At 71.5% G+C, this 55,252-nt stretch carries 56 protein-coding genes, 1 tRNA gene and 2 pseudogenes (1 of these 59 cut by a window edge); 35 read left to right on the top strand and 24 right to left on the bottom strand.

Annotation, left to right across the window (positions count from 1 at the left end; translation table 11 throughout):
* From ACIBMZ_RS26555 to ACIBMZ_RS26510, 10 genes are all read left to right on the top strand, one after another.
* Nucleotides 1–424, top strand: partial view of a GIY-YIG nuclease family protein gene (locus tag ACIBMZ_RS26555; RefSeq protein WP_396698317.1) — the 3' portion only. The gene continues 179 nt to the left of window position 1, outside the view; only the last 424 of its 603 coding nucleotides appear in the window; the start codon falls outside the window, past its left edge; it ends in the stop codon at nucleotides 422–424.
* A gap of 666 nt (nucleotides 425–1,090) precedes the next feature.
* Nucleotides 1,091–1,960, top strand: a complete 870-nt coding sequence (locus ACIBMZ_RS26550) for a hypothetical protein (RefSeq protein ID WP_396698315.1) — start codon at nucleotides 1,091–1,093, stop codon at nucleotides 1,958–1,960.
* Nucleotides 1,961–2,079: 119 nt separating this feature from the next.
* Entirely contained in the window at nucleotides 2,080–2,448 is a 369-nt protein-coding gene (locus ACIBMZ_RS26545) for a hypothetical protein (protein WP_396698313.1), read from the top strand.
* A 45-nt stretch (nucleotides 2,449–2,493) separates the two neighbouring features.
* On the top strand, nucleotides 2,494–2,757 hold the full coding sequence (locus ACIBMZ_RS26540; RefSeq protein ID WP_396698311.1) for a hypothetical protein: 264 nt from the start codon (nucleotides 2,494–2,496) through the stop codon (nucleotides 2,755–2,757).
* 151 nt (nucleotides 2,758–2,908) lie between these two features.
* A complete protein-coding gene (locus ACIBMZ_RS26535; protein WP_396698309.1) occupies nucleotides 2,909–4,096 on the top strand; it encodes a hypothetical protein in 1,188 nt (395 codons plus the stop codon).
* A 71-nt stretch (nucleotides 4,097–4,167) separates the two neighbouring features.
* A complete protein-coding gene (locus ACIBMZ_RS26530) occupies nucleotides 4,168–4,530 on the top strand; it encodes a hypothetical protein (protein WP_396698307.1) in 363 nt (120 codons plus the stop codon).
* 227 nt (nucleotides 4,531–4,757) lie between these two features.
* Nucleotides 4,758–5,069, top strand: a complete 312-nt coding sequence (locus ACIBMZ_RS26525; RefSeq protein ID WP_396698305.1) for a hypothetical protein — start codon at nucleotides 4,758–4,760, stop codon at nucleotides 5,067–5,069.
* 105 nt (nucleotides 5,070–5,174) lie between these two features.
* Entirely contained in the window at nucleotides 5,175–5,384 is a 210-nt protein-coding gene (locus ACIBMZ_RS26520; RefSeq protein WP_396698304.1) for a hypothetical protein, read from the top strand.
* On the top strand, nucleotides 5,381–5,860 hold the full coding sequence (locus ACIBMZ_RS26515; RefSeq protein WP_396698302.1) for a hypothetical protein: 480 nt from the start codon (nucleotides 5,381–5,383) through the stop codon (nucleotides 5,858–5,860). Before ACIBMZ_RS26520 ends, ACIBMZ_RS26515 begins: the two co-directional genes overlap by 4 nt.
* The gene (locus tag ACIBMZ_RS26510; RefSeq protein WP_396698300.1) at nucleotides 5,857–6,807 is read left to right on the top strand and encodes a hypothetical protein; all 951 of its coding nucleotides are present in this window, start codon (nucleotides 5,857–5,859) and stop codon (nucleotides 6,805–6,807) included. The genes ACIBMZ_RS26515 and ACIBMZ_RS26510 overlap by 4 nt, the downstream gene beginning before the upstream one ends.
* A 156-nt stretch (nucleotides 6,808–6,963) precedes the next feature.
* Here the strand turns inward: ACIBMZ_RS26510 and ACIBMZ_RS26505 are convergent, their stop codons facing one another.
* Nucleotides 6,964–7,413, bottom strand: a complete 450-nt coding sequence (locus ACIBMZ_RS26505; protein ID WP_396698298.1) for a hypothetical protein — start codon at nucleotides 7,411–7,413, stop codon at nucleotides 6,964–6,966.
* A gap of 1,076 nt (nucleotides 7,414–8,489) precedes the next feature.
* On the opposite strand from ACIBMZ_RS26505, the gene ACIBMZ_RS26500 reads away from it, so the two are divergent.
* Together ACIBMZ_RS26500 and ACIBMZ_RS26495 are read left to right on the top strand one after the other, a co-directional pair.
* Nucleotides 8,490–8,816 (top strand): hypothetical protein, encoded by a 327-nt coding sequence (locus tag ACIBMZ_RS26500; protein WP_396698296.1) that lies wholly within the window; start codon nucleotides 8,490–8,492, stop codon nucleotides 8,814–8,816.
* Entirely contained in the window at nucleotides 8,813–9,919 is a 1,107-nt protein-coding gene (locus ACIBMZ_RS26495) for a tyrosine-type recombinase/integrase (protein ID WP_396698294.1), read from the top strand. The genes ACIBMZ_RS26500 and ACIBMZ_RS26495 overlap by 4 nt, the downstream gene beginning before the upstream one ends.
* A gap of 217 nt (nucleotides 9,920–10,136) precedes the next feature.
* On the opposite strand, the gene ACIBMZ_RS26490 is transcribed toward ACIBMZ_RS26495, so the two are convergent.
* From ACIBMZ_RS26490 to ACIBMZ_RS26480, 3 genes are all read right to left on the bottom strand, one after another.
* Complete coding sequence (locus ACIBMZ_RS26490) at nucleotides 10,137–11,168, bottom strand: tyrosine-type recombinase/integrase (RefSeq protein WP_396698292.1); 1,032 nt, start codon at nucleotides 11,166–11,168, stop codon at nucleotides 10,137–10,139.
* A complete protein-coding gene (locus tag ACIBMZ_RS26485; RefSeq protein WP_396698290.1) occupies nucleotides 11,165–11,491 on the bottom strand; it encodes an AbrB/MazE/SpoVT family DNA-binding domain-containing protein in 327 nt (108 codons plus the stop codon). Before ACIBMZ_RS26485 ends, ACIBMZ_RS26490 begins: the two co-directional genes overlap by 4 nt.
* A 246-nt stretch (nucleotides 11,492–11,737) precedes the next feature.
* Nucleotides 11,738–11,821 (bottom strand) — tRNA-Leu (locus tag ACIBMZ_RS26480).
* A gap of 92 nt (nucleotides 11,822–11,913) precedes the next feature.
* Between ACIBMZ_RS26480 and ACIBMZ_RS26475 the strand changes: the two are divergent.
* Nucleotides 11,914–12,252 (top strand): annotated as a pseudogene (locus ACIBMZ_RS26475) (tetratricopeptide repeat protein); the annotation flags it as partial.
* A gap of 161 nt (nucleotides 12,253–12,413) precedes the next feature.
* Here the strand turns inward: ACIBMZ_RS26475 and ACIBMZ_RS26470 are convergent.
* Nucleotides 12,414–12,812 (bottom strand): hypothetical protein, encoded by a 399-nt coding sequence (locus tag ACIBMZ_RS26470; RefSeq protein ID WP_396698409.1) that lies wholly within the window; start codon nucleotides 12,810–12,812, stop codon nucleotides 12,414–12,416.
* A gap of 558 nt (nucleotides 12,813–13,370) precedes the next feature.
* Nucleotides 13,371–13,781 carry a hypothetical protein gene (locus ACIBMZ_RS26465; RefSeq protein ID WP_396698407.1) on the bottom strand — a complete coding sequence of 137 codons (411 nt, stop codon included), beginning with the start codon at nucleotides 13,779–13,781 and terminating at the stop codon, nucleotides 13,371–13,373.
* 649 nt (nucleotides 13,782–14,430) lie between these two features.
* Here ACIBMZ_RS26465 and ACIBMZ_RS26460 point away from each other — a divergent pair.
* The 5 genes from ACIBMZ_RS26460 to ACIBMZ_RS26440 all read left to right on the top strand — a co-directional run bounded on the left by ACIBMZ_RS26460 (nucleotide 14,431) and on the right by ACIBMZ_RS26440 (nucleotide 22,618).
* The gene (locus ACIBMZ_RS26460; RefSeq protein ID WP_396698405.1) at nucleotides 14,431–15,240 is read left to right on the top strand and encodes a hypothetical protein; all 810 of its coding nucleotides are present in this window, start codon (nucleotides 14,431–14,433) and stop codon (nucleotides 15,238–15,240) included.
* A gap of 204 nt (nucleotides 15,241–15,444) precedes the next feature.
* Nucleotides 15,445–18,066 (top strand): fibronectin type III domain-containing protein, encoded by a 2,622-nt coding sequence (locus ACIBMZ_RS26455; protein ID WP_396698288.1) that lies wholly within the window; start codon nucleotides 15,445–15,447, stop codon nucleotides 18,064–18,066.
* 25 nt (nucleotides 18,067–18,091) lie between these two features.
* Entirely contained in the window at nucleotides 18,092–19,087 is a 996-nt protein-coding gene (locus ACIBMZ_RS26450) for an AAA family ATPase (protein ID WP_396698286.1), read from the top strand.
* 16 nt (nucleotides 19,088–19,103) lie between these two features.
* Nucleotides 19,104–20,261, top strand: coding sequence for a DUF58 domain-containing protein (locus ACIBMZ_RS26445; RefSeq protein WP_396698284.1), 1,158 nt, complete (start codon nucleotides 19,104–19,106; stop codon nucleotides 20,259–20,261).
* Between the two features lie 41 nt (nucleotides 20,262–20,302).
* A complete protein-coding gene (locus tag ACIBMZ_RS26440) occupies nucleotides 20,303–22,618 on the top strand; it encodes a DUF3488 and transglutaminase-like domain-containing protein (RefSeq protein ID WP_396698393.1) in 2,316 nt (771 codons plus the stop codon).
* Between the two features lie 13 nt (nucleotides 22,619–22,631).
* On the opposite strand, the gene ACIBMZ_RS26435 is transcribed toward ACIBMZ_RS26440, so the two are convergent.
* Complete coding sequence (locus ACIBMZ_RS26435; RefSeq protein ID WP_396698282.1) at nucleotides 22,632–23,432, bottom strand: SDR family oxidoreductase; 801 nt, start codon at nucleotides 23,430–23,432, stop codon at nucleotides 22,632–22,634.
* Nucleotides 23,429–24,412 carry an LLM class F420-dependent oxidoreductase gene (locus tag ACIBMZ_RS26430; protein WP_396698391.1) on the bottom strand — a complete coding sequence of 328 codons (984 nt, stop codon included), beginning with the start codon at nucleotides 24,410–24,412 and terminating at the stop codon, nucleotides 23,429–23,431. The genes ACIBMZ_RS26435 and ACIBMZ_RS26430 overlap by 4 nt, the downstream gene beginning before the upstream one ends.
* A 24-nt stretch (nucleotides 24,413–24,436) precedes the next feature.
* Here ACIBMZ_RS26430 and ACIBMZ_RS26425 point away from each other — a divergent pair, with 24 nt between their 5' ends.
* Nucleotides 24,437–25,762 carry a low temperature requirement protein A gene (locus ACIBMZ_RS26425; protein WP_396698280.1) on the top strand — a complete coding sequence of 442 codons (1,326 nt, stop codon included), beginning with the start codon at nucleotides 24,437–24,439 and terminating at the stop codon, nucleotides 25,760–25,762.
* Nucleotides 25,763–25,818: 56 nt separating this feature from the next.
* Entirely contained in the window at nucleotides 25,819–26,682 is an 864-nt protein-coding gene (locus ACIBMZ_RS26420) for a DUF1028 domain-containing protein (protein ID WP_396698278.1), read from the top strand.
* A 201-nt stretch (nucleotides 26,683–26,883) separates the two neighbouring features.
* Here the strand turns inward: ACIBMZ_RS26420 and ACIBMZ_RS26415 are convergent, their stop codons facing one another.
* The 3 genes from ACIBMZ_RS26415 to ACIBMZ_RS26405 form a co-directional block, all read right to left on the bottom strand.
* Nucleotides 26,884–27,774 (bottom strand): hypothetical protein, encoded by an 891-nt coding sequence (locus ACIBMZ_RS26415; protein WP_396698276.1) that lies wholly within the window; start codon nucleotides 27,772–27,774, stop codon nucleotides 26,884–26,886.
* A 170-nt stretch (nucleotides 27,775–27,944) separates the two neighbouring features.
* Nucleotides 27,945–28,631 carry a maleylpyruvate isomerase N-terminal domain-containing protein gene (locus ACIBMZ_RS26410; protein ID WP_396698274.1) on the bottom strand — a complete coding sequence of 229 codons (687 nt, stop codon included), beginning with the start codon at nucleotides 28,629–28,631 and terminating at the stop codon, nucleotides 27,945–27,947.
* Nucleotides 28,632–28,634: 3 nt separating this feature from the next.
* Nucleotides 28,635–29,516 carry a phosphatase PAP2 family protein gene (locus ACIBMZ_RS26405; protein ID WP_396698273.1) on the bottom strand — a complete coding sequence of 294 codons (882 nt, stop codon included), beginning with the start codon at nucleotides 29,514–29,516 and terminating at the stop codon, nucleotides 28,635–28,637.
* Between the two features lie 90 nt (nucleotides 29,517–29,606).
* On the opposite strand from ACIBMZ_RS26405, the gene ACIBMZ_RS26400 reads away from it, so the two are divergent.
* Complete coding sequence (locus tag ACIBMZ_RS26400; RefSeq protein WP_396698271.1) at nucleotides 29,607–30,314, top strand: DUF3159 domain-containing protein; 708 nt, start codon at nucleotides 29,607–29,609, stop codon at nucleotides 30,312–30,314.
* Between the two features lie 284 nt (nucleotides 30,315–30,598).
* Here ACIBMZ_RS26400 and ACIBMZ_RS26395 read toward each other — a convergent pair whose 3' ends face one another.
* Nucleotides 30,599–33,493, bottom strand: a complete 2,895-nt coding sequence (locus ACIBMZ_RS26395; protein ID WP_396698389.1) for a glycoside hydrolase family 48 protein — start codon at nucleotides 33,491–33,493, stop codon at nucleotides 30,599–30,601.
* A gap of 975 nt (nucleotides 33,494–34,468) precedes the next feature.
* Here ACIBMZ_RS26395 and ACIBMZ_RS26390 point away from each other — a divergent pair.
* Nucleotides 34,469–35,959, top strand: coding sequence for a GH1 family beta-glucosidase (locus ACIBMZ_RS26390; protein ID WP_396698269.1), 1,491 nt, complete (start codon nucleotides 34,469–34,471; stop codon nucleotides 35,957–35,959).
* Between the two features lie 140 nt (nucleotides 35,960–36,099).
* Nucleotides 36,100–37,331: pseudogene (locus ACIBMZ_RS26385) on the top strand (MFS transporter).
* A 47-nt stretch (nucleotides 37,332–37,378) separates the two neighbouring features.
* On the opposite strand, the gene ACIBMZ_RS26380 reads toward ACIBMZ_RS26385, so the two are convergent.
* The 3 genes from ACIBMZ_RS26380 to ACIBMZ_RS26370 form a co-directional block, all read right to left on the bottom strand.
* On the bottom strand, nucleotides 37,379–37,792 hold the full coding sequence (locus ACIBMZ_RS26380) for a roadblock/LC7 domain-containing protein (RefSeq protein WP_396698267.1): 414 nt from the start codon (nucleotides 37,790–37,792) through the stop codon (nucleotides 37,379–37,381).
* Between the two features lie 5 nt (nucleotides 37,793–37,797).
* Nucleotides 37,798–40,251 carry a nitrate- and nitrite sensing domain-containing protein gene (locus ACIBMZ_RS26375; protein ID WP_396698265.1) on the bottom strand — a complete coding sequence of 818 codons (2,454 nt, stop codon included), beginning with the start codon at nucleotides 40,249–40,251 and terminating at the stop codon, nucleotides 37,798–37,800.
* A 150-nt stretch (nucleotides 40,252–40,401) separates the two neighbouring features.
* Entirely contained in the window at nucleotides 40,402–41,787 is a 1,386-nt protein-coding gene (locus ACIBMZ_RS26370; protein ID WP_396698263.1) for an FGGY family carbohydrate kinase, read from the bottom strand.
* 258 nt (nucleotides 41,788–42,045) lie between these two features.
* Here ACIBMZ_RS26370 and ACIBMZ_RS26365 point away from each other — a divergent pair, with 258 nt between their 5' ends.
* Nucleotides 42,046–43,959, top strand: coding sequence for an anthranilate synthase family protein (locus tag ACIBMZ_RS26365; RefSeq protein WP_396698261.1), 1,914 nt, complete (start codon nucleotides 42,046–42,048; stop codon nucleotides 43,957–43,959).
* A gap of 83 nt (nucleotides 43,960–44,042) precedes the next feature.
* On the opposite strand, the gene wrbA is transcribed toward ACIBMZ_RS26365, so the two are convergent.
* Nucleotides 44,043–44,660, bottom strand: coding sequence for an NAD(P)H:quinone oxidoreductase (gene wrbA / locus ACIBMZ_RS26360; protein ID WP_396698259.1), 618 nt, complete (start codon nucleotides 44,658–44,660; stop codon nucleotides 44,043–44,045).
* 214 nt (nucleotides 44,661–44,874) lie between these two features.
* On the opposite strand from wrbA, the gene ACIBMZ_RS26355 reads away from it, so the two are divergent.
* The 3 genes from ACIBMZ_RS26355 (at nucleotide 44,875) to ACIBMZ_RS26345 (ending at nucleotide 47,190) form a co-directional block, all read left to right on the top strand.
* Nucleotides 44,875–45,363, top strand: coding sequence for a GNAT family N-acetyltransferase (locus ACIBMZ_RS26355; RefSeq protein WP_396698257.1), 489 nt, complete (start codon nucleotides 44,875–44,877; stop codon nucleotides 45,361–45,363).
* 45 nt (nucleotides 45,364–45,408) lie between these two features.
* Entirely contained in the window at nucleotides 45,409–45,999 is a 591-nt protein-coding gene (locus ACIBMZ_RS26350) for an HAD family hydrolase (RefSeq protein WP_396698387.1), read from the top strand.
* A 123-nt stretch (nucleotides 46,000–46,122) separates the two neighbouring features.
* Nucleotides 46,123–47,190, top strand: coding sequence for a winged helix DNA-binding domain-containing protein (locus ACIBMZ_RS26345; protein WP_396698385.1), 1,068 nt, complete (start codon nucleotides 46,123–46,125; stop codon nucleotides 47,188–47,190).
* Between the two features lie 284 nt (nucleotides 47,191–47,474).
* On the opposite strand, the gene ACIBMZ_RS26340 is transcribed toward ACIBMZ_RS26345, so the two are convergent.
* A complete protein-coding gene (locus ACIBMZ_RS26340) occupies nucleotides 47,475–47,924 on the bottom strand; it encodes a hypothetical protein (RefSeq protein WP_396698255.1) in 450 nt (149 codons plus the stop codon).
* 39 nt (nucleotides 47,925–47,963) lie between these two features.
* Nucleotides 47,964–48,332, bottom strand: a complete 369-nt coding sequence (locus ACIBMZ_RS26335; RefSeq protein ID WP_396698253.1) for a cupin domain-containing protein — start codon at nucleotides 48,330–48,332, stop codon at nucleotides 47,964–47,966.
* Between the two features lie 244 nt (nucleotides 48,333–48,576).
* On the opposite strand from ACIBMZ_RS26335, the gene ACIBMZ_RS26330 reads away from it, so the two are divergent.
* On the top strand, nucleotides 48,577–48,699 hold the full coding sequence (locus ACIBMZ_RS26330; RefSeq protein WP_396698403.1) for a hypothetical protein: 123 nt from the start codon (nucleotides 48,577–48,579) through the stop codon (nucleotides 48,697–48,699).
* A gap of 6 nt (nucleotides 48,700–48,705) precedes the next feature.
* Here ACIBMZ_RS26330 and ACIBMZ_RS26325 read toward each other — a convergent pair whose 3' ends face one another.
* A complete protein-coding gene (locus tag ACIBMZ_RS26325) occupies nucleotides 48,706–49,059 on the bottom strand; it encodes a nuclear transport factor 2 family protein (protein WP_396698251.1) in 354 nt (117 codons plus the stop codon).
* 146 nt (nucleotides 49,060–49,205) lie between these two features.
* On the opposite strand from ACIBMZ_RS26325, the gene ACIBMZ_RS26320 reads away from it, so the two are divergent.
* The gene (locus ACIBMZ_RS26320) at nucleotides 49,206–49,604 is read left to right on the top strand and encodes a VOC family protein (RefSeq protein WP_396698249.1); all 399 of its coding nucleotides are present in this window, start codon (nucleotides 49,206–49,208) and stop codon (nucleotides 49,602–49,604) included.
* Nucleotides 49,605–49,628: 24 nt separating this feature from the next.
* Here ACIBMZ_RS26320 and ACIBMZ_RS26315 read toward each other — a convergent pair whose 3' ends face one another.
* Nucleotides 49,629–49,997 (bottom strand): cyclic-phosphate processing receiver domain-containing protein, encoded by a 369-nt coding sequence (locus ACIBMZ_RS26315; RefSeq protein WP_396698247.1) that lies wholly within the window; start codon nucleotides 49,995–49,997, stop codon nucleotides 49,629–49,631.
* 34 nt (nucleotides 49,998–50,031) lie between these two features.
* Between ACIBMZ_RS26315 and ACIBMZ_RS26310 the strand changes: the two genes are divergently transcribed.
* The 3 genes from ACIBMZ_RS26310 (at nucleotide 50,032) to ACIBMZ_RS26300 (ending at nucleotide 51,641) form a co-directional block, all read left to right on the top strand.
* Nucleotides 50,032–50,334 (top strand): PspC domain-containing protein, encoded by a 303-nt coding sequence (locus tag ACIBMZ_RS26310; RefSeq protein ID WP_396698244.1) that lies wholly within the window; start codon nucleotides 50,032–50,034, stop codon nucleotides 50,332–50,334.
* A gap of 124 nt (nucleotides 50,335–50,458) precedes the next feature.
* Entirely contained in the window at nucleotides 50,459–50,866 is a 408-nt protein-coding gene (locus tag ACIBMZ_RS26305) for a nitroreductase family deazaflavin-dependent oxidoreductase (protein WP_396698242.1), read from the top strand.
* A gap of 58 nt (nucleotides 50,867–50,924) precedes the next feature.
* Entirely contained in the window at nucleotides 50,925–51,641 is a 717-nt protein-coding gene (locus ACIBMZ_RS26300; RefSeq protein ID WP_396698240.1) for an SDR family NAD(P)-dependent oxidoreductase, read from the top strand.
* Between the two features lie 132 nt (nucleotides 51,642–51,773).
* On the opposite strand, the gene ACIBMZ_RS26295 is transcribed toward ACIBMZ_RS26300, so the two are convergent.
* Nucleotides 51,774–52,295, bottom strand: a complete 522-nt coding sequence (locus ACIBMZ_RS26295; RefSeq protein WP_396698238.1) for a hypothetical protein — start codon at nucleotides 52,293–52,295, stop codon at nucleotides 51,774–51,776.
* A 158-nt stretch (nucleotides 52,296–52,453) separates the two neighbouring features.
* On the opposite strand from ACIBMZ_RS26295, the gene ACIBMZ_RS26290 reads away from it, so the two are divergent.
* Nucleotides 52,454–53,023 (top strand): GIY-YIG nuclease family protein, encoded by a 570-nt coding sequence (locus ACIBMZ_RS26290; RefSeq protein ID WP_396698236.1) that lies wholly within the window; start codon nucleotides 52,454–52,456, stop codon nucleotides 53,021–53,023.
* Here ACIBMZ_RS26290 and ACIBMZ_RS26285 read toward each other — a convergent pair.
* Nucleotides 53,020–53,151, bottom strand: coding sequence for a hypothetical protein (locus ACIBMZ_RS26285; protein ID WP_396698234.1), 132 nt, complete (start codon nucleotides 53,149–53,151; stop codon nucleotides 53,020–53,022). The two genes, ACIBMZ_RS26290 and ACIBMZ_RS26285, sit on opposite strands and share 4 nt — an antisense overlap.
* On the opposite strand from ACIBMZ_RS26285, the gene ACIBMZ_RS26280 reads away from it, so the two are divergent.
* Nucleotides 53,150–53,644: a DinB family protein gene (locus tag ACIBMZ_RS26280; RefSeq protein WP_396698232.1), complete on the top strand. Its 495-nt coding sequence runs from the start codon at nucleotides 53,150–53,152 to the stop codon at nucleotides 53,642–53,644. The genes ACIBMZ_RS26285 and ACIBMZ_RS26280 overlap by 2 nt on opposite strands.
* A gap of 10 nt (nucleotides 53,645–53,654) precedes the next feature.
* Here ACIBMZ_RS26280 and ACIBMZ_RS26275 read toward each other — a convergent pair whose 3' ends face one another.
* Entirely contained in the window at nucleotides 53,655–53,972 is a 318-nt protein-coding gene (locus ACIBMZ_RS26275) for a nuclear transport factor 2 family protein (RefSeq protein ID WP_396698230.1), read from the bottom strand.
* On the opposite strand from ACIBMZ_RS26275, the gene ACIBMZ_RS26270 reads away from it, so the two are divergent.
* The gene (locus ACIBMZ_RS26270; RefSeq protein ID WP_396698228.1) at nucleotides 53,959–54,123 is read left to right on the top strand and encodes a GNAT family N-acetyltransferase; all 165 of its coding nucleotides are present in this window, start codon (nucleotides 53,959–53,961) and stop codon (nucleotides 54,121–54,123) included. The two genes, ACIBMZ_RS26275 and ACIBMZ_RS26270, sit on opposite strands and share 14 nt — an antisense overlap.
* A 33-nt stretch (nucleotides 54,124–54,156) precedes the next feature.
* Here the strand turns inward: ACIBMZ_RS26270 and ACIBMZ_RS26265 are convergent, their stop codons facing one another.
* The gene (locus tag ACIBMZ_RS26265; RefSeq protein WP_396698226.1) at nucleotides 54,157–54,969 is read right to left on the bottom strand and encodes a phytanoyl-CoA dioxygenase family protein; all 813 of its coding nucleotides are present in this window, start codon (nucleotides 54,967–54,969) and stop codon (nucleotides 54,157–54,159) included.
* Between the last annotated feature and the right edge of the window lie 283 nt (nucleotides 54,970–55,252).

Raw genomic sequence — 55,252 nt, 5'->3', positions numbered from 1 at the left:
CGTACCAGACTCTGTTGCATGTGAGCGTTCGCTGCTCGGTGTCCTGAGCCACTACGGGCGACGGACGGCAGCGGGGCGCGAATACTTCCGTGATGTCCCGTTTGCTGTGGCCCGTTACCAGGCCGAGATCGTGGTCGGGCAGCGGGTGGTGGATCGGTCACGGGATGGGCTCTGCGACACCGACAAGATCATGCGTCTGGCTGCTGTCGTCGACGCTGATTCGGCCCTGGCTGAGCAGGGTGAGCTGACTGCGGTGCTTCGACTGGAGGGTGGTGACCGGGTGGAGGTACAGCTCAATGATCCTGATCTGGGTCCTGCCGGTCGGTATCCGCTTCGGCGCGGCGACAGGGTTTACGCCGACTTGGAGAAGAGCGGAATCAACTCATGGGATCTGTGGGGGTTCGATCCTGCACAACAGCGGTGACCGGCACTGCGGTAAGCGCGCTCAGCTAGATCCCACTTACCGAAAGGCAGTCCGGGAGCACAAGCCAGGCGAGGAAAGCGAGGAGCCCGCCGTGCCGAACGTGCCAGTTGCCGGAGGGTAGCTAGTCGCCTGCCAGCGTCGGCAAGACCGGACGCAGGCGCAGCCACAGCGCAAGGACCAATAAAGGCATTGCGACGCGTCAAGTAATCGACAGTCCGGAAATGTCATATCATGCGAAAAATGCGCGAGAAGTAATGGAAGAAACAGCTCCGGGCATTGTTTGGGGGTATCATTACATAGGCACGCCACGGACCCCCTCAGTTCCCGGAGGCCATCCACATGCCCGAATACCTGATCCAGGCGTTCACCGAGAATCACGATCTGCTCGATATCACCAGCAGCGCACAAGGCGATGCGTGTTGGGCGGGGACGTTTCGGAATGCTGTTCGGACCTATCAGCGGACAACCCGTGGCGTCCTGCACGACTGGGAGGCCGACGCGCACTCGACGGCCCGTGTGGCGTACTTCCGGGTGTACGAGTACGTCGACCGGTGCACGCGGGCGGGCGGGTTGCCTGTCGTCATGGTCACGGCTCACGGTCGCCGGGCCGGCGTCAACCCACTTGCAGGGCTGCCGACGCACGAGCGGAACGCGCACGTTGGTTCCGTGATCGGGCTGTCCCTTGTCGTCCCGGGCGACTTGATCATCGTTCCGTCGGGTGCCGACCCCGGCCGGCAGGCGGAGTACCGGCTGCGCGTCACCGATGTCAGCCACCGCCAGGGCGAGCAGTCCGCGATGATTCGGGGCGTCGTCGTGAAGAAGGACGGGTCCGACCGTCTCAACGGCGAGGGCACCGGCTACATGCGGACGGCCTGGGCTGATCTGTCTCGCCTGGTCATGGACACTCCGGCGGCGACCGTCGAGGCCAAGCCCGCCCCGGAACCTGAGTCCAGCCCGGATCCGGCGGAACTCGTACGCCTTCCGCACAGTGGCCTCCAGATGCCGGATCGGCGGCTGCGGGTGACGAGCCTCAAGCAGGTGGCCCTCGCCGGCGGCGTGGCGTGGACCGCCACTCTCCTGCGCGACGGTCAGTTGGTCGGCCGGATCGAGAACGACGGGCAGGGCGGAGAGACGTTCTTCCGCCCACTGCCCGACCAGGGCTTCGGGGAGAGCGAACTGCGGGCGTTCGCGACGACATGCCGCACCGACGAGGGTGAGTCGGTTGAGGTGGAAGCCGTCCTGGAAGCCCTGGTCCACGAGCACGACGGTGAGGTCATCGTCCGGGGGTACCTCCGGTGGAACTGCGTCCCCGCACGGTTGCTCACGGCGCTGCCTGGTTCGCGGAGCCGCTACCCGAGCGCCTTTCGGGGTATCCCGGCTCCGGCCGACCCGTCGGCACGCCTCGGTGTCGCGGTCGCTGCCGTACGCGAGTCGTCGCCGGATCGGGACGGTACGTGGCAGATCTGGGGCGGGCAGGACTGGCAGGACGTGTCTCAGGCCAGGCCGGAGCGTGGCGAGGTGGCCGGTGGACGCTGACCGGCAGCTTCGTATGCAGGCGCGCGAGATTCTGACCACCGCGCACGAGGGCACCCCACCGTCCGACGCTGGCGTGGGCGGTCGGGGTGTTCGAGTCGTCGCACGCGATGTGCCCGCTGATGTTGTCGCGCACTGGCGATCCGTTGGCGCTGTGCCCCGGAGATGGTGGCGGCTGTTCCCTGCCGCGCGGACGCTGGCTGGACTACTCGCGCACGGGTGGTGCGCTGGTCAGGGATGGCGACCTGGTCAGGCCGCTGAAGGTGTCCTGGTCGGAGGTCGCGGCGGTCTTCTTCGCCCGCCCGGTCTCCCGGGACCTGATCGAGCAGTGCGCCGTGGCGATGCAACGGCGCCGGAACTGCGCCGGACCGCCGTTCGGGGTCGAGTGGCGGGACATCGATGAGGCGTGCGTCGCCGCCGGACTGGCCGTCTGGCGGGCGTGCCGTCCGGGCGACCACGGCGAGCAACTCGACCTATTCGCCGGATTCTGACTCAGCGCCCCGGCACATCACGACACGGAATGGAGGGCCTTGCCCATGCTGTCTTCGTCTGCTGACTTTCCTGCTCTGCCGGAACGGATCGCCGGTATCGCCCAGGGCTGGTGGGAGTGCCTGTGTGGCAACGAGCCACACATGTACGGCTTCACGCCGAGTGACGCTGACGGCCGTCCGGTGGAGCCGACATCGCACGGCTGGGACGGGCAGACCAACGTCTGCACCTCCTGCGGGCGCATCTTCAGCCAGGACACGGGCTTCGTCATCGGCCGGCGGCACACGCCGTTCTCGGACGACGAACGGTGATCTCACCAGCGCCGTTCCTCCTGGCTCGGCCCCGAGCACCCCCCGGCGATCCCCGTCTACCACCCGCTTCTTCTCGCACCACCTGCGGTTCCTCGGTGTCGCTACCACCCGGGATCCGCCTCCAACCAACCGCCAGACGGAAGGACCCATCGTGACCGCGAAGGGTAAGAAGACCACCGCCAGGCTGCGTCCCGGCGACCGCGTCCTCATCACCGACGACCTGAGCAAGGCGTCCACGCGCACCGGCGGCCGGTGGCACCCGAGCCGGGTCAAGACCGGCGCCACGACCGCAACGGTCAGCCACCTCGACACCATCGCGGGCCGGCGGACGCGCTACGACGTCGTCACCGACGCCGGAACCGTGCCGAACCTCAGCGGTTCGCAGACGTTCCTGCTGGCCCCCGAGGACGCAAACCCGGCCTCGATCACGTCGGTGCAGCGGTGGAAAGAGATCGAGCAGACGGCCAGCACGCCGGAGTTTCGGGCATGTGTCGCCGCTGGCGTCGAGAACGCCGACGACACCATGGACGAGGCGCTGCGCGGTGTCACCGATGCCGTTGCCGGCCCTTTCGACCGCGGTGACGAGACCTGGTGCCGGCTGGCTATCAGCGGCTTCGAGGACCTGCGCGACAAGGGCGTCTTCGCGCACCTCAACGACGTACCGCCGGAGACCGTCCCGGGCGGGTGGGTGCAGTTCCACCCCGACGGACCCCGGGTGCACCCCGACTACTCCCGGCCCATCGCGCACGGCGGCCACATCTACGACATGGTCGGCCGGCTGGAACTGCGGGTCGGCGACGTGATCCTCGAATACGGGGCCGACCTGCGGATCCTCGACATCACCGCGTACCAGTGCACCCATCCCGGTCACCCTCGTAACCACCGCTGGTACGCCAACCTGATCGGCCTGACCACCGAGGACCGCCGCCGCACCTTCTCACGGCCGTGGGGCACCGCGCTGTGCCTGGCCTACGACCGGGGAATCCCCCGACGCCGCGACGTCCCGGACCCGGTGCCGACTGAGACTCCGGCGCCGCTCGACACGGTGGTGGAGCGGGCATACGCGGTGCAGGTCGGCCGCGAGCACACCGCGTGGGAGACGGTCTCCCACGGGGCGGCCGTCGGGCCGGCACCGCAGCTCGCCAGGGACGTCGCGATGCGGCAGGCGTACCCGCTGGACGTCGACCGGTGGCGGGTCCTGGTCTACGCCGACACCGACCGGGACTACCCGCCGGTCTACACGTACGGGCTGACCGAGGCCAACCAGGACGGCCTCTACTGCACCCACGGCGACGACCCTCGCCACCACACCGCCCAGTGCCCGGGACGGCACCCCTGACGATCGCAGCTTACGGCAGGAGCGGTCCTCGCGCCGCTCCGGCCCTGGCTGCCCGTGCCCAGGAGGTGCACATGGGCAACACCACCGCCCCCGGCAACCGACCGGTATCCGGCCCCGGGTGGATGCCGGCAGAGAATCCGACACCGACCCGCCAGCAGGCGTTCTACATCATCTTGACCACGCAGACCCCGACCTCCGGCACCGTGTTCGGTGGCATCAGCGCCATCGCTGCCGCCGAACAGGCCCGGCTGGTCGACGGCCCCGGTGCTCCAGGTGCGTTCGTCGCCGCGTACACCCGCCTCGTTGACGCCCTGGTGCCCGTCGACGTGGAAACCACCCTGCTGTCCGGCCCGGCGGCCGTCCGCCGGTACCGCGTCCGGACCTGGCTGGGTCAGCAACTGCTCTCCCAACACGAGATGGAGTGGCTGGCCTGATGCCGGTGACGGCGCTGGCCCACGCGACAACGGTCGGTGGGCCAGCGCTGGGGCTCCGGGCCGCTACAACCCGATGGAGCCCGGTGCGACCGCCAGACGGTCAGCACCGCCCAGGGTAGCCGGCAACGGTTGCGGCCAGCGTGACCAGCCGTTACCGCCCCGGGCCGTTACCACCCGGCCGGGCTCCTCAGCCCACCTCTTCGCTTGAACATTCATTGGAGTTCCCCATGCCTTTTGCCCCAGACCCGCACGCCCGGGGCAGTGGTGTGCCCGACGGCGTCGCCCTGCCTCCGGACCTGGTCGAGGCCGACGCCCGCCTCCTGGTCGACGCGCTCGCCGCCCACTTCGGGTGGACGTACACGATCTGGGATCGCGCCGACGCCGTCACCGCGCTCCGCGAGCAGCAACTCGACGAGGACGACGACCTCAGTGACGCGGAATGGACCCGCGCCGCACGCACCCCGACCTGGGCCGCACTGGCACCACTGGCCCGGCACGTCGTGCAGGATCGGGACCTGATCGGCGACACGCTCCCCTAGGCGGGAATCGCCTGCTGGCTGTGCTCCCGCCGCCTCACCGCCCCGCCGGGCACCACCGGCCGGCTGTGCGACAGGTGCCGGACCGGGCCGCAAGGCCAACCTGCCGTGGCTGACCCCGTCACCGAGGGCCTGTACTGGCTGTCCCACGGGGTCCTGATGTACGCGGCACCCAGGGCGCAGGACAACGCCCCTTCCCACAAAGGCCTGCCCGTCGACGTCGCCGACCTCGACCCACTGGCCACCGCCCGCGCACGCGACGCGCAGGCCACGCTCCACGCCCTCGCCGATCCCTCCGCTGCGGGAATCCGGCCATGACGGCGGCCAGCCCGTTCACGTCGGTGCGGCTAAGGCTCGCCAGCATCGGCGGCATCGGCAAGGCATGGCTTCATCTACCCACCGGCAGCGCCGGCCTCATCGGAATCCGGTACCACACCGACGGCGGTCTCATCGCCGACCGCTCGGCGGCTCTCCTCGCCGCCGACAACCGGGCCGCGCACCCCGCCCAGCCGATCGGCAGCCGACCCACCACTGATGCCGAAGCTGCCCTGCGGGCCGCCGGTTGGCATCTCGTCACCCGCGCCGGCGCCGCCCGCCGCCTCCTACTGGACGGCTACCGCCTCAGCCGTAACCGCACCGCAGGCCACCTGCTCTACGCCGATGACGCGGACGCCAGCATCTGGCGGCGCTGCGGCTCATGCCTCGAAGCCTTCGCCATCACCATCCCACCCCGGCCCGACCACGGCAGCCATCCGCAACCCCTCACCCACGCATCGGAAGGCACCCCGCGATGAACGACATCACCCACCAGACACCGGCACTACAGGTCGGTGACCACACCCGCGTCCGTGCCGGCCACGCCCGCAGCGGCAGCACCCACAACATCCTGACCCGCGACGTCGTCATCGAGGTCACCCACGTCCGCATCGAGCACGACGGCGACCTGTTCGTCGAGGGTCTCGTTCTCGGCAAGCGGGGTGCGCTGCGAGCCGGCGCACCGAGCCGGTCGGTGATCCTGCCTCCCGGCGCCTTCACCACGCCGGTCCGGCTCGGCGACACCGTACGGCACCCCCGCACCGGCCACCCCGCGGCCGTGATCTCCCGCAACGAGGATCCGGACGGCACCGTGTTCACCGAGATCCTGTCGCCGTCCGGGGCCGTCGACTCCCACCGCCTGGTCGACCTGCTCGACCATCACCTCGCCCGGCCGGCCACCCCACTGGCAGAACAACCCTGCCGCCGACACCACGATCCGGGTCTGACGTGCGTGCCCTGCCGCAAGGCCACCAGCCCACTTGCGCCCACCTGCACGGATTTCTCGTGCCGCCGGCTGGCGGTCAATCTGGTGATCTGGTCGCCGCCGTCCGGGCGGCACGCCACCACGCTGTGTCAGCCCGACACCGACCAGCGCATCCGTCTACTCGACAGTCCACGCGTGATTCCGCTGGCCGAAGGGACCTACACCCAGCTCGCCGACGGCAGCGGCACCCAAGTCGCCACCTGCCGTCACTGCGGCCACCACATCTACCTCTACCTGCGCCTCGTCGGCAGGCCGAACCCCTGGCGCGGAGGTGAATACGACGAAATCGGCCGCTGCCCCATTGAGGTAGAAGAACGCGCCGGTACACCGGTACAGCACGACCCCGCCGTGACTTTCGCCGAACGCGAACAGGCCATCGCGAATGCCTCGTGCGGTACCGCGTACGAACACAGCCTGGCCGTCTGCTCCACACCACGCTGAACCATGAGTGCCCCGGCCGGCGCCGTGCGGCCGGGGCACCCCTTTCGGTGCAGGGGTCGCCCCGGATGATCCGAGGGCAGACAAGCCCGATCTGGTGCCACCCGTATCGGCCGCGCTGGGCACAGCGGTCCTTCCTGCCATTCCAGGTCCTGCGGATTACGCAGCCTCTACGAAAAGCTCTCCGTCGACCGCCAGAACATCCGCCCGCCGATCCGACAGCACCGGGTATCCCCGCCGTGCCGCCTCGTAGACGAGATGGGCAAGACTGAGATCGCCGCCAGCACGCGGAAGAAGCGCGTCAACAGCGACCCGGTCGGCAGCCGCGAGTTCGGCGAGCCACGTGTTCGCCTCCTGCACGAGATCCAAAAGGCGGTCGGTGTACTGCGGGACAGCCTCGGCCGCCAAGGCGAAGCTCGTGTCACAGACCAGGACGGTCTGCCCACGACGACGACACGACGCCACCATCGCTCCGACGAAGGTATCGGCCTTCGCGAACGCGACCAGCGCCCCCACGTCGAGCACCCAACCACCCAGGGCGTCGAGGCTGTTCCCTGTTCCCCGGAAGCCGCCAGCGGCACACTCATCCCTGTCCTCGGCCTGCTTCATCGTTCCGTCACCTCCGCCGACGCCGGCCCTCCCTGGCCGCCGCGCCGCGATCAACGCTCGGAGGCTGGCGCTGCCAGATGGCTACCGCGTGGACGTCGCGATCCTGGTCGCGCGCTGTTCGCTGGCCCGCATCGGCCGGTAGCCATCAGGAGGTACGACGGATCGGGACCGTTCCCTGATCTGGTGGCGCTTCCTGCCCCGGACCCCGTTTGTGTCGCCTTGGTGGCACCCCGCGTCATCCGCATTCCATCGGGCACCGCTTGTCGTTGGCGGGATCCGATGAGTGTGAGCACCCTGGATCGGGAGGTGACTGACCTGGTGAGGCGGGAGCGCCCGTGCGTTGGGGCCGGCCCGATGGAGCCTGCGTGTTCCCTGACCGTCCTCTCGCGGACAGCCATCCTCCACCGACCGGTCGGTGGAGGATGGCCGGCAGGATCCTCCGTTGACCGTGGTCCGAGTCCGGCGCTTGAGTCCGATCGCTCCCTGCGTTCGTCTCGCCGTTCATCGTTCACACCCCAGGGCAGCGGTAGCCGGCAACGCCGGATCTGTCGCTGTGCGTTTCGTCGTGCAGCCGGAGGCAGCGCGTATGCCTGGCCGGCGGCTACCGGCCGGGATGGAACAGGGAACGACACCGGGAACAAGCTGGCCCGGATGGCTATGGAACAGGGAACGGCGGCAACGGCTGCTCCGTACGGCGGCTAAGTCCGAGGCATTCTGTTCCCGGTAACACCGTCGGTAGCCGTTGGTAGCGCTGTCACCAACGTCGCTTGGACACGCTGATTCTCGTAAGCAGACGAGGGCGCGGCGTAGGCATCGTATTGCCGCTACGCGGGCGGCCGAGCTGAGGTGCTCGTCCGTTCCCGGCACGCGCCCCTCCATCGAGCCATGGATGTGGGGCTATGTCTATCTCCGATGAGCGTTCTCATTCCGCCTCAGCGGGCTCGCCTCCCGTCGACGTCCCGAGGCCGTACATCGACCGGCTCTGGTCAGCACTACGGTCAGAGGGGGCGTCGCCCGGTGGGTGCGGTCGTAGCCTGCCGATGCCACACCTACGCGCACCTGAGCAAACCAACGCGATGCACTACTCGGTCACCACGATCGATGTCGACGGTCGCCTTGCAGCCCGGTCGGCCCTGGCGGCGCTGCGATGGCAACCTGGACTGTCCGTCGCTGTCACCGCCACCCAGCACGCCCTTGTCATCACACCGCAGAAGAAGAGCACCCACGTGCTTGACCGGCAGGGACACCTTCGGCTGCCGGCCACCGCACGGCACCTCACCCGGTTGAAAACAGGAGACCGGCTACTGCTCGCCGCCTCGCTGGACCGCTCCCTGCTCCTCGCATATCCGGTTGCTGTGCTCGACGCGATGGTCCTGGCCTATCACCTCGGAGCCCCACGATGACGCCGTCGGCGGGTCGTTCCCTCAGCAGCGGCGAGGTCGAGGCCGCGCGGCTCATTCTCGCGCGCCTGGGCATCACACCGGAGCAACTCCTCGGTCCGGGCGACGTGGCTTCCCCACCGGGCCGAGGAATGCCCACATTCACCGAGTACATCGACCGCGTTGCGGACGCGGTTACCCCCGGAACACGTCGCGTCTACGACTCCTACTGGCGACGCGTGCGTGATGCCTGGGGAGATCGTCGATTGAACGAGCCGACCCCGCTGGAGGTCAAGCAACTATCCGAACAGGTGAAGACCGAGGCGATCGTGAGAAGCAACTCCCGCGGAGGTCGTACGGCTTCCGAACACCTGATCTCGGCTCTGAGGTGTCTCTACAAGTACGCCGTCGCTGACCGCCTCATCGAGGAAACCGAGAACCCAGCCCTACGGGTAGCCAAACCGCGACGACTGGCGAGCACACGGAGGGCACTCCCCGAGAAGCACCTTGCGCAACTGTTCGCGGTAGCAGGCAGCACCGGCAACGACCCCGAACTCGACTCGCTGATCCTGCGGATCCATGCCGAGACAGCATGTCGCAGGGGCGGCGTCCTCGCACTACGCCCCTGCGACCTCGACGCGGTGCAATGCCTCGTCCGGCTCAACGAAAAGGGGGAAACCGTTCGGTGGCAGCCGATATCAACGACCCTCGCGCAGCACCTTCTCCTACACGTCGAGGAGCGAGGCAACGGCGACCGTAAGGGCGAGTTGCTTCGCTACCGCAACGGCAACCCGATCACGAGCCGCCGCTATGACCACCTGTTCCAGCGGCTTGGCCTTCACCTGCCCTGGGTCGCCACCCAACAGGTAACCGCGCACTGGCTACGCCACACCACCCTGACCTGGGTCGAGCGGAACTTCGGCTACGCCGTCGCGCGAGCCTTCGCCGGGCATGACGGAAAGAGTGACGCCGGCACCACGTCGACCTACGTACGCGCCGATGTGTACGAAGTCGCGCAGGCCCTAGCAGCGCTGACGGGCGAATCCCACCCGCTGGCCCAGCACAAGACAGAGGCTGACGGCCCGGAACAGCGGCTCGGCGGGCTGTTCAGCGCGATCACCGGTTGAGGTCTGAGCTAACGAGTCATGGCCCCGGGCTGCGCCTCGTGCGTGGACGGAGCCCGCGCAAACTCCGTCCCGCAGAGATGGTTGTCGGGAGCGTTACGCAGTAACGCTCCCGACAACCTCTTGCGACCACCTCAGCCCGATCTCACGGCCTTGAAAAGCACGCTGCCAGTAGATGGCAGACCACCGCTCGCCGGACCAGGCGAGTCAACTCGTGTGTCTACGCCAACGGGTGCGGCTCGCTGGTAAGGGCTGCCACGGCCGCAGCGATCTCTTGCAGGCTGGCACGGACGTAGGTGGTCGTGGTGCCCGTGTCGCCGCCGCTGTCGTTGTGGCCGGCGAACGCGCGGGCGACGGCGTAGCTGAAGTTCCGCTCGACCCAGGTCAGGGTGGTGTGGCGGAGCCAGTGGGTGCTGATCTGCTGGGTCGCCACCCAGGTTAGGTGTCTGCCGATGCGCTCCCACAGGTAGTCGTAGCGGCGATAGGTAATCGGCTTGCCGCTGCGGTAACGCAGCAGCGGCGTTGTCGGCGCGCCCGGCCGCTCCTCCACGTGCTGTTGCAGATGCCGCATCAAGGTAGGCGACACCGGCTGCCAACGCACCGTCTCCCCCTTCTCGTGCAGCAGGATGAGGCACTGATCCGGGTCAAGGTCCGCTGGCCGCAGGGCCAGCGCTCCGCCCCGACGGCAGGCTGTCTCCGTGTGTAGCCGCAGCAGCAGGCAGTCCAGAGCCGGGTCGTCGCCGGTCGTGGCGGCGATCTGATTGATCTCGGCGAGCCGAGTGTCTGGCACCGCGCGGCGGGTGCTCGGCAGGCGCCGCGGTTTGGCAACCTTCCGGGCGGGATTGTCCGCCTCGGCGAGATGCCCATCAGCTACGGCGTGGTTGTAGAGACACCGCAGAGCCGCGATCAGGTGCTCCGCCGCGCTGCGACCACCGCGAGCGTTGCGACGCGTGACGACGTGCGCCTTGACGTGCTCGGCGAGGCGCTTGATCTCGGTCGGATCAGGCTCGTCCAACCGCCGGTGGCCCCACTCGGTGAGAACCCGGTTCCAGTAGGAGGCGTAGACCCGGCGGGTACCCGGGCTGACAGCCTCAGACACCACGGGGATGTACTCGGCGAACGTCGGTGCCGGCGGACCGGCAGGGGCGCTCTGTTGCAGGTCGCCCGGTGAGATACCGAGCCGCGAGAGCAGCAGCATCGCCGCGTCCAGGTCAGCCTGGCTCGGCCGGCTCGAAGATGGCTGCGTGGTCATACGGCCTCACCGTCCAACGCCGCCGCCTGCGATTCGGTGATCATGGCGTGCACGGCAGCCGGCGGATAGACCACAAGCCGCCCGACAGCCGGGTCAGCCACCAGCAGGACCCGACTGCCGGCGGTGAGCCCACACCAGTGCCGGACCGTCGCCGGCAACCGAACCTGACCAGGCCGAGTCACCCGGAACATAGCGTGCGGATCGGCGGTCACCAGCACCAGGCCGCCGCGCACCCGGACATCCACCTGGGTACCCGGTCGCCAGCTCAGCGCAGGGATAACCACTGCTTCGGTCAGCCGACCATCGCGGTCAATCGCCGCCATCCCATACAGCGCCGTCGGCCGAGCTTCGGGAGCGAGTTGCGCAACCGGCAAGGCACGCCGACCCTTGATCGGCTCACCCCTCGGCCCAGCGGGAATCGACGGCGGCACCACCGCTGACACGACCCGGGCAGTCACCACGACCACCCCCAAGACGAGGCAGCACAGACAACGCTGGGAACTGGAGTCCGGTGGTCAAACGGGTTTGACCACCGGTACGTCACATCACGCAGATATGCGGGGAAACTGTGTCCGAGGGGGGACTTGAACCCCCACGCCCTATACGGGCACTAGCACCTCAAGCTAGCGCGTCTGCCATTCCGCCACCCGGACTTGCTGTGTCCAGCCTACCGTGTCGACCTCGGTGATCCATCACCAGGAGGCCGCCCGGCGGGCCGCACGGGGAGTTACTGTACACGCCGCCGGTGGATCATGCACATCAGCATCCCGAGGCCGATTCCGGCCGATCTGACCGGCCCTGGCGGGTCTGTCGGTACGGGTCCGGCTGGCGTCACGGTGCCCGTACCCGGCAGCATGGCGGTGTGTCCCATGCCTCTCCCTTGGCCGTCGCCCAGCAGCGGGCTCTGGCGCTGCGTGGCGCGGGCAACCTCGCCGCCGCCCGTGAGCTGCTCACCGACGTGGTCGAGTCCGTGTCGCCGTCGCTGGGCAAGGATCATCCGGACGCGCTGAGCACCGCGCACCTGCTGGCCAGACTGCACCGGGAGGCCGACGATCCGAGCGCGGCACGGCGGGTGTTGGAGGAGGCGTTCGCGGCCGGGGAGCGGCGGTGGCCGCACGCAGACCCGTTGATGTTGGCGTTGGCCTTCGAGCTGGGGTCCGTCGCGGACGAGCTGGGCAACCGCCACGAGGCCCGCCGCAACTACACCCGCGTGGCCGCTGCCGGCCCCGCGGTGCTCGGTGCCGATCATCCGGCGGTACGCACGGCGCGCGAGTATCTCGGCGACGCCGCTCCGGCGCCGCAGCCGGCGGTGCCCGCTCCTCGCCAACCGGAACCGGCGCCCACGCCGACGCACGGGGTCCTGAACGAGCCGACGATCTCGCTGGCGGTGCTGTCGACCGCCTGGAAGCCGCACGACGCCTCGACCGCCGCCGGGTCCTTCCGCCAGTCGACGTCCCCGTTCGGCGAGGGTGCCGCTGCCCCGTCCGCCCCGGCCTCGGCACCACCGGCCTCGGCACCACCGGCCTCGGCACCACCGGCCTCGGCACCACCGGCGTCGGCCGTGCCGCACCCGCGCGCCGTACCGGGCTCGCATGCCCCTGGCGTGCCGCCAGTACCGCCGGTCGTGCCTGCACCGCCGCGCATTCCGCCGCCTCCGGTCGTGCCGGAGCCTCCGACGGTGCCGCTGGCCCGGACGGCCCTCCACGACCAGGCTGCTCACCCGGTCGCGTCACCGGAGGCAGCCGAGCCGACCATCGCGCTGAGGCTGCCGGTCCGCGAGAGCGAGGTTCCACCACCACCGGTACCGACCACCGTTCCCGACCCAGCAACGTCCGCCGCACCGACGGCGCGCCTCACGCCCGTCGAGGCCGACGAGGAGACGAGCGTTCTCCAAATACCGCCGGCACACGACGCCTCGACGCCGGACGATGCCGACTCGGCCCCGTCGGGCAAGTCGGCGGTGCCAACCGAACCGGGAACGGTGGCAACCGAGCCGGTGCCATCGGCGTCGCCAGGCGCATCAGGCGAGGCCGACGATTCAGCCCTTGCAGGGGTCTCGGCCGAACCGAGGACGCCGGTCGGGCCGGGGTCCCCGGACAAGGAGAGGTCGCCCGACGGACAGCGGCAACCCGACGGGCAGGCGACGCCGGAGGGGAACGGCTCGCCCGGTGGGCCGCAGTGGACGCGCCCGACCGTACGGGTTCAGCAGATCGGCCCGCTGTTGGCCGAGGAGGCAGCACGGGCTCGCCGCTCCCCCGAGACCGCTTCGCCAGCCTCGGACGCGAACCCGGACGACGCTCCGCCGAGCGACGCCCCGGTAAGCGGAGCGCCAGCCAGCGGACCGCCCTCACCACCGACGAGTGCGGTCCAGACGAACAGTCCGTTCACCGGCGGACCGCCAAGCAACAATCCGCAGATCAGCGCACTACCGGTGAGCGGACCACCAGACAGCAGTCCGTCGATCAGCGCACCACCGACCAGTGGAGCACCGACGAGCGCGCCGCCGACCAGCGTGCTCCCGGTCATCCCGCCACCGGTGAGCACCTCACCGACCAGTGCGTCACCGACCAGTGCGTCACTGGCTGGTGCACCACCGGTCAGCGCGCCACCCACCAGCGGTGGGCCGAGCAGTTGGGCACCCGTGAGTGCGCCGCCGCCCCCTCCCCCGTACCCCGGTTCGACCCATCAGCCGCCGGCACCGGGATTCCCCGGCATGCCCGCCACGAACTCGACGTCCGGGCCGCAGGATCTGACCGCGCCGCTGCCCCAGCCGGGTCCGACCAGTGGACCGACCGGTTACCCGTCGCTCAGCTCCGCGCCCCCCGGTCATCCGCCCGCCAGCGGATCGCCCGGCTACCCGAGCATCAGTGGGACGACCGGCGATGGAACGGCCCACGGCCCAGCCGGCCATTCACCAGCCGACTATCCGGCGACGGGTGGCTCACCTGGCTACCCCCCGGTCAGTGGAGCACCGACCTACCCGCCGCCTGGCGGACCCTTCAGCAGCACCCCCGCTGTCGAGCAGTCGGGCTACCCGCAGACCGGCTACCCGGTGACCAGCGGATCGACCGCCCCGGGGCCCGTCAGCGGCCCGCCGGGTTACGCCCCGACCAGCAGCCCACCGGCGAACTGGCCGGGATTCGCCCCCGTCAGCACCCCGCCAGCCCATGGCCCGAGCCACGCACCTGCGAGCAGCCCACCGGCAAGCGGACCCGGGTATGCCCCAACCAGCGATCCGCCAGTAGGTGGCCCCGGATACACCGTGACCAGCAGCTCCGGGTACGCCCCAGCCAGCAGTCCACCGGTCAGCGGTCCCGGGTACGCCCCGGCAAGCGGTCCTCCGGCCGGGACCCCGGCGGGCTACGGGCCGCCCGGCTACCCGGGTACCAGCACCGCGCCGACGGCGGGCACCGCCGGTTACGGTCCCGGAGGCGTACCGGCCCAGAATCAACCCCACCAGTACCCGCACCAGCAGCATCCGCAGGCGGCCGGTGGGCAGCAGCCGTACGACCCGGCCGGGCAGGCAACGTACCCACCAGGGCAGAGCGCCGCGTACCCGCCGCAGTCCTGGGGGCAGCCGGGTGCTGGGCAGCCCGCGTCGGCGGGGGGCATGGCGTTCCCGGTGGCGCAGTCGGGGTCGGGGCGGAATCGGACGGCGATCGTGGTGGCGATCGTGGCCGTGGTGGTGGCGCTGGTCGCGGTGATCGGGCTCGGGGTGTTGATCGTGAACGATCGGCAGGCGGCGTCGCCGACGGCGCCGGTCGAGTCGGCGGCGGCGGATCCGGGTCCGCCGCCGACGGAGTTGGAGTTGCGCGATGATGCGGCCACGATCAGGTTGACGTGGACGGATCCGTCGGGCGGGATGGTGCCGTTCATGGTGGCCGGTGGGCGGGCCGGGCAGGCGTTGGGGGTGCTGGCCACGGTGGGTCAGGGGCAGACCAGTTACACGGTGAACGGGTTGAATTCGCGAGTGGACTACTGCTTCACGGTGTTGGCGGTGTACGGGACGAACGAGTTCGCGACGTCCAGTCAGGTGTGTACGACGCGGGAGTCCGGCGCGGGTCAGAACTGAGCGTCGCTCACGGTCGGTGGGCGGGCGGGTCCTGGTGGGACAGTCGGGGCGGGACACGCCGACGACACGCCACGCTGGGTGTTCACCGGCGGACGGTGTGGGTTCCCGGGGTGCGTGGCGTGACCATATGATGGCTCCCGGTTCAGGGGAGGGGTCGCCGTCTGGGGGCGCCACCGGCCAGGACGATACGAGAGGCAGCCGGTTGTGGCGAGCACCGACGAGGCCGTTCCGAGCCGCACCGCCCGATCCCGGTCGCGGGTACGCGGTGGTCTGGTCACCGTGGGGACGGTGCTGGCGTTGCTGGCGGCGATGGGTCTGACCGTGCTGGGTCTGGGCTCGGCGGACAACGCGGTGGCCAGCTTCGACGCGAGTTCGTGGTTGTGGAGTTCGGCGCGCAGTGAGTTGGCGCGGGTCAACGGGGTGACCGCGCGGGTGGACACCCGGGTGGAGGTGCCGGCGGGTCGGCGGCATCCGATGCAGGTCACGCAGACCGACCGGGTGTTGGTGCTGCGGGATCTGCACACCGGTCAGATCAGCGCGTTGGACCTGGCGACGTTGCAGATCACGGCGACCACGCCCACCGCGCCGGGGCTGGGCGTGAGCGTGGCGTTGCACGAGGACGCGGCGTTCGTGGTGGACGCGGTGCAGGGTGTGGTGCGCCAGTTGGATCCGCGGTCGTTGGCGCCGGTGGGTGAGCCGGTGCGCTATCCGCCGGGGATCACCGGTGGCGCGTTCGACGGTAAGGGTCGGTTGTGGATCGCGGTGCCGGCCGAGGGCACGGTCTCGGCGATCACCCCGGCGGTGCTGCCGTCGAAGTCGGCCGGGGGCGCGCAGGTGGGGCCGCAGCGGGTGGAGACGTACGACGTGGCGGGGCCAAGTCACGAGTTGGTGGTCTCCACGCTGGACGACGGTGTGGCGGTGCTGGACCGTACGGCCGGGGCGTTGGTGACGGTGGTGCGGGGTGAGACGCGGCGGACCGCGTTGGCGCAGACGTTGACCGGGCCGGGCACGATGCCGGTGCGCACGAGTGGGCCGGTGGTGCCGGTGACGGTGGCCGGGCAGCGGCAGGTGCACGCGATCACCGATGCCGGTGAGGTGCGCTCGTTCACGGTGCCGGGTGAGGGTGACCGGTTGAGTCCGGCGGTGGCCTGGGCGGGCCGGTTCTACTGTGCGGACGAGGCGTCGGGCACGGTGTACGCGTTCGACGCGGCGGGCACGTTGGTGGACACGATCCGGGGTCGGTGGCGGGGGCCGCTGGACCTGGAGGTGCGGGAGAACCACCTGTTCATCAACGCGCCGGAGGCGGCGACGGCCCGGGTGGTGGACGATTCGCACCTGGTGCGGGAGGTCGACAAGTACGCCAACGACGTGCTCGGTGGTGATCCGCCGGTGGAGCCTCCGCCGCCGCCTCCGCCGCCGAAGAAGCCGCAGGTGGGTAAGCCGGGTGCGCCGCGCAACGTGAGCGCGGCGGCCGGGAACGCGCAGGCGCGGGTGAGTTGGCGGCCGGCGCCGGCCAACGGCGCGGAGATCATCCGGTATGTGGTGGAGGGTGCCGGGCAGCGTCGCGAGGTGGGCGCGAACCAGCGGTCGGTGCAGATCAAGGAGTTGACCAACGGGGAGACGTACCGGTTCGCGGTGCACGCGGTCAACGCCGAGGGTGCGGGTCCGACACGGACCAGTAATCCGGTGACGCCGACGGCGGCGGTGCCGGATGCGCCGGCCAGTGTGTCGGCGCAGGCCCGCGCGGACGGCACGGTGGTGGTGAGTTGGCCGGCGGCGAACGGGCAGGGCAACCGGATCGCCCGGTACGCGGTGACGGCGATGTCGGCGGGGACCAACGCTCCGGTCGGTGAGGCGACCGGTGAGGAGCTGGTGGTCAAGGCCGGTGAGTTGGAGTACGGCACGCAGTACGCGTTCACGGTGGTGGCGGTCAACGACAAGGGTGCGGCGTCGGAGTCGTCGCCGGTCAGCGACACAGTGGTGCCGTTCACGGTGCCGGGTGAGCCGCTGGAGTTGCGGGCCGGCACGGTCGGGGACCGGTCGGGGACGGTGTCGGTGCAGTGGGCACCGGCGGCGGCCAACGGTCGGCCGGTGACCGGGTACGTGGTGGAGGTCGGTGAGCGGCGTACCGAGGTGACCGACACGCAGACCACGGTCAGTGACCTGGGTGACGGGCAGAACGTGACGGTGCGGGTGCGGGCGGTCAACGAGGCGGGTGAGGGCCCGCAGGCCACGACGACGGCGCGGACGGTGGCGCCGCCCCGGGTGACGGTGACCGGGTCGTCGGCGACCGCGACGTCGGCGACGGTGACGTTCACCGTGGACGCCGGTGGCGGGCAGGCGACGTGCACCCTGGCCCGGTCGGGTCAGACGGCGCGCAGTGGTCCCTGTTCCAGCATCACGATGAACGGCCTGTCGCCGGGGACGGACTACACGTTCACGGTGACGGCGACGAACGCGGCCGGTGACGGTTCCGCGCGTCGGGCGCAGGCGACGGACGCGTTGTTCGGCATCGCCACCTGCAAGAACGGCCCGGAGCCCGAGCAGCGGACGTACTGCGATCGGGACCGGGAGGGCCGCAACGGCAACGAGATCTTCGCGGTGCCGCGGCAGGACAACGACCGGCAGGTCGGGTGGGCGCGGCCGGGTAACCGGTTGAAGGCGTACTGCCGGGTGCGGGGCGAAGAGGTGTACGCCTACATCTACAACAACGACAAGCGCAGCACCTGGTGGGTGCAGGTCGAGTACAGCGGACGTAACTACATCCCCTGGGCCTGGCTCAACCTGGAGGGTGGGGACGACATCGCCGTCCTGCCCACCTGCTGATCCAATTCGGCCGAGGAGCACCACCGTGAACAGCCACGAACCGCTCACCCAGCAGGAGGTGCAGGGTTTCGCCGCCCTCGCCGCGCGGCTGGCCGAGAACGTCAACTCGGTGGTGCTCGGTAAGCCGCAGGTGGTGCGGCTGGCGCTGACCGCCCTGTTCGCGCAGGGGCACGTGCTGTTGGAGGACGTGCCGGGGGTGGGTAAGACGACGTTGGCGCGGGCGATCGCGGCGACGGTGAAGGGGCAGTGGCGGCGGATCCAGTTCACGCCGGACCTGTTGCCGTCGGACGTGTCCGGGGTGACGATCTTCAACCAGGCGACCCGGGGGTTCGAGTTCCATCCGGGGCCGGTGTTCGCCAACATCGTGATCGCTGACGAGATCAACCGGGCATCACCGAAGACGCAGTCGGCGTTGCTGGAGGTGATGGAGGAACGCACGGTCACCGTCGACGGGGTACGCCATCCGGTGCCGCAGCCGTTCCTGGTGGTGGCCACGCAGAATCCGGTGGAGATGGACGGCACGTACCGGTTGCCGGAGGCGCAGTTGGACCGGTTCCTGGTCAAGCTGTCGGTGGGGTATCCGGACGAGTCGGTGGAGGTGGAGGTGCTGCGCGGGGCGACGGTGCGGTCCCCCGAGGCCCTCGCGGCGGTCACCGACACCGCCACCCTGGGTGAGATGGTGCGGATGGCCCGCCGGGTGCACATCGCCGAGCCGCTCTACGCGTACGCGGTGCGGTTGGCGGCGGCGACGCGTACGCATCCGCAGGTGCGGGTGGGGGTGAGCCCCCGTGGGGTGATCGCGTTGACCCGGGCGGCGTGCGCGTACGCGTTGATCGACGGTCGGGGCTGGATCATGCCGGAGGACCTCAAGACGTTGACCGAGCCGGTGTTCGCGCACCGGCTGTTGCTCACCCCGGACGCCCAGGTGCGTGGCGTGACCGCCGCCGACGTGTTGCGTCAGTCCGTCGCCTCGGTGCCGGTGCCGCTGCCGTCGGGGCAGCCCGCCCCGGCGCACCCCTGACCGCCGGGCGCCTGTCGTGCGGATCACCGCCCGGGGAGTCGGGCTGCTGGTGGCTGCGGTCGTGCTGGCCGGTGCCGGTTTCCGGTTCGCGTACCCGGAGTTGACGCTGCTCGGCGTGGCGGCGGGCGGTGCGGTCGCGGTCGCCACCGTGACCGCCGCCCGACGCCCCCGCCTGCAGGTGCGGCGGGAGGCGGACCCGGACCGGGTGGGTCGGGGTGACCCGGCGTCGATGACGGTGACGGTCCGCAACGCGGGACGGTGGGGTGCGGCGAACCTGCTGGCCACCGACCGCTGCGGTGACCAGGTGGTGCCGGTGCCGGTGCTGCGGCTGCGCCCCGGGACGGACACCGTGGTCCGCTACGACGTCCCGACGGTGCGGCGGGGGGTGGTGCCGGTCGGGCCGCTGCGCGTCACCCGCCGTGACCCGCTGGGTCTGGTGGTGCTGGCCCGCTCCTACGGCGACAGCGTGCCGGTCTGGGTGCACCCACGGATCCACCCGCTGTCGGCGGTGCCCACCGGTGCCGGGCGCAGCCTGGACGGACGCGTCGACGCCGTCCCGCACGGCTCGATCACCTTCGACTCGTTGCGGGAGTACGTGGTGGGCGACGAGTTGCGGCGGGTGCACTGGCGCACCAGCGCTCGGGTCGGTGAGCTGATGGTGCGGGAGAACGTGGACACCAGCCTGCCGCGAATCGTGGTGCTGGTGGACAACCGGATCGCCGCCCATCCGGACCGCGTGGACGGGGTCGCCGAGTCCTTCGAGTCGGCGTGTGAGGCGGCGGCGTCGGTGGTGGCCGCCGCCGTCCGGGAGGACCTGCCGGTGGTGCTGCTCTTCGTCGCCGCACCACCAGCGGACAGGGTCGAGGACGACGGTGCGGTGGGACCGCTGGACCGGTTGGCGGCGGTGGCGCTGCACACCGAGGGCACGGTGCAGCAGGCGGCGGCCCGGCTGCGCCGGGATCGCCTCGGCGACACCCTGGTCGTCCTGACCGGCCCCGGTGGCCGCCCGGACCTGGGGCACGTCGGCGCGCTGCGCGGGGCGTACCCGTCGGTGGTGGTCGGGGTCTTCGGCGCGGCGGAGGCGACGCCGCCGGGCGCGGCCGGGCTGGTGGTCGTCGACGCGGCCGACGGCGCGGCCTTCGCCGCCGAGTGGGACGGGGTACGGCGGTGGTGAGCCGGCTGCGGGCCGTGCCGGTGCCACTGGCCCTGGTCACCATGGTCACGCTGGCCGGGGTGGTGCTCGGCCGGGTGTACGCCGACACGCTGCTGACCCTGGTGGTGGCCGGTGCGGCCCTCGGGTCGGTGCTGGTCAGCGTGGTGGCGCGGCGGTTGCCGTCGTGGCTGGTGGCGCCGGTGTCGGTGCTGGCGATGGCCGGGTACACCGCGTGGTGCCTGCACCTGTCGGCGGGCCGGGCGCAGCTTCCGGGCGCTTTCGCGGAGATCGTCGGCGACGCCGCCCGCAACGCGATCCCCCGGCTGCTGACCGCGATGATCCCGGTGGAACCGACCCCGGACACGGTGCTGCTGCCGGTGGTGGCCGCCTGGCTGACCGGGCTGGCCGGCGCGGAGGTGGCGGTGCGGGCCGGGCGGGTGCTGCTGGGCTACCTGCCGCCGGTGCTGCTCTACGCCGGTGCCGTCTACGTGGTGGGGCCCAACGCCACACCGGCGATCGGCGCGACGGTAGCGCTGGTGGCGGTCGCCGCGCTCGGGCTGGCCGTCTCCGGCAAGGAGGCCGGCCCGGACCCGGTGGCGGCTCTGGCCCCAGAGGTACGCGCCCGGGTGCGACTCCGGTTGGCCGCCGCCTCGGCGGCCGGCACGGCGGTGGTGGTGGCGATGGCGGCGGTGCTGGGTCCGGCGGTGGCCGCACTGGTGGACACCCGACCGGTGGACCCGCGACGGTACGTGGAGCCGCCGCAGGTGCAGACGTTGGACGAGAACCCGCTGATCCGCATCTCCGGCTGGGCGCTGAACCCGGACCAGCAGTTGTTCCAGGTGTCCACCGAGCGGCCCGACGCCACCCCGCCGCCGGAGGGAGTGCGGATCCGGCTGGCGGTGCTCAGTGACTACGACGGGGTCACCTGGCGGGTCGGCGCCACCTACCGCAACGCCGGACGGATCCTGCCGGCCCCCGACCCGTCCCCGGACACCACCGTGGACATCCTCCGGCAGGACATCACCGTCGGTGAACTCAGTGGACGGCTCCTGCCCGCAGTCCCCACACCGGTGGAGGTGTCCGGGGCGCGGGTGGCGTACGACCCGGCCACCGGCACCCTGATCCGTCCCGACGGCCTCTCCCCCGGACTGCGGTACACGGTGACCTCGGCGCGCGAGATCCCGGATGTGAACCTGCTGGCCACCGCGAACACCCCGGCCGGTGACGAGGTGGCACGGGTGCTGCACGTCGCCGACGGAGTGCCGGAGCAGCTACGGCGGTTGGCCACCCAGTTGGTGGAGGAGAACGGCGCCCCGTACGCGCGGGCGGCGGCGATCGAGCAGTGGCTCGCCGAGCACTACCGGCTGGTCGCCGACGCCCCCAGCGGGCACGCGTACCCGAATCTGGGGTTCTTCCTCTTCGGGCCGCGTAACGCCGGTGGGCAGCGCGGCACCTCGGAACAGTTCGCCGCCTCCTTCGCGGTGCTGGGCCGGTTGGCGGGGCTGCCGACGCGGGTGGTGGTCGGGTTCGCCGCGCCGGGTGCCGGGCCGGTGCGGGCCGCCGACGCGTACGCGTGGCCGGAGGTGCTGTTCGAGGGGTTGGGGTGGGTGTCGTTCGATCCGCTGCCCCGCCCCGACGAGGAACCCCGCCCGGTGGAGGAGGACTTCCGGCCCAAGCCGGAGGATCCGCCACCGTCGGAGCAGCCGGAGCCGACGCTGGAACCGACCGCCTCGCCTCCCGCCCAGGCGGCCCCGGGCGGCCCCGAAGGCTCCGGTGGGGTGCCGAGGTCGGTGCTGGCCGCCGGCACCACCGGTGGGCTGCTGCTCGTGGTGGTGGGGGTGCTGGCCACACTGGCGGTGCTGCGCCGGGCGCAGACCCGGGACCGGTTGTCGCGGGGTGACCCCGGTGACCGGATCGTCGGCGCCTGGCGGGAGCTGACCGACGCGTTGCGGCTGGCCGGGCAGCCGGTGCCCGCCGACCTGTCCGCCAGCGAGGTCGCCGCACGGGCCCGCCAGGCCCTGACCGACACCGAACCCAGGGCCGACACCGAACTCAGGGCCGAGACTGCGCGCGGACCCGACGCCGAACTCGGGGCCGACATCACACGCGGGGCCGACGACGGCACCGGTGCGGCCGGGGCCACCGGCGTGGCCGGGGATATCGAGGGCGGGCCGACGAATCAGGCGTACGTCGCCGTCGACGACCTGGCCCGGCTGGTCAACCAGGTCGGCTTCGCTCCCGGTGCGGTCACCGAGGAACAGGCCGGAGCCGCCGCCGGAGCGGCCGGGACCTACACGAGCCGGTTGCGGGCCGGGCGGTCCTGGTGGCGACGGCTGCTCTGGTCGGTGCATCCGGGGCCACTGCGCTGGCACCGCTGACCCCCGGGCGGCGTTACCGGTCGGCGGCCCGCAGACGACGCACCAGTTTGCGCAGCCCCGACTGCCAGCCGTCGGGGTCCTCGGCACGACGACGGGCGTAGTCGGCCACCTCGGGGTGCGGCAGGATCAGGAACCGCTCCTCGGCCATCCCGGCCACCGCCGCCGCAGCCACGTCGTCCGGGCTGAGCACCACACCGGAGGCCGCCGTCACCCGCGCGCCCAGGTGCCCGGCGGCCAGCCCGTCGGCCAGCATCGGCGTGTCCACGCCCTGCGGGCACAGGGCACTGACCCGGATGCCCTGATCGCGGTAGGTCACCGAGAGCCACTCGGCGAACCCGACGGCGGCGTGCTTGGTCACCGAGTACGGGGCGTCGCCGACCGCCGTCAGCAGCCCCGCCGCCGAGCAGGTGTGCAGCAGGTAGCCGCTGCCCCGGGCCACCATCTCCGGCAGCACCGCCCGGGCCGCGTAGACGTGCGCGAGCACGTTGACCTGCCAGGCCCGCTCCCAGACGGCGGTGTCGACCTCCACTCCCCCGCCGGTGGTCACCCCCGCGTTGGCGCAGAACACGTCGATGCGGCCGTGGCGGCGCTGCACGTCGGCGATCAGGGCCCGGACCTGCTCCTCGTCGGTGACGTCGACGGTCACCGCGTACGCCTGCGGGCCGACCGACGCCGCGACGGTGTCGGCGGCGGCCCCGTCGACGTCGGCCAGTACCAGCGCGGCGGCACCCTCGGCGGCGAAGCGGCGGGCCAACGCCGCCCCGATGCCCCCGGCCGCACCGGTGATCACCGCGACCCGGTCGGTGAGGTTCACGCCGCCTCCGCCCCCGTGTCGGGGCCGAGCCGGGCCACCAGCGTGGCCAGCGCCGCCGGGTCCCCGGCGGGCACCTCCGGCGTGGGCAGCAGCGCCAGCACCGGTACGTTCACCCCGGCCTCGGTGTAGCGGCGCACCTGGGCCCGGCACCGCTCGGGTGAGCCGTGCACGATCAACGCGTCGACCACCTCGTCCGGCACCGCCGCCAGCGCGCCGCGTCGGTCACCGGCCGTCCAGGCCCGCCACATGTCGGCCAGCGCCTCCTGGCGGCCGAGCCAGCGGTGGAACGCCGCGTACGCGGGCACGGTCAGATAGCTGGTGATCATCCGGCGGCCCAGGGCGCGGGCGTAGTCGACGTCCTCGGTCGGGCAGACGAAGATCCGCGCGACCACGTCGAACTGCGGGCGCCGCTCGCCCAACTCCGCCACCGCCCGGGGCACGTCGGTGGCGGCCAGCCAGTTCAGGATCACCCCGTCGGCCTCGGCGGCGGCCAACCGCAACATGCCCGGGCGTAGCGCGGCCAGCAGCAGCGGCGGCGGCACCAGCGGCGGCCGTTCCAGCGTGAACCGGCGGACCGCGAAGGTGTCGAAGTCCCCGTCGACGGTCTCCCCGCGCAACGCGGCCCGCAGGAACGCCAGCACGTCCCGGGTCCGCCGCAGCGGCTCGGTGAACTCCACCGCGTTCCAGTCGGAGACCACCACCGGCGACGACGCGCCGATGCCGAGGGCGAACCGGCCGGGAGCGACGTCGGCGAGCGCGGCGGCGCTCATCGCCAGCAGGCCCGGCCCCCGGGTGAACACCGGCGCGACCGCGGTGCCCAGCCGTAGTCGGGGCTGCCATGCCGCGGCGAGGGCCAGCGGGGTGAACGCGTCGGCGCCGTTGACCTCGGCGGACCACACGTCGGTGAAACCGGCGTCGGTCAGGGCCGCGTACATCGCGGCGTGGTCGGCGAGCGGGATCGCGCCCAACGGCACCGTCATTGCCCATCGCGTCGTCATCGGTCGATGGTGCCCGTTGCCGCACCCGCCGAGCAAGATCTGGTCGGCTTCCCGGAATACGCCGCTGAGCTGCGCCGCACGGTGCTACGACAGCAGGATGAGCTGGACCGGCGGACGGGGCGGCCGACCGTGACGCGTTTCTCCGGTCGGCTGGCGCCGGTGTCCCAACCGGGCCGGGCCACGTTCCTGGAACTCTTCTTCGACCTCGTCTTCGTGTTCGCCCTCACCCGCATCTCCGCCCGCACGTTCGAGGACCTCGCGTTGGAACCGGGAGGGGCCTCCGGGTGGACCCCGGTGACCGGCGGCCTGAAGACCCTGCTGTTGCTGCTCGCGCTCTGGGCGCTGTGGCAGAACACCGCCTGGGCGACCAGCCGCTACGACCCGTACCACGGCGGGGTACAGCTCATCGTCATGATCGCCCTGGTCTGCAGCATGGTGATGGGCGTGGCGATCCCCCAGGCGATCACCGCCTCCGGGCTGGCCTTCGCGGTGGCGTACGTGGTGGCGCAGGTCGCCCGCCCGCTGATCCTGCTCGCGTACGGCACCCCCGAACGGGCCCTGAAGGCCCGCACCGCGATCACCTTCACCGCCTCCGGCGTGCTGTGGATCATCGGCGCGACACTGCCGGTGCACCTGCGGGTGATCCTCTGGACCAGCGCGCTGGGTCTGGAATACCTCTCCGGCCGGTACGGCTACCCGGTGCCCGGACTGGGCCGCTCCACGGTCTCCCGCTGGGACATCTCCAGCGAACACCTGGCCGAGCGCTACCAGCAGTTCTTCCTCATCGCCCTCGGCGAGACCGTGCTGGTGGCCGGCTTCTCCTACAGCGACGGCCCCTACCCACCGTCACAGACCGTGGCGTTCGCGCTGGCACTGGCCACCTCGATCCTGCTGTGGCGCATCTACGTGCAGCGCGCCGGTCAGATCCTCGGCGAGGCGGTCGCCCACGCCCGACAACCGGCCGGCATCGGCCGGTCGTCCGCCGACACCCACCTGGTCATGGTGATCGGGCTCACCGCCACCGCCGTCGGCTACGAGCTGGCCATCCAACACCCGCTCTACCAACCCGAACCCGCCTGGATCGTCATGATCCTCGGCGGGCCGGTGGTGTTCCTGCTCGGCCGGGCCCGCTTCGAGTACGAGGTGTTCCACCGCGTCTCCGCACCTCGCTGGATCTCGGCGCTGGTACTGGCCGCCGCCGTACCGGTCGCCACCCACCATCCTCCGGTCTACTCACAGGCCCTGGTCCTCGTGGTGCTCGGCGTGGTCGCCCTCACCGACTCCCTACGCGCCCGCAACAAGGCACCCGAACCGGCCGCCCCACCCTTCTGACACCCCCGGCGTCCGGCACCGGCAACACGGCCCTGACCAGCGCTAACCTGGCTGTCGTGACCTTCTCGCTCGTCGCCCGCTCCACCGACGGCCGCACGCACGGCATCGTCGTGGCCAGCCGCTTCCTGGCCGCCGGTGCCCTCGTCCCGGCCGCCGAGGCCGACCTCGGCGCGATCGCCACCCAGGCCCACGTGAACCTCGCCTACCGGCCGCAGGGACTGGCCCTGCTGCGCACCGGCGTACCCGCCGCCCACGTCGTCGCCGGCCTCGTCGCCGCCGACCCGGAACGCGACCACCGGCAACTCGGCGTGGTCGCCGCCACCGGCCCCGGCGCCACCTGGACCGGCCCGAACTGCCGCGACTGGGCCGGCGGCCATGCCGGCGACGGCTGGGCCGCCCAGGGCAACATCCTCACCGGCCCCGAGGTCATCGACGCCCTACGCGACACCTGGCTCACCGGCACCGACCTGCCCTTCGCGCAGCGGCTGGTCGCCGCGCTGCGCGCCGGCCAGACCGCCGGCGGCGACCGACGCGGCCAGCAGAGCGCCGCCCTGCTCGTCGTCCGAGAAGGCAGCGGGTACGCCGGCACCGGCGACGTCGCCATCGACCTGCGCGTCGACGACCACCCCGACCCGATCACCGAACTGGAACGGCTGCTCGCGCTGCACACCCGCATGTTCAGCCGCCCCGACCCGGCCACCCTGCTCACCCTGGCCGGCGCCCTCGCCGCCGAGGTCGCCGGACTCCTCACCGCGCTCGGGCACCCCGCCGACCCGACCGAGCCGGAGGACGCCCTGGTCGCCTGGGCCGGAATGGAGAACCTGGAGGAACGACTGGTGCCCGGCCGCATCGACCCGGTCGTCCTGGACCACCTGCGGACCGCCGTCCCACACGTCCCGGCACCGCGCTCCCCCGCCTGACCGCACCTACGCTCGGAATGCGCTCGACGGGTGCGGCCGGCCGAACCCGAGGACCCGACCCCGACGACCGTCACCCTCTGGTGAGCCCGTTCGCCGAGGACCACCAGCACGCCTCCTACGACGGTGCGGCGGCAGCGCTGTTCTGGCGGCAGTTGGTGCAGGCGACAGCGTGGCGGGACGAGGGTCGGCGCAGCGTATCGATCAGAGATAGACCACCTGACTACGGCGGTCGGCGGTGACCGCGTCCAGTCCGGGCGCGTCGAGGTCCACGTAGAGCTGGAGCAGTTGCACCACCGGGTCGAGGTTGACCCCGGCCGGGAGCGGAAGGTTGATGGTGTCGTTGTTCGGCCGATTCGGTGAGCCGGAGGCGTCCCACACGGCGCGGACCACATTGCCGTCCGGGCCGGTCGCCTCGACCTGGGCCCGCAGCGTCTTCGGGGTGCCGGTGGCCTCGATGACCGCGGTGAACGATCCGGTCGCGGGGTCCTTGGTCACCGAGAGCTTGACGCCACCGACGACCTGCACCACGGCCCCGATCGTCAGGCCGCGCACCGCGAAACTCAGCGTGCGGGCCAGTCCACCGGCGAGCCCGGTGGAGGCCGGGTTGGGGGCCACGAAGACCTGGCCGTCGGTGAATGCGTGGAGGTCGGGCTCGCACTTGTACGCGCCGCCCTTGGGTAGCGGCTGGTACACGCTGGTGTTCGTCGCCGGCTCCGACTGGGTCAACGTGTAGGAGAGTCCCACGTCGTCACCGGAGACGTTGTGCGCGTACAGGTTCGGTTCACCATCAATGTTGATCACCTCGAACTGCACGCCACCGGTCTGGTACGGGTCGGAGGTCTGCCCCCGCTGCGCGAGCACGAGCATCGGCAGGACGTTCGCCGCCACGCTCGCCACCTGCACCAGGGAGCCCAGCCAGTCGTCGAGCCCGGCCAGGCTGGCCCGTGCCGGCTGCACCGCTGCGGAGCCGGGAGCCGCCGTCGCGCTGCCCGGTGCGGCCAACCCGACCGTTGCGGCGGCACCGCCGAGCACGGCCGCGCCCCGCATCACGTCCCGGCGACTCACCGACCGACGGTGCTGTTCATCCTGCATCTCCGACCTCCGCATCCGGCTGTGGTGTGCCGTGAGGCCGGTGTCGCACCCGTCGCCACACCGTGGGTGAAGGTGACGTTACTCGATGTGTATATCGAAGTCTATCTTTCAATAGGTGGGTTCATGTTCCACCACGGGACGATGAACTCCGGAGAGATTCCCGGTTCGCCTCAGCGGCCGAAGGAGAGCAGTCGCAGCCCCGCGCTGTCGAGCAGGGCCTGTTCGGCGGCGCTGCGCGGGCTGCGCCCGGTGGCCTTGGCGATCAGGGCCATCCGGTCCCAGCCCAGTTCCCCCGGGACGTCCCACCCACCGGTCAACAGGTCGGCGATCACCTGTGCGGCGGCAGGGGTCAGCCAGGCCGGTCGGTCCAGGGCGGCGGCCAGGTCCAGGCCGTGCACCCCGACCTCCAGCACCCGGGTACGCAGGAACTCCGTCACCGTCATCGCGTCACCGTGCCGGGTCCGCACCACCCGGTCCGGCGGGTCCGCGTCGACGGCCGCGACCGTGGCCCGCCAGGCGCGGTCGAACTCGGCAGCCAGCCGGGACGCGCTGTCGACGTCTCCGGACGCTCGCGCGGAGGCGATCCGGTCGGCGTCGACCTGTGGGGTGAACTTGGCCGCGCCGAAGTATTCGGCGGCGTCGACCCGCGCCTGGGCGGGTGCCGGGTCGGCGAGCATGTCGGTCAGTCGGCCCACGCCGGTGTGGACGTGGGCCAGCAGTTGCGCCAGGTTCCAGGGCGGGCAGCCGGTGGGGCGGGTCAGGTCCGTGTCGTCGAGGGTGGTCAGCACCTCGCCCAGTCGGGCGCACTCGGCGGCGAAGGCGGCGCGGACCGACCGGTGAAGGTCAGGACCGGGCACGGGTCAGCCCTGGTGGCGGGGGACGATGCGGTGCACGGAGGCCAGCACGAGGGCCATCACCACGCCCATCGTGCCGACGATGCCGGCGGCGCTGCCGGCGTACCCGAGGAACAGGGGGCGGCGGCCGAGTGCCTGCGGGGGTGTGCCGCGGACGCCGATGAGCCACCAGAGGGCCAGGGCGCAACCGGCGATCACCAGGAGGCCGCCGACGCCGAGCAGGATGGCGGTGAGCCGGTGCGCGTCGCCCAGTTCCACCTCGGCCTGTTCGCGTTGGGTGACCAGCAGCAGGAGTCCGGCCAGGGCCGCCCAGACGCCGACGACGAGGTAGGCGGCGACGGCGTCGCTGGGGCGGTGCCAGCCGGCCGACAGGGTGGCGACTCCGGCGGCGGCGGCGTAGGTGGCACCGATCACCGCGCCGAGGGCGCGTACCCGGGGTGGCAGCACCAGCACCAGGGCGACGGCCACGGAGGCGGCGACGGTGGTGTGGCCGCTGGGCAGGCTGTTGCCGACGAACGCGCGTTCGGGGTCGATGCCGTAGTCGGGGCGGGCCAGGCCGTACTTGAGCAGTTGGGTGGTGACGTTGGCGCCGGCGATCAGCGCGGTGGCGGCGACGGCGAGAGCGATCCGGCCGCGGATGAGGGCGATGAAGCCGATGGTGATGGTGACCGCGAGTAGGGACACCACGGACATGGCGTTGAGGATGCGGTCGACGGGTTCCTGGATGTGGTCGCGGCCGATCCGGTTGCCAGCCAGGGCGACGGTGTCGATCCACTGGCCGAGGCCGGTGTAGAGGGCCAGGCGCCACACGACGATGAAGGCCGCCACCTGGATGAGGACCAGGACGACGAGCCAGACCGCAGTCCCACCCCGGGGCGTCACGCGCACCCGGACAACTTAGCGGCACGGTGGGGCCGGATGGCCGGTGGCCCGCCCGTGTCGCGGGGATAGGTTGGGGCGCAGGTGAAGGAGGAGATGGTGACCGGTACGTCGGAACGCGACCCGGCGGCGGTCCAGCGGCCGGAGTCGCTGGCCGACCTGCTCGGTGGGCGTCAGGGGGCGGTCGACGCCACGGTGCCTCCGGTGGCCTTCACGGTGGGGTGGCTGGTGGCCGGTCAGTCGGTGCGCGTCGGGGTGGCGGCGGCGGTGGTGGCCGGGGCGGTGGTGGCCGGGTGGCGGCTGCGGCGTGGCGATCGACCCCGGTCGGTGGTGATCGGGCTGTTGGCCGTCTGTGTGGCCGCGCTGGTGGTGGTGCGTACCGGGCGGGCCGAGGACTTCTTCCTCGTGCAGTTGCTGGCCAACGCGGCCAGTGCCCTGGCGTGGGCGGCCAGCATCGTGCTGCGGTGGCCGCTGCTGGGTGTGGTGGTGGGTACGGCGCTGGGTCAGCGCGGGCGGTGGCGGCGGGATCCGGCGCTGCTGCGGGCGTACGGGCGGGCCAGTTGGGTCTGGACGGCGACCTACGTGGTGCGGCTGGCGGTGTTCGTGCCGCTGTATCTGAGTGGGCAGGTGCTGGGTCTGGCGGCGGCCCGGGTGGGGATGACGTGGCCGTTGGTGGCCGCGGCGTTGGCGGTGAGTTGGGCGGTGATCCGCCGGTCGCTGCCGGCCGGTCATCCGGGGATACGACACCCGGTGGTGCCGGAGGCGGCGTCGGCTGCCGGGGCGGACGGTAAAGAGCCCGCACAATAAGGGAGAGGCCGCCACGGGGGGAGCGGCCTCTCCGGTGATGTACGTTACTCCGTCCCGGGCCGGGTTGTGATCCCGGGGCGGTCACTTTTTTCTGCGATCTAGGTACCCGTCCCCGAAATCGGGGCGGTGGGGTGGGTCGACCGCTCCGCTGCGTCGGCCAGAGGGGCCGACCCACCCCGGCCTGACCGTGGGTGTCAGGCCGTCGTTCGGCCGGTACCTGCCTCTACCCCCGAGGCCCGGCCGAAGCCTCCGGGTGGGTCACCGCCCACCCGGAGGAGTTTCGGTCAGCCGTTGGGGAACAACTTCCCGTAGTCGGCGTACGCCATGGCGACGTCCGCCTGTGCCCAGAACCGGTGGTAGCGGAACTCCGGCTCCGGCCCACCGTCGAGGTAGGCCTGGACCTTGGGCCATGCCGGGTCGTTCTTGTAGAACGACCGGATGTCGAGGAAGCTCTTGCCCGGGGCGATGACGTCGCCGTTGGGCATGCGGCCGGTCCATCCCTGCGGGATGTAGAGGCCCTGCCCGGTGGAGGCGTCGTAGACGTCGTCGAAGCGGCGGTAGTCGCCCCGCTTCTCCACCGTCGAGACACCCTGCGCGTCGCTGTTGGCGTGCAGGGCGTCCAGCAGACCCTTGGCGGTGGTCTTCGCCGCCGTGTCACCCGACTTCGCGGCGTAGGCGATCAGCGTGCGGGCGTAGGCGGCGGCGACGCCGACGTCCTGGCCCTTGACCGTCACCTCGACGTGCAGGTTGGTGTTGGGCTGCGGGTTGGTCGGGTTCCAGGTGGTCGGCTGGCCGGTCCAGCGCATGTCCGACGGGATCGACCAGTTGGTGCCCACCGTGGTGTTGGCGATCGCCCACGGCACCCACTTGTCCAGCAGCGCCTTGGCCTTCGCGTTGCCGCTGACCAGGTACAGCTCGGCGATGCGCTGCATCGACCAGACCTGCATGCCGAACCACTGGTTCGACGGCGGGTCGTTGTAGACCGGGTCCTCGTCGTAGAACATGCCGTAGAAGGTGGACGTGCCGGCCGGCGGCGTGCCGTAGTGCCCGCCCCAACTGTTGGTCGCGCCACCGGCGATGCCGCCCTCGGCCGACTGGAGCCAGGTGTAGAACTCCAGCTGCCGGTTGAGGCTGTTGGTCCAGTCCGCCGCCGCCGTGGACGAGCGCGGCTTGAGCTCGTTGACGTTGGTCAGCGCCCACGCCGCGAACGGGTTCTGGTAGCCGAAGTGGCTGTGGCTGGAGCCGATGCGCCACGACCAGTTCTGGCCGGCGTCGTACGCGCCGCCCCAGGCGTAGTACCAGGACAGCAGGTAGTGCGCGGAGTCGCGGCCGTTGCCGGCCGGGCACTGGCTGGCCCCGACGCAGTTGCCGATCCGCTTGAAGTACTTGTCGAACATGGCGTACCGCAGGTAGTCGCCCATCTTGGCGGCCTTGGTCACGGTGGCCGCCACGTCGGCCTGCTTGTTCTGTTCCTTGGCCCAGGTCAGCGCCCAGTAGGCGGCCTGCACGGCACGGGCGTCGGCGTCCGGGGCGTTGGTGTACTTCCACTGCCGCGCCGGTGCGTTGGACTCCTTGACGAACAGGTCCAGGTAGCCGTACTGGCCGCCGTGGCGGAACGTGTCGCAGGACGGCTGCGGCACGGTCTCCCAGACCGACTCCTGGGTGCCGCGCTGGAAGGTGTTGATGTAGGCCGGCCGGGTGGTGCCGTTGCCGCAGCGTCCGAAGCCGTAGGTGTTGTCGACGTCGAGCAGCCAGTGCATGCCGTAGATGTCGCCGGTGCCGTAGGTCTGCTGCAGTTCCGAGCGCAGCGGGTCGCGGCCCACCGGGACCGACGTGTCCAACTGCGACGGGTACTGGTTGGGCAGGTCGTGCTCGGCGGCGTAGCTGGCGTCACCGGCGGCGCCGGCGGTCGGCTGGTCGGCCGAGGACGGGATGATGTACTTCTCCATCACCGTCCAGGCGTTGTTGAACGGCGCCCAGTTCTGGGTCACCCGCCCGTAGTAGGCCTCCAGCCACAGCCAGAAGCTGAACGCCTCGGAGGTGGTCTGGTGGCCGTGGTCGGGCGCCTCGACGATCAGCGTCTCGATCGAGTGGTACGGCACGCCCTCGGGGCTGAAGTAGCCCGAATTCTTGATCTTGCCGTATTGGGCGAGGAACCGCTCCACGTACTCGCCGTCGCCACCGCCGGGCACGTCGTTGTCGATCTCGGTGACGGTGATCGCCAGCGGCGCGTAGCCGGTGGCCGAGGCGGTGATGGTGGCGGTGCCGCCGACGGTGTCGGCGTCCTCCGCCGCCGCGACGGTCACGGTGACGCCGGTGCTCCAGTTGCTCGGGGTCAGCGTGACCGTGGACGGGGTCACGCTGATGTCCGAGTCACCGGTGCGCACCAGGCTCACCGCGACGTTCGAGGTGGGCGCCCGGTCCAACTTGAGGTTGAACGTCGAGGTGCCGCCCTCCGGCACGCTCACCGAGGACGGGGTGGCGACCAGCGCCGGCCCGGTGGCCGCGGTGACGGTGAAGGTCCGCTCGGCCACCGCCGAGAGGTTGGCGTTGTCGTACGCCCGCGCCTGCACCGTGTACGAACCCGCCGGCAGGTCCTCCAGGGTGTACGCGTACGGGGCGGTGGTGTCGGTGTAGACCAGCAACCCGTTGCGGTAGAACTCCACCTTCGTGATGGTCCCGTCGGCGTCACTGGCCGTGGCGGTCAGCGGCACGTCGGCCGGGGCCACGAACGGCCCGGCGGGCACCGACAGACTCACCGTCGGCGGCTGCTGCGGCACACCGCCACAGGTGACCCCGTTGACCGAGAAGGACGTCGGCTTGGGGTTGCTGCCGCTGTAGGAGCCGTTGAAGCCGATGGTGGTGCTGGCGCCGGTGGCCAGGTTGCCGTTGTACGACTCGTTGACGGCGGTGACCTCGTTGCCGCTCTGGGTCCACCGGGCCGACCAGCCCTGGGTGACGCGCTGGTTGCCGGGGAAGGCGAACTTCAGCGTCCAGCCGGTGATCGGGTCACCGAGATTCTTGACGGTGACGTTGGCGGTGAAGCCGTTGCTCCAGTCGTTCGTCGCATAGACCACGTCGCAGGCCGGTGCGGCCTGTGCGGCGGCGGCGGGGACGGTCACCCCGCCGATCGCCAGCGCCGCGGCGGCGAGCCACGCCATGCGCCGACGTCTTGCCAGATTCTTCATCTGCGCGGTGTCTCCTCGGGCAGGCCGGGGACGGTGCCGCCCCGGCGCGACGCCGCGCCGACAGAGTGTCCGCGAGGCGCCGAGTGGATGGTGGTCTCACTGTCGGCACGAAGGCCGGGGGCGGCGGGGGCGCCGTCGTACGACTGCTGCTCCCCGCTGCGATCAGGACGCCGGACCGGACAAGCCGGGCTGCCCTCGGCAACCTGCACTCACGCGTATCTGGCTCCACGCGGTCGATCGACAGTGTGCCATGGAAGCGCTCCCAGATCCAGCACAGGAACTTCCGGAAACACCGGCTTGTTTCGATCTCGTTTTGGGGCTTTCACAAAGCCGTGACGGGCGTTACAGTCGCAGCAACGTCGATGGGAGCGCTTCCATCGACGAGGTTCCAAAAAGAAGATCACCCGGGGCTGTGCCCACAGCACCGGGGAGTAGACCAGAGGCCGACGGCGGGCCAGCCCGGACACCGCCGTCAGCCGCCGCCCCACCACAGTGGAGGGAGGTGGACCTCAAGCCACTCGCGTGGCCCGGCTCCCGCGCGACACGCACGACTGGGACGCCAAATCCGCCCGTGCGTGTACCGCAACACGGTGGGGACGGGGGTTGCCCTCCCCCGTCCCCACACTAAACCCCCGTTCACGATGGGAAAAGAGGCCGACGGGTCAGACGCGCGTCACACGCGCGCCCCGCACCGGCAGTCGACCCGCCCGCCGACCGTGCGACGCCCGCCGACCGCCTCGGGCGCGCGCCATCCCGGTCCGCGCACTGCGGAATCCAGCGCACCCCGGTCTCGCCGACCCGATGCCCGACCGGCAGCGCCATCTTTCCCACCCCCAGCCGTTCCCGCCACCAAGGCAGCCCCGGACCTGCGACGATCCGGCCCTTGGCGGGCACCGCCCACCCTTTACCCTGTATTGGGAGCGCTCCCGAGGGCTCAGGCGGTCAACCATCCACGAGGAGAACTCCATGTCGATACTCACCCGGCGCGACCTGCTGCGCCACGCGGCGCTCTCGGCCACTGCCGTCACCCCCGCCGGCGCCGCCATCGGCACCACCGCAGCCGCCGGTGCCGCCGTTACCCTCGCCGGCTGCCAGCCCGGCGACACCGACCGCACCGCGCCGGAGACCAGCCCGGCCACCCGGCTGCCCTTCCCGCAGAACTTCGGTTGGGGCGCGGCCACCTCCGCCTACCAGATCGAAGGCGCCGCCAAGGAGGACGGCCGCGGCGAATCGGTCTGGGACACCTTCAGCCACGCCCCCGGACGCATCCGCAACGGCGACACCGGGGACATCGCCGCCGACCACTACCACCGCTACGCCGACGACCTCGATCTGATGCGCGACCTGGGGCTGCGCAGCTACCGGTTCTCCATCTCCTGGCCGCGCATCCAGCCCGACGGCACCGGCCCCGCCAACCAACGCGGCCTCGACTTCTACCGCCGCCTCGTCGACGGCCTGCACGAGCGGGGCATCTCCCCGATGGCCACCCTGTTCCACTGGGACCTGCCCCAGGCGTTGCAGAACACCGGCGGATGGGAGTCCCGCGACGTCGCCCAACGCTTCGCCGACTACGCCGCCATCCTCTTCGACGCCCTCGGCGACCGCGTCCCGGTCTGGCTGACCATCAACGAACCCAAGACCGTGGTGCAGAACGGCTATCTCTCCGGCCACCACGCCCCCGGCCTGCGCGATCCCGACGCCGCCTACCTGGTCGCCCACCACCTGCAGCTCGCCCACGGCCTCGCGGTCCGCGCACTGCGCGACACCAGCGGCACCGGCCGCATCGGCCCCGCCTTCAACCTGCACCCCTGCTACCCCGCCGACGACTCCCCCGCCGCCGCCGAGGCCGCCCGCCTCTACGACGGCTACGAGAACCGTCTCTACCTCGACTCCGCCCTCAAGGGCAGCTACCCCGAGGACGTCCTGGCCGACCTCGGACCGGACAGCCGCATGGTGCGCGGCATCCGCGACGGCGACCTGGAGATCATCTCCGCCCCCATCGACCTGCTCGCCGTGCAGTACTACACCCCGATCTACGTCACCGCCACCGGCGGCACCGTGCGCCGCTGGCCCACCTCCGAGGCCGAGTGGCAGCAGATCTACCCGGACGGCATGTACGACATCCTGACCCGGGTCACCCGCGACTACGGCCCCATCCCGCTCACCGTGACCGAGAACGGCCTGCCCACCCCCGACGTACTCGCCGCCGACGGCACCGTCGAGGACACCAGCCGGGTCACCTTCCTGCGCGACCACCTCGCCGCCGCCCACCGCGCCGTCACCGACGGCGTGCCGCTGGAGAGCTTCCACGTCTGGTCGCTGCTCGACAACTTCGAGTGGGCCGAGGGCTACGACCAGCGCTGGGGCCTGATCTACGTCGACTACGCCACCCAGCGCCGCGTCCTCAAGCGCAGCGCCCACTGGTACCGCCAGGTCATCGCCGACAACGCCCTCTGAGGTGTAAGGAGGGGTCCCCTGCTCACGCCTCGTGCATAGCAGGGGACCCCTGCCAACCACTCCCCTCCGGCGGTGACCCGCACCGTTCCGGCAGCGACGCGGGTCCGCGCCCGCCCCGGCCCTGCACTAGGGTCGGCCGCATGGTCGATCGCGCCCCGTTGGGGCGGCCGTTCTGGACATTCTGGAGCGCCGCCGCCCTGGCCAACCTGGGTGACGGCATCCGCGTCGCCGCGTTCCCGCTGCTCGCCGCGGCACTCACCGACGATCCGCTGGCCGTCGCCGCCGTCGCCGCCGCCCAGTTCCTGCCCTGGCTCGTCTCCGGGCTGCTCGCCGGTGCCCTCGCCGACCGCCGCAGCGCCCGCACCCTGCTCGCCGCCGCCGACACCGCCCGGGTCGTCGTGCTGGCCACCCTCGCCACCGCAGTGGCCCTGGGCTGGGCCACCATCGCCCTGGTCGTCGTCACCGCGTTCCTGCTCGGCATCGGCGAGACCCTCCGCGACACCGCCGCCCAGGCCGCCGTCCCCCGATTGGTCGCCGACGCCGATCTGGAGAAGGCCAACGGACGCCTCGTCGCCGGGGAGATCGTCGGCAACGAGTTCGTCGGTCCCCCGGTGGGCGCGATGTTGTTCGTCGTCGGCGCGGCCATCCCCTTCGCCGTCAACGGCGCCACCCTCGCCCTGGCCGTGATGCTCGTGCTCTCCCTGCCGCTGACCCTGGCCCACCGGAGCACCGGCACGCCCACCGACGAGACGCCGACCGCCGAGGGCGACGGCATCCTGGCCGGCCTGCGGTGGCTGATCCGCCAGCCGATGCTGCGTACCCTGGTGCTGGTCACCGCCGCGGTGGCCGCCGCCGACACCGCCTGGTTCGCGATCTTCGTGCTCTACGCCCGCGACGCCCTCGGCCTCGGCGCGTTCGGCTTCGGCCTGCTGCTGGCAACCGGTGCCGCAGGGGGCCTGATCGGCTCGTTCGCCGCCGACCGGCTGGTGGCCCGGTTCCGCCACCGCCACGTGCTCACCTGGTCGATGGTCGTCACCGCCGGCGTCCCCGTGCTGCTGGCCGTCACCCCGCACCGCGCCGCCGCCGTGGTCGTGGTGGTCACCACCAGCGCGGCGTTCGCCGTGTCAACGTGGCCGCCCTGTCCGTCCGGCAACGGCTCGTGCCCGGTGGCCTACTCGGCCGGGTGATCGCCGCCTCCCGCATGGTCACCTACAGTTGCACCGCGCTGGGCGCGCTGGCCGGCGGCGCGCTGGCCGCCAGCGCCGGCATCGAGGCACCGTTCGTGTTCAGCGGGGTCATCGCCGTCGCCGCCACCGTCGCCTGGTGGTTCGCCTCCCGACGCGGCACCCCCGGTGCCCTCGGCCTGCGGTAGGCCGAGGGCACCGCATCCGGGAGGTCAGGTCCTCCGGCCGGACCGGGTCAGCGGGGCAGGGCCTGCTGCAACTCGGCGCGCAGCGCCGGGGTCAGCATCTCCCCGGCCTGCTTGGCCAGCCGGGCCATCTCGTAGCCCACCACGCCGATGTCGGCGTCCGCTGCGGCCAGGGTGGCCAGGATCGACCCGTCGCGGACCTGCATCACCAGGAAGTAGCCCCGCCCCATCTCGACGACGGTCTGCTTGACCACGTCACCGTCGAACATCTGCGCGGCACCGGCGGTGATGCTCATCAGACCCGAGGTAACGGCGGAGAGCTTGTCGGCGTGGTCTCGGGGCAGGTTGTCCGATATCGCCACCAGCAACCCGTCGGAGGACACCACGATCGCGTGGGCCACTCCCGGCACCCGCTCCGCGAATGCGCTGACCAGCCAGCTCAGATCCCGAGCCTGCTGCGACAAGGTGGTCACCTTTGTCCCCCTTCATTCCAGAAACCCGACGGTGGCACGGGAAACTGCATGGTCTCCTCGGCCTCGGCCCGCCGCACACCGCTGTACAACTTCGACAACATTCCGCCGACCGCCTCCGGGTCGGGGTCGTGCCGAACCGGCCGCTGCTGCTCCGGGCGGGCCGGCTGGGTCACCGAACTCAATTGCGCCATCGGGACCCGCATCGGCAGGCCACGGGCGTTGGTGCCGGCGGTCACCGGGACCGTCGGCGGTGCCGGCTGCCCGACACCCGTCGTCGGTACGGCCCCGGACGGTCCCTCCCGGGACCACCAGCCTCCACCACCGACCGGAACGGCCGCCGCCGGGGCGAGCACGTCCTCGGCGCGTACCGGATGGGTCTGTCGCGGCACGGTGGTCGGTCGACGGCCCGCGACCGGCAGTTCCACCGGGCCGGGACGGGCGGTCATGCCGGCCGGGATCCGCGGCGCCGGCGCCGGCTCGACGCTCGGCGCCGCCAGCAGCGCGCCGGGCAGCTTGATCCGGGCCACCAGGCCCCCGACGCCGCCGTGCAGCCGCACCTCGACGCCGTGCCGGGCCGCCAGGTGGCTGACCACGAACAGACCCATCCGCTCCACGGTCGCCACGTCGGCGGCCGGCGGGGTGGCCAGCACGGCGTTCGCCTCGGCCAACGCCGTCTCGCTCATACCGATGCCCTGGTCGGCGATCTCGACGACCGCGCCGGGGCCCTCGGCCCGCGCCATCACCTGCACCACCGTGTCGGGGCGGGAGAAGGCGGTGGCGTTCTCCAGCAACTCGGCCAGCAGGTGGACCAGCTCACCGACGGCGTGCCCGACCACGTGCAGGTCGGCCACGGCCTCGTGCCGGACCCGCTGGTACTGCTCGATCTCGGCGCTGGCCGCCAGCAGCACCGCGCCCAGCCCGATCGGCCGGTTCCACCGCCGCGTCGACTCGGTGCCGGCCAGCACCAGCAGGCTCTCGTCGTTACGCCGCATCCGGGCGGCCAGGTGGTCCAGCTTGAACAGGTTCTCCAACTGTTCCGGGTCGCCCTCCTCCCGCTCCAGGTCGTCGAGCAGCTCCAACTGCCGCTCGACCAGCACCTGACTACGTCGGGCGAGGTTGACGAACATGGCGTTGACGTTGCGCCGCATGTTCGCCTGCTCGACCGCCACCCCGACGGCGCTGCGGTGCACGGCGACGAACGCCTCGGCCAGCTCACCGATCTCGTCGAGCGAACGGACCACCGCCGGGGACACCTCGATGGGCGGTACGCCGCCGGAGACCGACCGCAGCCGGGCCAGCGCCTCCGGCAGTTCGAGTTGGGCGATGCGCAACGCCTGCGAGCGCAGCAGCCGGATCGACCGGGCCAACGACCGGCCGACCAGCACCGAGATCAGCACTGCCACCAGCAACACCGTGATGATCGCACCGATCAGCAGCAGCGTCTGACGCAGTTGGGAGCTGCTGGCCGCCTCCGCCTGCTGCACCGCCTCGGCCAGCACCTCGGCCTCGTACTGGCGCAGCAGCTCGTGACGGTTGTCGCCGGCCTCCCACCACTGGCCGCCGGTCAGCACCAACCGACCGGCCGCGATCTGGGCGATCGCCCGATCCTCCAGCTCAGCGGTGGCGGCGAAGACCGGGGTCACACTCATCTCGTCGTACCGGGCCACCTGCCCGTTGGTGGCGGCGATCCGGAACACGCCCAGCGCGGTCAGTTGGCGGGCCCGCAGTTCGGCCAGCCGTGCCCCGCCGTCGGCGCTGTAGCCGCTGTCCCGCGCGGCGGCGTACACCTCCGCGCGGACCCGCGCCGACAAGTCCTTGGCCCGGGCGAACTGCACGTACCGCAGCACCGCGTCGGCCAGCTCCGGGCGGTCGTTACCCGGCGCCGGCTGGGCGAGCAGGTTCAGCAGCCCCTCGATGGCCCGGTGGTAGTTACCGAGGATGGTGTCGTCGCTGAGCACCACGGTCGCCATCACACCGCGGATGTACTCGACCTGCTGCACCGCCTGCGACGCCACCGAGTAGACGTCCCGCCACGCCGGGTCGGCCTCGGCCACCGGCTCGGCCACCTCCCGCAGCGCCCGCGCCGCGTCGTCGGTGGCCTCCCGGTACTGCTGCAACGACCCCAGCATCGCCGCGCGGCCGGCCTCGTCCGCGCTGGCCCGCAGCACGGGCAGTTCCCCGGCGGTACGGTCGCGTTCCTGCTGCAACATGTGCACCAGGTAGGTGATCTCCTCACCGACTCTGACCTGCGCGGCGAAGTCACTGAGGGTGCTCGCCCGCCCGACCAGGCTCTGGGCCTGCACTCCGGCCATGACCAGGAACGCCACCGACGGGATGACCAGCACGGCGGCGAGCTTGGTCCGCATCCGCCAGTCCCGCAACCGGAACGCGGACCGCCGCCGGTGGGGCACCACCCGGACGTCGAACCGCCGTCGGCGATGCGCTGACACCTCGGGTGTCTGATGTGCTGCACCCACAGGGTCCTCCTCCCCACGCGCCCGCCGCGACCTCGGGGAGCGCGGTCCATCCAACCAGGCCCCCGAGCAGTGTCAACGCCCTGCCCTGACGAAGGGTTCAGGACGAGACCGCCGGTCGCCACCCTATGCCGGGGTCGCCGGAGCTTGATCATCCGTCCGGCTGATGTCGGCCACCACCACGGCATCGGTGATCCGGCCGGTCGCCACGAGCGCCGCGCCGGTGGCCCCGATCTCCGGATGACGTCCGAAGTCGACCCGACGGGGCGTGAGCACCTGGGCGAAGGTGCGGCGCCACCAGGGCGAGGCGGCCATCGCGCCGCCGCCGAGGACCACGTCGGTGGGCCGTCCGACCATCGACTCCAGCCGCACCAGGTCATCCACGACCTGCTCGCACACACCGTGCATCAGCCCGGCCAGGACCTGCACCGAGGTGGTGCCGAAACCGAGTCCGCGCAGCTCACCGGAGCCGGCACTCCGGTCGCCGGGGGGACGATCGCCGCCGAAACCGACGTTGACCGGTACGCCCTCGCCGGGCGGCAACGACGCCAGGGCCCGCTCCAGCGCCGGGCCGGTGGGCAGCCGCAGCACCCGGTCCGCCCAGGCGAACAGATTCCCGCCCGAGGAGTACGCCGCCCCGGTGACCACGTGGTCGTGGTCGACACGGTAGCGCCACAGTCGCTGCGGCAGCGGCGACTGCGGAGCGTGCGCCGGCATCCGCTGCAACAGTCGTACCGCCGAGGAGGTGCCGACGGTCACCGCCGCCCGACTGTCGTCGATGCAGCCGGAGCCGACGTTGGACGCGGCACCGTCGCCGACCGGGGCCGTCCAGGACGCCTGCGCCAGGTCCGGCCAACGGCGGGCGTACTCGCCGCGCAGCCGACCCCGCCAGTCCCGGCCGGCCAGGTCGGGCAGGTCCTCGCCCCGGGCGCCGGCCAGCGCGCACGCCTCGGGATCCCAGTCCAGCGAGCTCAGGTCGAGCAGGCCGGTGCCGGAGGCCTGGGACATCGACATCGGCGCGTCGGTGAGCAGGTGTCCCAGCGCGTACTCGACCAGGCCGGTGAAGCGGCCCACCCGGACACCGGCGTGCTCGCGCAGCCACGGCAGGCGCACCGACCAGTAGCAGCGGTGCCACCAGGTGCCGGTGCGCTGGTGGTAGTCGACCGGGTCGACCGGCCCGGCCAACGCCGACGACGGCTCGGGGCGGGTGTCCAGCCAGGTCAGCACCGGGCCCAGTGGTGCGTCGTCGACGCCCAGCGGCAGCACCGAGTGCCACTGGGCACTGACCGCGATCAGGTCCACCTCGCGCAGGTGACCGTGTTCGTGCAGCTCGTCGAGGCACTCGACCAGGCAGGCCAGGTACTGCCGAGGGTCCAGGGTGCCGGCGCCGTCGCCATCGACGGTGAGCACGGTCTTGCGTCGCGCCAACGCCCCCGGCAGGGGACGGATGTCGGCGTCCATCACGAGCCCCCGCACCGAGGAGGTGCCCAGATCCAGCGCGAGAATGTTCATCGCGGTCAACGTACCCGTTGGCGTCGGCACCCGGGCGTCACCGCCCGCGCGGGTCCGCCGAACGGCTTCCCCACCGCCCGCACCGCGCGTAGGGTGTGCCCATGCCTACGCGCCTGTCCTGCTGGTGGCCCGCCGACCCGGCGGCCCTCCTGCACGCGTAGCGTCACCCACGCGGCCGCCCGACGAGGCGGCCGCCGGTCACGGTTTTCCGGCCCGTGGGCCGCCGCAACGGCGGCTCCCGGCCCCCAGGAGAGACCGATGACAGCACTGACCGACCTGCTCACCGCGCTCGCCGACGGCACCGACCCGGGCCCGTTCGCCCTGGTACGCCGCGACGACGCCACCCACCTCGACCTGTTCACCGGCACGGTGGACACCGCCGCGCGACTGGCCGACCTGCCGCTGCCCACCGACGTGCCCGGCCCGGCCACGCTGGCGCTGGTGCCGTTCCGGCAGGTCACCGAACGCGGTTTCGCCTGCGTGGACGACGGCGTACCGCTGGAGTTCCTGCGGATCGGGCGGCACGTCCGGGTGCCGCTGACCGACGTCCTCGACGCCTTACCCGAGGGCCCGGTACGCGCCACCGACGCCGCCTTCGACGTCCCCGACGACGCATACGCCGCCGTCGTCGCCCGCGTGCTGGCCGAGGAGATCGGACGCGGCGAGGGCGCCAACTTCGTCATCCACCGCACGCTGCACGCCCGGGTCCAGGGCGCGCCGCTTGCCGCCGCGCTGGCCGCCCTCCGGTCGCTGCTGCACCGCGAACGCGGGGCGTACTGGACGTTCGTGGTGCACACCGGCACCCGCACGCTGGTCGGCGCCAGCCCGGAACGGCACGTCAGCGTCGACGACGGGCTGGTCATGATGAACCCGATCAGCGGCACCTTCCGACACACCGGCACCACCGCCGACCGGACCGCCCTGCTGCGCTTCCTCGCCGACACCAAGGAGACCGAGGAGCTGTACATGGTCCTCGACGAGGAGCTGAAGATGATGGCCACGGTGGCCGACCGCGGCGGTCAGGTGGTCGGGCCGTACCTCAAGGAGATGTCGCACCTGGCGCACACCGAGTACCTCCTGGCCGGGCACGGCAGCCGAGACGTACGCGAGGTGCTGCGGGAGACGATGTTCGCCCCCACGGTGACCGGCAGCCCGATGGAGAACGCCTGCCGGGTCATCGCCCGACACGAACGCACCGGCCGCCGCTACTACGCCGGGGTGCTGGCGCTGCTCGGCCACGACGACGACGGCCGGCAGACCCTCGACGCGCCGATCCTGATCCGTACCGCCGAACTCTCCCCCACCGGTGAGCTGCGGGTGCCGGTCGGGGCGACCCTGGTGCGGCACTCCACGCCCGCCGCCGAGGTCGCCGAGACCCACGCCAAGGCCGCCGGGGTGCTGGCCGCCCTCGGCCTGGGACCGCAGGCACCACAGACCGGACCTCAGCCGCCCCGGCGTCTGGCCGACGACCCCGAGGTACGCGCCGCGCTGGCCGCCCGCAACGCCCCGCTGGCCCGGTTCTGGCTCGACCAGCGGCCGACCGGCGCCCTGGCCCTGCCCGCCCTGGCCGGCCGACGGGCCCTCATCGTCGACGGCGAGGACACCTTCACCGGCATGCTCGCCCACCAACTCGGTGCCCTCGGCCTGGCGGTGACCGTCCGACCGTGGCACGCCACCGGCCCGGTCCGCACCGACGACCTCGTCGTCGTCGGCCCCGGCCCCGGCGACCCCACCGGCGACACCGCGAAGATGCGGCGGCTGCGTGACCTGCTCACCGAGCTGCTCGACGCCGGGCACCCCACCCTGGCGGTCTGCCTCGGCCACCAACTCCTCGCCGGCCTGCTCGGGCTGCCCGTCACCCGCCGTGACGCCCCCTACCAGGGGCTGCAACGCACCGTCGGTCTCTACGGCACGCCCCGCCGGGTCGGCTTCTACGCCGCCTTCACCGCCCACGCCGACACCGACCACCTGGACAGCGGGTACGGCCCGGTCGAGGTGGCCCGCGACGAGGTCGACGGCACGGTGCACGCGCTACGCGGCCGGGGCTTCGCCGGGGTGCAGTTCCATCCCGAATCGGTGCTCAGCCCGGACGGCGTCGCGGTGCTGGCCGACCTGCTCACCGAGCTGCTGCCGGCACCGGCCGGCGAGTTGTCCACCACCGGGCAGGCATAGCCGGCCCGATCCGGGGTAGCGCTGTTCACGGCCGACGGTCCGGGCGGGTATGAGAGCCCCCGCCCGGACCGCCGGTCCCTGAGTCAGCCGGCCAGGCCCTGCTTGAGCGCCGCACCGATGCGCACCGCCCGCTTGGCCGTCAACGCCGTGGCCTCCAGCGCCACGTGGTCCGGCGCGGTCTCACCGTTGTTGCTCGTGTGCGACGCACCGTACGGGTTGCCGGAGACGAACTGGCTCGGCTCGGTGTAGCCGGGCGCGACCACGATCCCGCCCCAGTGGTAGAAGACGTGGAACAGCGACAGCAACGTCGACTCCTGCCCACCGTGATGTGTGGCTGTCGAGGTGAACGCCGAGTACACCTTGTTGGCCAGCGCACCCTGCGCCCACAGCGGCCCGGTGGTGTCGATGAACTGCTTGAGCTGCGCGGCGATCAGACCGTACCGGGTCGGCGAGCCGAAGATCACCACGTCGGCCCAGCTCAGGTCGTCCGGCTGCGCCTCCTCGACGTCCTGGGTCTCCAGCCGGTGCGCCTCCCAACCCGAGTTCGACCGGATCGCCTCGTCCGGGGCCAACTCGCGCACCTTGCGCAACCGGACCTCCGCACCGGCCTCCTCGGCGGCCTCCCGGGCCGACTGCGCCATCTGGTACGTGATGCCGGTCGCGCTGTAGTAGATCACCGCCACCTTGACCTGTGCCGCCATCGCCTACGTCCTTCCTGCCGTGATCGTCGGTAAGCTCCCGCGACTACCCGTTGCTTGCGTCGACAAACATTCGTCGGATTCGACCGACCCCGCCGCACGCCCTGTCCACCGGTCGACGGACACCCGGTCCCGTCCTCCGGTCGTCCCACCGCGCGCCCGCTCTGACACCGCCCCCGACGATCGGCCCGGCAACCCGGCTGGCATGCTCGCGACCATGCAGATCCGGACCGCGACCGCCGGGGACTGGCCCGGCATCTGGCCCTTCCTGCGCGAGATCGTCTCCGCCGGGGACACCTACACCTGGCCCCGCGACGTCGACGAGACCCTCGCCCGCGACATGTGGCTGGTCCCCCCACCCGGACGCACCGTCGTCGCCGTCGACGACGACGGCACCGTGCTCGCCTCGGCGAAACTGACCCCCAACCAGCTCGGCCCCGGCGACCACGTGGCCAACGCCAGCTTCATGGTCGCCCCGGCCGCCGCCGGACGCGGAATCGGCCGTGCCCTCGGCACCCACGTGCTGGACCTGGCCCGCACCGACGGCTACCACGCGATGCAGTTCAACGCCGTGGTCGCCACCAACACCCGCGCCGTGGCGCTGTGGCGCTCGCTCGGCTTCGACGTGGTGGGCCGCATCCCCGACGGCTTCCGCCACCCCACCCAGGGCCACGTCGACCTGCTCGTCATGTACCAACGGCTCTGAGCCGCCCGGAGGGCACCCGGCCGCGCCGGATAACCTGGGCCGGTGATGCTGCCCCTGCCCACCGGCGACTTCCAGGCGTACCTGTTCGACTGCGACGGCACCATCGTCGACTCGATGCCGCTGCACTACACCGCCTGGCGGCAGGCGCTCGACGAATGGGAGTGCGCCTTCCCCGAGGACCTCTTCTATGCCTGGGCCGGCCGACCGACGCTCGACATCGTCGACGCCCTCAATGAGCAGCAACGCCTGAACATGCCGGTGGAGACCGTGGTCGCCCGCCGCGAGGAGCACTACCAGCGGCTGCTGCCCACCGCCGCCGGCATCCCCGGGGTGCTGCACCACATCGAGGACGCGCACGGACGCATCCCCTTCGCCGTGGTCTCCGGCAGCACCCGCGAAGCCGTCACCGCCTCCCTCGACGCGCTCGGCATCCTCGACCGGTTCGACGTGCTGGTCTGCGCCGGTGACTACACCCGCCCCAAACCCGACCCGGAGCCGTTCCTGCGCGCCGCCGAGCTGCTCGGCGTACCGCCGCACGCCTGCCTGGTCTTCGAGGACGCCGACCTGGGCATCGAGGCCGCCGTCGCCGCCGGCATGGCAGCGGTCCGCGTGCCCCAGCCCCGCCAGGGCCGCTGACCCGCCGGAAAGCACCCGACTGTCGGTACCCGGGCCTAAGCTGCCCTCGACCGACCACGGAAGGCGGCGCAAGTGGCACTCACCGGCACGACGCTGACCGGCGCCGACGCTCTCGCCCTGCGGATGACCAGCCTCCTGCTCAGCGCCACCCCCGCCGCCACGCCGCAGACCGTGGCCGAGGTCGTCGAGTGGTTCGGCGCCATGCAGGCCCAGGAGATCAACAGCGGCCTGTGGTCGCTGGGCGTACGGTTACCCGGCGCCACCCAGACCGACGTGCACGCCGCACTGGAACGCCGGGAGGCCCTGCGAACCTGGCCGATGCGCGGCACCATCCACCTCGTCCCCGCCCGCGACGCCCGCTGGATGCTGGAACTGACCGGCGTACGGGCTTTGGCCGGCGCAGCGGCACGCCGCGAGTTCCTCGGCCTGACCGAGGCCGACGCCGACCGCGCCGCCGACGTGCTCGGCACCACCCTGGCCGACGGCGGTCGGCTGACCCGCACCGACTGCGTGGCCGCCCTGGTCGCCGCCGGCATCGACTCCGCCGGCCAGCGCGGCTACCACCTGCTCTGGTACGCCAGCCAGCGCGGCGTCACCTGCATCGCCCCCAATCTCGGCACCGAGCAGACCTTCGCACTGCTCGACGAGTGGGCGCCCGGCCAGCACCGACCCGACCGGGACGAGGCCCTGGCCACCCTGGCCCTGCGCTACTTCCGCAGCCACGGCCCCACCACCCGACAGGACTTCGCCGGCTGGACCGGCCTGACCGCCACCGACGCGAAACGCGCCATCGCCGCCGCCGGGGACGACCTGACCACCGTCCAGGTCGACGACACCGAAGCGGTCCTGCCGCCCGCCCTACTCGACGCACCCCGCACACCGACCCCCGACGTGCTGGCCCTACCCGGCTTCGACGAGTACCTGCTCGGCTTCAAGGACCGCACGCTGATGCTCGACCCCGCCCACAAGCAGGCCATCATCCCCGGCGGCAACGGCGTCTTCCAGGCCACCATCGTGATCGGCGGCCGGGTCGTCGGCACCTGGAAACGCACCCTGGCCAAGACCAGGGTCACGCTGGCCGTGAAACCACTGGTCCCGCTCGACCCGGCACAGCGCACACAGGTCGAGCAGGCCCTGCACCGCTACGCCGACTTCCTCGCCCTCCCACCCCGCGTGACCTGGCCCGACTAGCCTTCCCCACCGGACACGGTCGCCGCCGCGGCGACGCCGACACCCTGGTCCGGCCGGTGAGGATCCGGTCCACGGCCTCCACCACCAGCGGCGCGGTGACCGCGTAGAGGTCCTGACCGGCGGCGGCCAGCCGACGGTACGTATCCCCCGAGCGGACCCGACGGCCGTCGCGCCGCTGCCGGGACCGGACACCTACCGCCGCACGTTCCGGAGCTGACGCCGCCCGGCTGCCCCGCCGAACGTGGCGCGGCCCTCTCCGACCGGCGGTGACCAGGAAACAGCCCTCAGGCGCGGGCGACGTCTCGGCAGGCGGTGGCGATCAGCAGGCCCAGGCCGACGGCCATCAGCGGCAGCCCCAGCCCGAAGGGCAGTTCCGCGACCGAGTTCAGGTTGTCGCGTCGCCCGATGTTGCCGAAGCTGGCCGCCACCACCGCACAGGCCATCACCAGGGTGCCGATCCCGGCAGCCAACGCGGCCATCGCCGCCTCGACGACGGTCCGGGCCCAGAAACTGGTCACTACCGCCACCAGCAGGAAGGCGAACGTCCAGAGCGTCCACCCCCCACCGGTGCTGAGGCTGGCGTACTCCCAACCGGAGTACCACCACAGGTGCCGTGGCGACTGCCGGAACCACGGGAGCAGATACCCGACGAGGATGAGCATCGTCGCGAGGAGCATCACGCCGTCGAAACCGGCGAGCCTGCTGCGCCCGTCGGCACCCTTGTCCTGAGTCACCTTCGGGATGCTAGCCACACCACGCCAAGGACTCGACGGTCAGAGCAACGAGTCGTCGTAGGGGGCAGTCAGCGCACCACCGGCATCGCCGGTGTTCACCACACCGGCCGGCTCGATCAGGACCGCGTGCACCTCCCCGTCGGCGACCGGGCAGTGCTCGACGCCACGAGGCACCACGAACAACTGCCCCGGACGCAGGACCACGTCGCCGTCGCGCAACTGGATGGTCAGCTCCCCGCTCACCACGAGAAACAGCTCGTCGGTGTCCTCGTGGGTGTGCCAGACGAACTCGCCACGCACCTTGACGACCTTGATCTCGTAGTCGTTGAGCCGGGCCACCACCTTCGGTGACCAGTGCTCGGAGAAGTGGGACAACTTGTCAGCGATGTCGACAGCCTGATGCGCCACGCCCACCATCCTGACATGGCCAACTCACCCCACCGACGTCGTCACGATCCCCGGTCGATCGGGCCGCCACCTCGGTACGCCGACCTCTGTCGCCTCCACGGCGTCTCGGGACCGCATCACGGAACACTGCCGTCGGTGGATGGTTCCGGCATGCGGTCCCGCTCCGGAATCGGTTCTGGTGGCCGGACGTGGCCGACGAGCACGCGACTCTGACCTGCCGGACGACTCCGGGACGGAGTTGCTCGTGCTGTCGGCCGAGGAGGGCAGCGCCACCGAGGACGGACTGCGGCTGCTGGCCGCGCTCAGCAGCACCGAGGAGCCGGCAGAACGGCAACCTGACCCCAGAACCCCGATACACGGCTGCTGAGGCTGACTAGACCGGCACGAAGGTGGCGGCCAACACCCGCCAGTCGCCGTCCTCCCGCACCCAGAGTCGGGTGTAGCGCAGCCGCGCGGACACCACGGCACCACCCTGAACGGCATCCACCGCAGCGACCATGCGAGTCACCCCGGTCCGACCGTCTTCCTGGACGTCGAGCGACTCCTCCACCAGGCTGGTGATGCGCAGTGCACCGGAGCGGTAGCTCTCCAGGTCGTCGTCCTTCGTGAAGACCGTTCCGTCCGGTCCGGCGGCCACGACCTGCGGGTGCAGTAGCGCGTCGAGAGACTCGACGTCGGCGGCGCGCTGGGCGGCGTGCAGTCGCCGTTCCGCGGTGAGGAGATCCATCCACCGATCCTCCGCAGCGCGCCGCAACAGGACAAGCGACTTCGCTCGCGGCAGAACGGCGACGACAGCCCGGCAGGACGCCTGAGTGGGTTCCGGCACGAGATCAGTCAGCCCCGCAGACCCGCCTGCGTGTGCGACAGTGACTCATGCCGTTGAGCGAGCATCACCTCAGGGCGTCGATCGCCGTGTCCGACATCCAACGGGCGGTCGCGTTCTACGAAGGCACACTGGGCCTACCGGCGTTGCAGTCGGGCCCGAGCGCCACCATCGCCGACGGCAGCCGCGTCTATGGTGCCGGCGGCATGGCGGCCCTGAACGTCTACCAGTCGGTCACGGCCGGAATGAGCCCGGCGACCCTGGCAACATGGTACGTCGACGACATCGACCGGATCGTCGACGAACTCGGGTCGTCCGGCGTCGAGTTCATCCGGTATGACGGGCTCGAACATGACGCCAGGGGCATCACCGCTCGGGCCGGCGGTGGACGTATCGCGTGGTTCCAGGACCCGGACGGCAACACCTTCGCCCTCGAAGCCGACGTCTGACCGCTGGGCGGGCACTCGTCCCGATCAGCTCGCCGTCAGGCCGCCGAGATAGCCGAAGTCCGTGGAGCCTGACGCGACCTGCACGCGGTAGCCCCGGTGCCGGAGAACCTGCACCATCTTCGCGACGCCCGCCGGGTTGGCGGAGTGGACATTGACCACGCCGATGTCGAGGGGGCGCGTCTCGAACGCGGCCCGTTCCAGGATCTCCACGACCGGCCAGATCGTGTCGTCCCCACCCAGGTCGTGGTCCAGCCACAACTCGTCGATGCGCCCGTCCCGGTACCGACCGATCAACTCCACTCCGGCAGCACTCGTCCGGGCCACCTCGGCATCGCGCCCGTCCACGAACGAACGCAGGTCATCGACCAGGACGATCGTTCGACGGCGCTCCACGCAATGATCATGCCGCGCTCCCTCGCGTGCCGCCATGCACATTCGCCGCCGGCGGCCACGTACGCGCAGGCCCGCGGCACGTTCCGCGCCACCGCCCTCCGGGGGCAGGCCGCGTGGCCTATTCTGGTGCCGGATCAACGAAGGCAAATGGTTCGGCGGCGTCTGTCTCGGCGTCGCGGCGTACGGCGAGTTCCGCGTCGACTGGTTACGCACCGTCGCGCTGTTGCTGACCCTGTTCACCGGCGGACTACTCGCCGTGGCCTACCTGAGCCCCCGGCGCGCTAGCACGCGGGACCTACCACGCCCATGCCGCAGACCGTCGAGGCATCATGCGTGATCGGCGAAGATGGATGCGAAACGGAAGACGGGCCATCGCCGCTCACCCGCGTCACCGTGTCATCGACCGCTGGGACTGTCAGAATCGTGGTCACGGAGCCGATGCACGGGGGCGAGGGGGATCCATGAGCGACTGGAACGAGAAGATCATCGCCGAGTTTCGCGCCAACGGTGGGCAAGTGGGTGGCCAGTTCGCGGGCGCGCCGCTGCTGCTGTTGCACACCGTCGGCGCCAAGAGTGGCCAGACGCGCGTGAGCCCGATGATGTACCAGAAGCTGGACGACGGCTACGCCGTGTTCGCGTCCAAGGGCGGGGCACCCACCAATCCCGACTGGTACCACAACCTGGTCGCGCATCCGCAGGTCCGGGCGGAGATCGGCACCGACACGGTCGGGTTGGTCGCCCGGGTCGCCGAGGGTGACGAACGGGAGCGGATCTGGAGCGCGCAGAAGGCCGCCTACCCGGGCTTCGCCGACTACGAGCGCAAGACCACCCGCGAGATCCCGGTCGTCGTCCTGGAACCGGCGCCGTAGGCGGACACGGCACCGCTTCGTTGACCTCAACCAGGGTTGAGGTGCTTCACTGGCGGCCATGGATCTTGACGGTCTGCGCGTCGCCCTCACCGGTGCCGCACGTGGCACGGGTCGACTTCTCGCCGAGGCGTTCGCCGCACGCGGTGCGCAGGTCTTCCTCTCGGCCCGCGACCTGGCAGCGGCACAACGTGTCGCGGAGGCGATCAACCGGCGCGGAGCAGGCCGGGCCGATGCCTTTCCCTGCGACCTCGCTGCGCCGGACTCGGTGCGGGGATTCGCGGCGGCCCTGGCCGACCGGACGAGCCACCTCGACGTACTCGTCAACAACGGTGCCCCCTACATCCACGGTGACGACCTGGCAGACGTCGCGGACGACATGATCGAGAGTGTGATGGCTGCCGGCGGGACCGGCACCGCGCTGTTGACCAAGCACCTGTTGCCGCTGCTGCGCGCGTCGACGCGGCCGGACGTCGTCAACATGATCTCCGCGTGCGGCGAGGTGGGCCACCACCGCTCGGGTGCGCATCCGGCGTTCTACGCGGCCAAGCACGCCCATGCCGGACTCGCCGAGATCCTGTCGCACCGGCTCCGACCGGAAGGGATCCGAGTGATCTCCCTGTTCCCGCCGGACTTCGTTCAGGACGGGCCCCGGCAGGCGGACAGCGACCTCACCGCACGGTCGGTCGTCGACTGCGTCCTGTTCGCCGTGGCGCAGCCGCGTGACTGTTTCATCCGCGAGTTCCGCTTCGAGCAGGTGAGCGGTCCGAGCTCCTGAGTGGCGTCGCAGACACACTCCGACGGCGACCTGGAGCTACCGCACCCGACGGCGGTCGTACGGTGGCTCGACCGGTGGGCCGCTGCAGCAGCGGCCACCATCGGTGCACGAGGCTGACCACGGCAGTGCCGGTCACGGGTCGCGCCGTAGTTCCCGCAGTACACCGTGTCGGCGTAGCGCCCAGGCCAGGCGCCGGACGCTGGCATGTCGGACGAACAGCACCGCCGCCCGACGGATCAGACCGAACCGGTTGTCACTCATCTGATCGTCGGCCGCCTGCCAGATCAGCACACGCACCCGGGAGTTGTCCAGGGCCGCCCGCACCTCGCGCCGTACCGTGGGGTCCTCGGCCGCAGACGCGATGGCCGCCGCCTGGCCCGGCTGCTCGACCAGCGGTTGCACCGCTGCGACGAGGGGGCGGCGTACCTCGTCCCGCTCCAGCAGCAACAACACCGCTTCTCGGATCTCCGTCGTGTCCAGGCCGGTACGCAGCAACGTCAAGAGACTGCGTTCCACCTCGTGGTCCCGGTCTGCCACGGACAACCTCGCCAGCAGGTGCGTCACCTCGTCCAGATCGACCAGGTGCCGCAGCCCGTCCCGGAACTCCGGCATCTCCCACGCGACCTGGAGGGCCTTGGCCAGATTGCGATCCATGGATGACCGCTACCCGTTCCCGACGTCCGGCGAAACCCCTCCGGCCCACCGTCAGAGCCCGGCGCCGTCACGCTGCGGGCCATGACGGCCCGGGCGGACACCCCCTTCCCAGGCCCGGCAGGCCGAGCACGATCGGCGCGGCACCTAGGATGGTCTCGATGACCGTTCCCCAGGCACGCCCCGACGACCTCCCCTCCGACGAAGACCGGATCGACGCGGCCCTGCGGCTGCTCTCCGGCGTACCGGCCGAACTCGACGTCGCCACCAAGCGGCTCAGCCGGGGCGGCGGCGTCTACGCCTGGTGGGCCGACCCGCTGGTTCTGCCTGATCTCCCCGGGCCGCCGAACGAGCACGTCCCGTCGCTGCGGATGCTGTATCTGGGACGGGCGACCAGCCTGCGGGGCCGGATTCTGCGCAACCACCTGCGGCGATCGGGCAGCTCGACGCTGCGCCGTACCCTCGCCGGGCTCCTGGTGTCGGAGGCATACCGGACGACGTGGACCGACCGGGTCGTCCTGGTGCCGGAGGACGAGGCACGGCTGACCGCCTGGATGACCACGCACCTGCGGTTGACGTGGGCCGAGGACCCGGAGCCGACGACCATCGAGGCGGAACTCGTCCGGCGTCTGCACCCGCCGCTCAACGTCCATGGCGTCGGCCCGGAGCACCTTCAGGCGACGGTGGTCGCCGCCAAGGACGCGTACCACGCCAGCAGCGGCCCGGCCTAGCCCGCCGACGGCCCCGGACCGAGCAGGTCGTCGCCGTCCTGGCAGTCGGCGTGCCCTTCGCCGTGCTGACCCTGCGCGCGCTGCGCCGACTCCCCCCGGCCGCCGCCACGACGTAGGGTCGGATCCATGCTGGAGTCGCAACGCGAACGTGTCCCCCTCAACGACGGCGGCGAACTGGACACGGCTCTGGCGTTCCTCGCCTTCGCCCGGTCCTGCGTCCTCAAAAAGGTCGACGGCCTAGACGAGGAACAGCTACGACGCCGCCTGGTCGTCTCCGACACGACGCTGCTGGGCCTGGTCCGGCACCTGACTGACGCGGAACGGTACTGGTTCGGGTACACCCTGGCCGGGGAGACCCGCCACGCCGACGTCGACTTCGACATGACGGTCGGCCCGGACCACAGCGCGGCACAGGTCATCGACGACTACCGCCGCGCGATCGCCGAGAGCGACGCACACATCCATGCGGCCCACGGCATCGACAGTCGCACCGCCCAGCCGGTGGACGACGAGCCTCGCACCCTGCGCTGGGTGCTGGCCCACATGACGAGCGAGACCGTCCGGCACGCCGGGCACGCCGACATCCTGCGCGAACTCGTCGACGGCATCACCGGACGCTGAGCGACCCCGGTCAGCTCTCGGCGGCGGGGTCGGTGGTCGACGGCGTCGGCCAGAAGGGCCACTCCTCGAATGAGACGCAGCGACCGTCCTCGGCGAAACGCATGATCCACAGATCGCGGTACTCCTGCGGCACCCGGTCGCCGTAGCGGACCTCCAGCCGCGCCACCGCCGTGTCACCCTCCACGGCGACGATCTCACTGGTCAGGTGGAACACCTCGTCGGGACCGGTCCGCTCGTCCTCCCACATCCGGGCGATGGCCGGCAGACCGATGACCGGCTCCCGGTAGGGCCCCTGCCGGTAGGTCGCCTGTGCGGTGAACGGGCGCAAGCTGCTGGCGGCCGGCGAGGACGTCGTCCGCCGACACGGCGTCTCGTCCCTGGAGCTGAACGTGTTCGGGGACAACGACCGGGCTCGGCGGCTCTACCAGAGTTCGGGCTATCGGGTGGTCACGCAGCAGATGCGCAAGACACTGCGCTAGCCCGTCGGGCTGGCCTGCGGGAGCGGTGGCCACCTACCCGGCCCTGCGGTCGGTGCCGTCTCCGTCCGGGCCGGGGGTGTCCTGGCCGAGGCCCCGACGGATCGCGATCTCCACGGGCGAGTACGCGCCGTCGACCCGCTCCAGTTCGTACGGCGCGGCCGGCATCAGCGGCGGCTGGGCCATGAAACGCGGCCGTACCCCGTGGTGCGGTTGCGCCGCGTGCACCAGGAACGGATGGCACAGGAAGACGTCGCCCGGGGATCCGGTGGCGAGGGCGAGCGGCCGGTGGTCCGACGCCGCCACCAGGTCGGGTGCCAGGGTCAGCCCGCTCGCTCCGTCCTCCCCGTACTTCTCCAGGATCTTCGGCGCGTCGAGGTGTGAGCCGACCCGGATCCGGGTCGGGGCGTCCTCCGCACCGACCTCGCTGAACAGGAACAGCATCAGCAGCGCCCGGCCCTTGGAGCGCAGATTCGTGAAGTACCAGCTCTCGCCCTCCGGCAGATAGCTCCCCTCGATGTGCCAGCCGGCGTCCTCCGGCTCCTCCTCGTGCGGGAAGCGCAGCGGGAACGTGCCCAGCGAATAGCGCGGCTCCCAGCGTCCCGCGCCGACGAGCAGGTCGTACGCGTGATGGAGGTACGGAGAGTTGGGTGCGGCGGCGAACGGCCCCTGCGCCATGCCGGCCACCCAGTGCACGGGCTGCGTCCACGTCGCCGGATCGTCCGGATCGCAGCCGGTCTCCCGCCACAGCAGCCGCGCACAGTCCGCGGCCACGCGCGGCGCGACAGCGCCCTCCAGCTTGACGAAACCGTCGCGGAGGAAGCGGGATACCAGGGTCGTGTCGTCCATGCTCCCATCGTGCGGCGGCACCGATGGGGGTCACTCGACATTTGCCGCACCGTTTCTGTCGGGTGCTCACCGAGCCTCCGTCCGGCAGCGCCGTCGCGGCCCGTCAGGGAACCACCGGTGGCGCGCGGTGAAGTGACCCCCTGAGGCCGGACACCTCCTGACTTGGCATCCTGCCGAGGAGGAGGAAACGTTGTGGCTCGACAGAGTAAGTACCCCGAGGAGTTCCGGCGTCAGGCTGCGGCGTTGGTGCTCGACTCCGGTCGCACGATTCGTGATGTGGGCC

Source organism: Micromonospora sp. NPDC049900, assembly GCF_044461025.1.
In the GTDB taxonomy this organism is placed as follows: Bacteria; Actinomycetota; Actinomycetes; order Mycobacteriales; family Micromonosporaceae; genus Micromonospora.
This window is presented reverse-complemented; position numbering and strand designations above follow the sequence as displayed.

Excerpts from the sequence above, each read along its gene's own strand:
- ACIBMZ_RS26545 (WP_396698313.1), top strand. The coding sequence starts at position 2,080 with ATGTTGTCGCGCACTGGCGATCCGTTGGCGCTGTGCCCCGGAGATGGT.
- ACIBMZ_RS26540 (WP_396698311.1), top strand. The coding sequence starts at position 2,494 with ATGCTGTCTTCGTCTGCTGACTTTCCTGCTCTGCCGGAACGGATCGCC.
- ACIBMZ_RS26530 (WP_396698307.1), top strand. The coding sequence starts at position 4,168 with ATGGGCAACACCACCGCCCCCGGCAACCGACCGGTATCCGGCCCCGGG.
- ACIBMZ_RS26525 (WP_396698305.1), top strand. The coding sequence starts at position 4,758 with ATGCCTTTTGCCCCAGACCCGCACGCCCGGGGCAGTGGTGTGCCCGAC.
- ACIBMZ_RS26515 (WP_396698302.1), top strand. The coding sequence starts at position 5,381 with ATGACGGCGGCCAGCCCGTTCACGTCGGTGCGGCTAAGGCTCGCCAGC.
- ACIBMZ_RS26510 (WP_396698300.1), top strand. The coding sequence starts at position 5,857 with ATGAACGACATCACCCACCAGACACCGGCACTACAGGTCGGTGACCAC.
- ACIBMZ_RS26505 (WP_396698298.1), bottom strand. The coding sequence starts at position 7,413 with ATGAAGCAGGCCGAGGACAGGGATGAGTGTGCCGCTGGCGGCTTCCGG.
- ACIBMZ_RS26500 (WP_396698296.1), top strand. The coding sequence starts at position 8,490 with ATGCACTACTCGGTCACCACGATCGATGTCGACGGTCGCCTTGCAGCC.
- ACIBMZ_RS26495 (WP_396698294.1), top strand. The coding sequence starts at position 8,813 with ATGACGCCGTCGGCGGGTCGTTCCCTCAGCAGCGGCGAGGTCGAGGCC.
- ACIBMZ_RS26490 (WP_396698292.1), bottom strand. The coding sequence starts at position 11,168 with ATGACCACGCAGCCATCTTCGAGCCGGCCGAGCCAGGCTGACCTGGAC.
- ACIBMZ_RS26485 (WP_396698290.1), bottom strand. The coding sequence starts at position 11,491 with ATGGCGGCGATTGACCGCGATGGTCGGCTGACCGAAGCAGTGGTTATC.
- ACIBMZ_RS26470 (WP_396698409.1), bottom strand. The coding sequence starts at position 12,812 with ATGCGCGGCGGTGCAGGCACGACCGGCGGTACTGGCGGCACGCCAGGG.
- ACIBMZ_RS26440 (WP_396698393.1), top strand. The coding sequence starts at position 20,303 with ATGGTCACGCTGGCCGGGGTGGTGCTCGGCCGGGTGTACGCCGACACG.
- ACIBMZ_RS26430 (WP_396698391.1), bottom strand. The coding sequence starts at position 24,412 with ATGACGGTGCCGTTGGGCGCGATCCCGCTCGCCGACCACGCCGCGATG.
- ACIBMZ_RS26425 (WP_396698280.1), top strand. The coding sequence starts at position 24,437 with ATGGTGCCCGTTGCCGCACCCGCCGAGCAAGATCTGGTCGGCTTCCCG.
- ACIBMZ_RS26415 (WP_396698276.1), bottom strand. The coding sequence starts at position 27,774 with ATGCAGGATGAACAGCACCGTCGGTCGGTGAGTCGCCGGGACGTGATG.
- ACIBMZ_RS26390 (WP_396698269.1), top strand. The coding sequence starts at position 34,469 with ATGTCGATACTCACCCGGCGCGACCTGCTGCGCCACGCGGCGCTCTCG.
- ACIBMZ_RS26370 (WP_396698263.1), bottom strand. The coding sequence starts at position 41,787 with ATGAACATTCTCGCGCTGGATCTGGGCACCTCCTCGGTGCGGGGGCTC.
- ACIBMZ_RS26365 (WP_396698261.1), top strand. The coding sequence starts at position 42,046 with ATGACAGCACTGACCGACCTGCTCACCGCGCTCGCCGACGGCACCGAC.
- wrbA (WP_396698259.1), bottom strand. The coding sequence starts at position 44,660 with ATGGCGGCACAGGTCAAGGTGGCGGTGATCTACTACAGCGCGACCGGC.
- ACIBMZ_RS26355 (WP_396698257.1), top strand. The coding sequence starts at position 44,875 with ATGCAGATCCGGACCGCGACCGCCGGGGACTGGCCCGGCATCTGGCCC.
- ACIBMZ_RS26350 (WP_396698387.1), top strand. The coding sequence starts at position 45,409 with ATGCTGCCCCTGCCCACCGGCGACTTCCAGGCGTACCTGTTCGACTGC.
- ACIBMZ_RS26345 (WP_396698385.1), top strand. The coding sequence starts at position 46,123 with ATGACCAGCCTCCTGCTCAGCGCCACCCCCGCCGCCACGCCGCAGACC.
- ACIBMZ_RS26325 (WP_396698251.1), bottom strand. The coding sequence starts at position 49,059 with ATGGATCTCCTCACCGCGGAACGGCGACTGCACGCCGCCCAGCGCGCC.
- ACIBMZ_RS26320 (WP_396698249.1), top strand. The coding sequence starts at position 49,206 with ATGCCGTTGAGCGAGCATCACCTCAGGGCGTCGATCGCCGTGTCCGAC.
- ACIBMZ_RS26310 (WP_396698244.1), top strand. The coding sequence starts at position 50,032 with ATGCACATTCGCCGCCGGCGGCCACGTACGCGCAGGCCCGCGGCACGT.
- ACIBMZ_RS26305 (WP_396698242.1), top strand. The coding sequence starts at position 50,459 with ATGAGCGACTGGAACGAGAAGATCATCGCCGAGTTTCGCGCCAACGGT.
- ACIBMZ_RS26300 (WP_396698240.1), top strand. The coding sequence starts at position 50,925 with ATGGATCTTGACGGTCTGCGCGTCGCCCTCACCGGTGCCGCACGTGGC.
- ACIBMZ_RS26295 (WP_396698238.1), bottom strand. The coding sequence starts at position 52,295 with ATGGATCGCAATCTGGCCAAGGCCCTCCAGGTCGCGTGGGAGATGCCG.
- ACIBMZ_RS26290 (WP_396698236.1), top strand. The coding sequence starts at position 52,454 with ATGACCGTTCCCCAGGCACGCCCCGACGACCTCCCCTCCGACGAAGAC.
- ACIBMZ_RS26280 (WP_396698232.1), top strand. The coding sequence starts at position 53,150 with ATGCTGGAGTCGCAACGCGAACGTGTCCCCCTCAACGACGGCGGCGAA.
- ACIBMZ_RS26285 (WP_396698234.1), bottom strand. The coding sequence starts at position 53,151 with ATGGATCCGACCCTACGTCGTGGCGGCGGCCGGGGGGAGTCGGCGCAG.
- ACIBMZ_RS26265 (WP_396698226.1), bottom strand. The coding sequence starts at position 54,969 with ATGGACGACACGACCCTGGTATCCCGCTTCCTCCGCGACGGTTTCGTC.